Below are 54,801 nucleotides of genomic sequence, written 5' to 3' on the forward strand. Positions count from 1 at the left end.
GGATTCTTCTGTCAGCGTGCAGAGCCAGTTGAACGAACTGACCTTCCGTGAAGCCGAAGTGTCTCAGCTGTTTACCAAAGATCACCCAACCTATCGCGCCTTGCTGGAAAAACGTAAAACGCTGGAAAATGAACAGGCAACGCTGAACAAAAAGATTTCTCAGATGCCACAAACGCAGCAAGAGATCTTGCGTCTGACGCGTGATGTGCAGTCTGGTCAGGAAATCTACATGCAGTTGCTGAACCGTCAGCAAGAGCTGGGCATCAGTAAAGCCAGCACCGTGGGTGATGTGCGCATCATCGATGGCGCAGCAACCGGCAACAGCCCGGTAGCACCGAAGAAACTGTTGATCATCGCGGCGAGCCTGATTCTGGGTCTGATGGTTTCTGTTGGTCTGGTTCTGATGAAAGCGCTGCTGCATCACGGCATCGAGAATCCAGAACAGCTGGAAGAGCTGGGCATGAACGTCTACGCCAGCGTACCGCTGTCAGAATGGCAACGTAAGAAAGATACCGAAGCACTGGCGCGTCGTGGCAACAAGGTGAAAACCGATCCACACGAAACGCTGCTGGCGCTGGGTAATCCTACTGACCTGTCAATCGAAGCGATTCGTAGCCTGCGTACCAGCCTGCACTTCGCGATGATGGAAGCGAAAAACAACATCCTGATGATCACCGGCGCCAGCCCAGGCATTGGTAAAACCTTTATCTGTGCCAACCTGGCAACGCTGGTAGCAAAAGCGGGCCAACGCGTACTGTTCATTGATGGTGATATGCGTCGTGGTTATACCCACGAATTGCTGTCAGCGGATAACAAATCCGGTCTGTCCAACGTGTTGTCGGGCAAAACCGAGTTCAGCCCAGCGCTGATTCAGAAAGGTGCGTACGGTTTTGACTTCCTGCCACGCGGCCAGGTGCCACCAAACCCGTCTGAACTGCTGATGCATCGTCGCATGGGTGAGCTGCTGGATTGGGCGAGCAAGAACTACGATCTGGTGTTGATTGATACGCCACCAATTCTGGCGGTAACCGATGCATCGATCATCGGCAAACTGGCCGGTACGTCGCTGATGGTGGCGCGTTTTGAAACCAACACGCCGAAAGAGCTGGATGTCAGCTTCAAACGCTTTGCCCAGAACGGTATTGAGATTAAAGGTGTGATCCTTAACGCCGTGGTGCGTAAAGCTGCTAACTCGTATGGTTACGGTTACGACTATTACGATTACGAGTATGGCAAACCGACCAAAAGTTAATTTGCCCGTCATTCACTGTTAATGATGAGGGTAATCCGGTGAAGAGAGGGGCGGGTTGACCGCCCCTTTTGATTGCACCGTTTGAATGACGACACGCAACGATTGACACAGGTGATTCTCTTTATAACGCCAAAAAAAGCCACTGTTGGCATGAGAACTTGTGGAATTAAGGAATCACACCATGGCTCCATATTGGTATTTATCAGGGTTTGTACTGTTGCTTGCGCTGGTCGAAATCCTGTTGAAGAAAGACGAACGAACCACCCATATTCTGACTTACCTGCTGTGCATCGCCACCGTCACGCTGATTATCTTCGCCGGTATTCGCGGTCTAGGCACCGGGATGGACGACTATCAATATCGCAGCTTCTTTGCTGACTTCATCCGCCGTATTGAGGTCAACGGTTTTGCTAACACCGTCGCCTTCTTCCGTTATGAACCGCTGATTTTTGCTATCGCGTGGATCACCAGCCTGTTTTCACACAATGCCAGCGTGTTCCTGTTTGTGTTCAGTATTCTGGCGGTATCGACTAACGCCATCTTCTTTAAAAAGATGTCGCCGTATCCGGTATTGGCATTGGCGCTTTACTCGGCGCACATCTTTATTAACAAAGACGTTAACCAGATTCGTTTTGGCCTGAGTTCGGCGCTGTTTCTTGGCGTGATCTGGACGATTTACCTCAAGCAATACTGGTGGGCGTTTGCCTTCTTTATTCTGTCCTTCCTCAGTCACAACACCGCAGTAATGGTGGTGACCATCATTCCGTTCCTGTTTATTCGGGAATCGCGCTGGTGGCCAGTGGCCATCATCATGTTCAGTGTGCCACTTTCGGTGGTAGGCGGAACCGGCTTTATCGCCTTGATCGCCGGACATCTGGGATCGATGGGTGAGAGGGCCGCAGGCTACAGCAACGAAGCCTCGAATGCCGGTGACGGCAGCGTGGTGTCGGTGTCAAACCTGAAAAACATCATGCTGGTGTTCATCTTTGTCTACTTCATGCTGAGCAACCAGCTCAAGCGCGAACAGTACGACGTGTGGAAGCTGAACTACCTGCTGATTCTGACTTTTGCGATCGGCGGCGGCATCAGGATCTTCTTCTATAACTACTCATCGGGTGCGCGCCTGTCGAACTACCTGCTGCAGGTCGAACCGATTATTTTGACGTCGCTTATTTATCAGTCGAAACGGGTACTGAAGCCGGCGATGTTTGCGATGTTTGCTTTCTTCCTTGTTTATTACCTCTATTACAACACGATCTCACTGAAGCAAGCCGTTGTCGGCTATGAAGTTGCTCGTGAATTCAAATTGTTTCATTAACTGATGAGAGGAAATATGCGGAAGACCTTACTGGCATTTCTGATCACCTCTGCGCCGTTGCTGGCGCAGGCAGACGATCATCCCGGCACCTTTATCATCGCGGCCTACGGTGACTCGACCACCGCAGGCGTTACCGCTTCGGGCGGTCGTAACATCATCAGTCAAAACAATGAAGTGAGTTTTTTGCAGCAGATGTTGCGCGAGAAGTACGGCAACAACATTGAGGTGAAGAACCACGGCATGCCGGGCGCACAGGTTTCGGTGCTGGTTTACAACAAAGACAATACGCCGATGGATTGGTCAGAACGCATGGCGAAATCCGATGCCAACATGATCCTGATTAACTATGCGATCAATGATGCACGCATCAACTTCTTCAAAGACAAAGGCGAGCGCATTGAAACGCCGGAAGAGTACAAGCGCATCATCACCGAGCTGGTGAAAGGCGCCAAGGCAAACAACAAACTGGTGGTTCTTCAGGAACCGAATCCAATTTGTGGCAAAGCCGAGCGCTGGAACGTCTGGCCGTATGTTTACCAGTTAAATGAAGTGGCTAAAGAGCAGCAAGTTCCGATTGTGAAGCAGTTCAGCGTCATCAAAGAGAACCGTGACTGGCAATCTGAGATGTCACCCGATTGCATTCACCCCAATGAGATGCTTTATAAACAGAAAGCAGAAAGAACCTTCAACGTCTTAAGCAGCACTTTCGATAGCGTTTTGTCACGGCACAGCAGCTAACCCAACTCAGATTCAGGAGCTGACATGTATGTATTAATCATGGTGCTGTCATTTTGTCTGGCGCTAATCATTCTGCGAGTATTCTCCTTCCACAAAGGCGTTTACAACGAGAGCGGTATTAAAAGTATCTCTGGTATGCGCGCGCTGCTGGCCAGCATCGTCGCGTTCTCCCACTTCGCCCATTACATCTATTCGCTGGATGGTCAGTGGGTGTTCGATAAAGACTATTTTGCCTGGTTCTCTGAAGGTAATTTCTTCGTTAACTCCGGCAAATTTGGTGTACTGCTGTTCTTCATGATCTCCGCCTTCCTGTTCTATCGCTGGCTGGATAATGAAACCCTGACGCCAGGGCAGCTGACGCACAAGCTGCTCAAGTCGCGTATCCGCCGTATTGTCCCGATGTTCTGGTTCTCCGGTTTTGTCATCATCGCGGTGGGCGTGGTGCAGGGCGATCTCACTTATAGCCTGACGGCGGTGAAAGATGCCGTGTTGTGGTTGCTGTTTATTGGCAGCTATCGCATTGGTGATTTCCTGACGGCGGATGTGAACGCCGGTGTTGAGTGGACATTGCGCCTCGAATGGCTGCTGTATCTGTCGATTCCGCTGATTTACGTCCTTAACCGCGCCACCAAAGGAAAATACAAAACGCTGCTGATTCTCGGCTCGATCGGCGTGATTTTCTGTGTGGCGGTTGGCCTGCGTCTGTGGGGTAAAACCTATACCGATCCGCGTCCGGTGCTGGGCTTCGCCATGGGTTATCTGGCGTATAAATATCGCGACATGTTTGCGCACTACAAAACCTCCAGTCTGGCCGGCTTTGCGGTGATTGTGCTGTCGCTGTTCTCGCTGTCGTTCACCAGCAACACCTTCTGGTATCTGATTTTCCTCTGCTGCCTGACGGTGATCTTCTTTATTGTCAGCAGCGGCAACGCCGTGTTTGGCATTCTGGAAAACAAAACCCTGATGTCGATTGGTGAGGTGAGTTACAGCCTGTATCTGATTCACGGTGTGGTGCTCTATTTCATCAAGCAGATTCCGGAAACGCTCTATCCGCATTCGTTCCTGTTCTACACCTTGCTTTCAACGCTGTTCTTTGTCGCCTCTTTCTATGTGGCGAAACTGACTTACCTGTTTGTCGAGAAACCGTTTATCGGCAGTAGCAACAAGAAGAAAGTGGCGATGAAGACCTCGCCGACAAATTAGGACATCACCCATTATTCTTTTGAGCCCACAAGTTATATCATTGATTTTGTAACTTTTTTAATGAGGTGCTGGCAATGCAGGAGATTCGCTTCTCAATTGTTATTCCCGCGTATAACGCGTCGAAATCGATTGTCACGACGCTAGATTGCGTCAAAGCGCAAACCTATCGCAATTTTGAAGTCATTATTGTTGATGACAAATCGGCCGATGCGGCCGAACTGGCGCAGGTGGTGCGCAGCGAGCGTTATCAGGATTTGGATATCAAACTGGAGCTGTCTGAGGTCAAACTCAACGGCGCCGGCGCCCGTAATAAAGGTATTGAGCTGGCAAGCGGCGACTTTATCAGCTTTCTCGATGCCGACGATGAGTGGCATCCGGACAAGTTGCTGGTCGCCAGCGAAACCATCGCCAAACTGGAAGCACAGGGCAAATCGCGCTACGTCATCTTTAGTCAGGTGAACATCCATCAGGATGGCAGCTTCCTCAAGGTGATGCCGATGCAACCGCCCGGTAAGAACGAAACCGTGGCCGAGTATCTGTTTGGCTGTTACGGCTTTATTCAAACCAGCACCATTGTGCTGAAGCGCGAAGATGCGGCGAAGATCCAGTTTGATGCGCGCTATATTCGCCATCAGGATTATGATTTCTGCATCCGCGCCGACCGCATGGGTTACGCGTTCGTGATGATCGACAAGCCGCTGGCAACGTACCATCTGGTGACCAAATTTGGTTCCAAGCACAAAGGCGAATCGGTCAAATACTCCTTCTTCTGGCTCGATACCATGAAGCCGCATCTGACCACGCGCGACATCCACACTTACAAAGCGTTCAAGCTGCCGTTGCGCTACAAGATGGATGGTAAATCGCTGCAGGCTAGCCTCAGCTTTGCACGCTACTTCTTCCTCACCAACCGTGATAATCGCGCCTACTTCATGAATCGCCTGCTCGATAAGGTGAAGTCGCGCTTCTCGGGCAGAAGAGCCGTCTCCTGATTCACTTTTAAACACTTTCACTTGCTCCCTACATGGGGGCAATTTTTTGGTTCCTGAAACTCCGGGTAGACAAATGACAAATCATGTTGGCACCGTCGGTATTGTGATGCCGATGTATAACGCGCGAAATACCGTTCTGCGCGCGGTTGAGTCGATCATCAACCAGACCTACAGCGACTGGCATCTTTACCTGATCAACGACAAATCCACCGATGATTCACTGGCCTTTGTGCGTGAACATTGTCAGGACGCACGCATCACCATTCTCGACAATGAAGTGAATCAGGGCGCAGCCGAAACCCGTAACGTTGGGCTGCGTGCCGCGAAAGAAGAGATCATCGCGTTTCTCGACAGCGACGACGAGTGGCACCGCGAAAAACTGGCCGAACAGACGGCTGCGATTGCCGCCGGCGACGATTTCGTGATCACGCATTATCACTACAAAACCAAAACCGCTGACCACGATATCAACTACAGCAAACCCTACCTGCAGCAGGAAAACTTCGTGAAGAAGCAATATCGCGTTTGCTTCTCCTCGGTGTGTTTCCGCCGTCCTCCACAGGGCATCTTCTTCCAGCGTAAAGGCCACGAAGACTTCCTGTTCCTCTATGAATTGTTCCTCCGCTACAAACAAGCCCGCGTGATCCAGAAAACCCTGGTCAACTATTACGAGTTGGGCGATTCACTGTCGCGCAACAAAAATAAAGCGGCGAAGTGGCACCTCGAATTATTAAGAATTATCTATAAAAACAATCCGTTAAAAGTATATTACTATTACACATGGTACATGGTGAACGGCGTCCTCTTCGCCTTAAAACACCGTTAAGCGCAACGATGCTTAGCTGCTTTTATATTGTTTGAGGTGGAAGGGATTTATGAAAAAGATCGTTTTGGTGATTAAAGATGCCTACTCGTATGCGGGCACTGAAAACATCTGCAACTTTATGTCTGAGTGCCTTGGCGAACAGCATGAAGTCACCATTTACTCGCTGGAAGGCAACGGCAAAACCTTTTATCCGTTCGAACGGGTGAAGAAAATTGTCAGCTTTGAAGGCCACAGCAACCCGATTAAAAGCGCCGTTGCCAGCATTCACCAGGAAGGCTTCGACAGCGTATTCCTGATCAGCATGGGCCGCCTGAGCGTGATGTTCGCCTTCTGGAACCTGATGGCGCTGAAGAAGAAGCGCTTCAAAGCTTATGCCTGCGAACATATCGCGATTAACTCGTTCAGCAAGCCAATTAAGCTGCTGAAGTGGCTGATGCTGCGCTATTACGACCAGGTGATCGTCCTGACTGACAAAGATCATCAGGTGTTTAACCGCTGGAACATTGCCAGCCAGCAAATCCCCAATCCGGTGGTGTACAAAGCGTTTCAACGTCAAACGCGCAGCCGTCAGGCGCTGGCGGTGGGGCGCCTGGATAACCAGAAAGGCTTCGACCTGCTGCTGGATATCTGGGCTGACTTCAGTAAGAAGCATTCTGAGTGGAAACTGGTGATTGCCGGTGACGGCGAACTGCGCCAGCAGCTGCACGATCAGGCTGCCGCGTTAGGTATCACTAACAGCGTCAATTTCGTCGGCAAAGTCAGCAACATTAACGATTACTACCGCGAAAGCGACATGGCGCTGATGACCTCGCGCTATGAAGGTTTGCCGCTGGTGCTGCTGGAAGCCAAATCCTGGTCGCTGCCGGTGGTGGCGTACGATTGCCCAACCGGGCCGCAGGAGATCATCAATCACGGTGAAGATGGCTTCCTGGTGCCGATGAACGACAAAACCACCTTTATCAAGCGCATGGAGCAGCTCGCCAGCGATGATGGCCTGTTCTATGCGATGAGTGAAAAAACCAAAGAAACCGCGCTCAAGTTTGACGGTAACCAGATCAAGCAGAGCTGGCTCGCGCTTGTTTAGCGACAATTATCGTGCCTCGGGAATCCTTTTTGGCCGCACAACCACGGGAATTGAAGCATGAAAAGAAGAGAAGTCTTGCAGGCCGCAGCCTCCTCGATTGTTACTGCGCTCTCAGTGAGTGCGTTTTCCAGCTACGCCGCAAAAAGTGGTCAGCCAACGTTAAAATCTGTCGATCCGTCCAGCGTACCCGCAGGCGATGTACCGATTCTGACGCCAGAAAACGTCTATACCATGCCGCCGCAGTTCTGGCAGAACTTTGAGGGCAAACTGTGGATAGGTAAGGCAGGCAGTGATGCCAGCCAGTCTGGTAATCAGATCCCGGTGTTTCTGCGCGATGCCAATGGCAAAGTGTCACAAATCAGCCAGCCGATTGCGTTGAACAAAGGCAACTTCGCCCAGTTCATTCACGATAATGCAGCGTTGATCGCCAATCCATCACACTCAATGGTGGTGGAAGATGATCAGGGCCACACGCTGTTTTCCATCAGCGATGTTTCACGTCCTAATCAGAGCAACTTTAGCCAGCGTCTGGCGCAGCCGAACGGCTATCAGCTGATTGGCGAAATTCCGTCAGTTGAAGAGCTGCGCAAAACCCGTCCGCTGTTCGCCGGTGCCAAAATCAAGCTGAAAAGCTGGCACGAAGGGCTGGAAGTGGGCGGCGGCGAGTTCGTCGGCACCTTCGGTGATGGCAAAGATGATGGCGGCGTGAACTTTAGCGGCAACGGTTTCACCTGGCGTCGTGTGGTGGAAGATTTCAACCGCCTGACGTTGTTTGATTTCGGCGCCATCGCCGACGGCAAAACCGACACCGCTCCAGCGATCAAAGCCATGTATCAATGGTCGATTGATGCCAGCCAGCAGATCTGCGTGCAGTTCCCGGCCGGCACCTTCTTTGTCTCCGAATGTGATTTCGGTGACGAAGGACGTCGCTTCTTCCGCATCTCGGGCGCGATGGTCAACTTCGGTTATTTCCCGGCGACCACGCTGGTTTCTGACGGTCGCTCCGAGTTCCTGTTCCAGGTGAATGCGCGCTGGACGGAAATCTCCAACCTGAATTTCAACGGCAACACCGACAAGCGTCCGAACAAGCAGGGTTTGTTCCGCAACACCTGTCCGGGCGGCCAGTTCTTCCGTGGCGCTTGCCTGCGCTTCAATCAGGTCGGCGGCGTCTCGCTTAGCCTGCTGGATACGCTGGATTGCAAAATCGACCAGTGGTACGCCAACGCCTGTACCGGCGATGTGATTAAAGCCAGCTGGTCGGGGCAAAAGGCCGGCGCCTGGGATCACAGCACCGCGATTGAGCTCTCCAACTTTAACGCCCAGCACTGTAAAGGCGGCATGGTGTTGAATCTGCCGCGCTGCAGCCAATCGATCATCCATAACGGCTGGATTGAGCACAGCGATTTTCCTGGCGACATCTCGAACGGTCAGTGGATTGTTGATGCGCTGAGTATTGAGGATTGTAAGAACCCGCTCAACGCGCGCAACTCGCGCCTGAATATGCGCCAGACCAATCTGCAGTCGGGCAGTTGGATTGATAACTCGCTGGAAGGCGAACGCTGGCTGAACATCTGGGAAATGGGCTCGACGCGCGTTGAATCTTACGGCGTCGCCATCGATGGCAGTCTGAAATACAACTACATCACCTCGCGCTTCCGGCTGACCAATAACAGCGATCAGCAAACCTGGTTTGAACTCGGCAACTTCTACTCACCAACGGTGGGTGATAGCTGGGAGATCGAGGTGTTTGGTCAGTCGCAGTTTAATAACGGTACCGCTAACCAGCCGCTGATGGATGTTATCAACGGCAAAGGCACCGGCGGCCGCGCGGTGATTCATCTGCAGCGCAAGAAAAACAAAGCCGAAGCCAGCTGGTCAGCGGAAGGTAGCTCGCCAGTGGTTGATGTGCGTTTCGAAGCGCGTAGCGATACCGACACCAAAGTCTACGTCAAGCTGGCGGGCTGGACGCCGACCACCGCCGTGCTGATCAAAAGCACCGCTAAGGATCGCTTCCTGACCGGTCAATGTGCGCGTGTGGATGCGGTGATGGACAAAGGCGCACCGGGCAGTGGCGCACAGCAGGCACCGCAACGTTTTAGCCTGCACAACGGTAAGGCTGGTATCGGCGGTAACGAGCAGGGCGATTTGCTTATGGCATCGCGCGCGCTCAAGCCGGAACAGGTGGATACCCGCGAACCGAAAGGTTTCATCTCGGTGGTGATTAATGGTGAGCAGGTTGCTATGCCGTATTTTGCTGTGAAGTCGTAATGCGTGGTTTGTAAATCGGTCGCCATTAATGGCGACCCTACGGCATTTGATGATGGTTTTGTAGGGTGCGCATTTATGCGCACCGGAAAGCAGCACCGACGTTAAGCACCACTTTTTGGGGTTTACTCCCATTGCAGTCCTTTTAAACAGAGTTCACTTTGCCAGTGCAGCTATTGGCGGCTTGTAAAAATTACAAAAATTTTTCCGGAGTTTTTTTATGAAGATTTTATTGGTAGGAAACCATACCTGTGGAAATCGTGGGGATGGCGCGATTTTACGTGGGCTGATTGATTCACTGAAATCCGCGCGCGCGGATTTGGATATCGATGTGATCAGCCGTTATCCAACAAGCTCTGGCTATTTACTGCAGCAGGACATCCAGCAGGATTCCCTGTTCCTGCACAACAGCAAATCGGGCAAAGGGTTAGTCGGCAGCCTGAAACGCAAAGTGGCGAACCGCTTGATGCCGGACATTATGATGGCGCACCTCGGCAAAGGCGGCGTGTACAAATCCTTCTCGGTGCCACCGCATCTGGCGGCGTTTACCAAAAGCCTTGCGCAGTATGACGCGATTATTCAGGTTGGCGGCTCGTTCTTCGTCGATCTCTACGGCGTAACCCAATTCGACCACGCGCTCTGTGCGCTGATGGCGAAAAAGCCGCTGCATATGGTCGGTCACTCGGTCGGTCCGTTCGAAAACCCGCGCGTGAATGCGCTGGCGAACTTTGTCTTTGATCGCGTCGACAGCCTGGTGCTGCGCGAAGAGGTGAGTTACGACCGCCTGAAGCAAGATGGCGTGACTACCAGCAAAGTGAAGAAGGGCGTCGATACCGCGTTCCTGGTTGAAGCGCGTGAAGTGGCCAATCCAAGCCATAACCTGCTGCACTGGCAAGCGATTATCAGCGCGCGCAAAACCATTGCGATCACCGTGCGTGAACTGGCGCCGTTCGACAAACGTCTCGGTGTGACGCAGAAAGAGTATGAAGCTGCCTTTGGCCGCGTAATTAACGCGATGATTGCCGAAGGTTATCAGGTGGTTGCCTTCTCTACCTGTACCGGTATTGATAGCTACGCCAAAGATGACCGCATGGTGGCGCTGACGTTGCGCGATCATGTCGAGCATCCCGAGCATTACCATGTCATCATGGACGAGTTCAACGACCTCGAACTCGGCATCCTCCTCAGCCATTGTCATCTGACAATTGGTACCCGCCTGCACTCCGCCATCATCTCCATGAACTTTGGTACGCCAGCCGTGGCCATCAACTACGAGCACAAGTCGCTCGGCGTGATGAAACAGCTTGGCCTGCCGCAGATGGCCACCGATGTGCAGAGCCTGATGGATGGTTCGCTCATCGATAAAGTGCAGACGGTGCTGGCCGACTACGACAACGTGAAACACAAAGTTGATACCGCGGTGGCGCAGGAGCGTGAGATTGGTAACCGCATTACAGCAGAAATTCTCAACGTCCTGGGGTGAAGTGATGAAGCTGACCTTTTTCACCATGCGTTTTCCTGTTGCCTCTGAGACCTTTGTGCTCAATCAGGTGACGCATTTCATTGACGCAGGCTACGACGTGGAGATTATCTCCGTGTTTCCGGGCGATATGATCAATCGCCACGCCGCGTTCGATGACTACAATTTGGCAGCGAAAACCCACTATTTACTGCCGGAAGAGAAAGTATCCAACCTCGATAAGCTGACGCAGCGTATTGGCTTGATACTGCCGAAAATCACCAAAGGCGCGCTGCTCAAGTCGCTAAATGTGCGTCGTTACGGCGCACAGGCCAGCAAACTGCTGCTGCCGGCGATTGTCGCCAACACTAAACAGCCTTACACCGCAGATGTGTTTCTGGTGCACTTTGGCTATGCCGGCGCGCTGGCGAACAAGCTGCGCGAACTCGGCGTGCTGAAAGGCAAGCAGGCGACGGTGTTCCACGGCGCGGACATTTCCCGTCGTCACATCCTCGAAGAGCACAAGCTCGACTACATCAACCTGTTTAAACAGAGTGAACTGATGCTGCCTATCAGCCACTTGTGGGAGAACAAGCTGATTGAGATGGGCTGTCCGCGCGCCAAAGTGCACGTGACGCGTATGGGCATCGAGCCGGAGAAGTTTAACTTCCGTCCGCGTGAAGCCTTCCATCAACCGCTGCGCATCGTCTCTGTTGCGCGTCTGACCGAGAAGAAAGGGTTGGATGTGGCGGTGAAAGCCAGCGAAATTCTGCGCAATAACGGCGGCCAGTTCCAGTTCACCATCATCGGTAACGGCGAACAGGACGGCATGATGCGCGAGCACATTGCGCGCGCTGGATTGCAGGATTGCGTCGACATGCCGGGCTTTAAGCCGCAGGACGAGATTCGTCAGGCTTTGAACGAAGCAGACATCTTCCTGTTGCCATCCAAAACCGCCGCAGATGGCGATATGGAAGGCATTCCGGTGGCGCTGATGGAAGCGATGGCGGTCGGCTTGCCGGTGGTTTCCACCTATCACAGCGGCATTCCTGAACTGATTGAGAATGACGTCAGCGGATGGCTGGTGGCTGAGAACGATCCTGACGAGCTGGCGGCGACGCTGCTGCGCCTGTCACGCGGCGATGTTGATGTGGCTCCAGTGGTCGCGGCCGCGCGGCAGAAAGTCGAAACTGAGTTCAATCAGCACATCGCTTACGGTGAGCTGGCGAAAATTCTGGAGCGCATGGTGTGAGCGGATTAAAAAAACAGGCCGTTTGGCTGTTTGGTAGTACCTGTTTTGCCGCATTGCTTCAGGTGTTACAGCTCGCCGTTCTGGCGCGCAAACTGGAAACCCACGAGCTGGGTTTACTGGCGATCATCAATGCGATTCTGGCGGTGGCGACCGTGCTGCAGGATATGGGCATGAGCAGCTACATCGTGCATCGCCAGGATATTAATCGCCGCGAGCAGAGCACTATTTACTGGGTGAACGTGTCGCTCAGTTTCTGCACTGGTTTGATTATGCTGGCGATTGCCTATCCGGTGGCGTGGTTCTATCACCTGCCGGAGCTGGTGGGCTTAATCATGCTGACCAGCCTCAACTTCCTGGTGCTGGGGCATCTGTCGCAGTATCAGGCGCACTATGTGAAAACTAAACGCATGGTGACGCTGGCGAAAATTGAGATGGCAACCAAGCTGTTCGCGTTCCTGTGTACTGTCGCGATGCTGTATTACACCTCGCTCACCGTGGCGGCGGCGATTCTTGGCCTGTTCATCAACGCCTTCACGCGTATTCTCTGCATGATTTACTTCGGCGAGAAATCGTGGCGTCCGACCTGGGAATTCGACGGCAAAACCTTTGTAAGTGCGGTGCGTTACGGCGTGTATCAGCTCGGTTCGCAGACCATTAACCAGCTGCGTACTCAGGCGGATGCGCTGATCGTCGGTAAAGTGATGGGCGCGGAGATGCTGGGGATTTACTCGCTGGCAAAAGAGCTGATTCTGCAACCGCTGAAGCTGGTTTCGCCGGTGATTAACCGTCTGGCGCTGCCGCGCTTTGCTGAGAAGCAGCACGATCCGGAGCAGCTGAAAAAGCTGTTCCTGAAAGGCACCTTCGTCATCATGCTGTTCAGCAGCGCGATGTATCTGGCGATTGGCATTTTGTCACCGGTGATTGTGCGCGTGCTGTATGGCGCTTCGCATGAGCAGGTTTACCATCTGATTCCGCTGATGCTGTTGTTTGGCATGCTACGTCCGATGGGCGGCTTAACCGGCGCGATTTCGCAGGCCAACGGTCGCACCAATGTTGAGTTCTACTGGAACATTGTGGCGAGCCTGGTGGTGGTCGCGGTGCTGGCGACAACCTACATCTGGCCGAACGTGCTGTATGTGGCGTTGACGCTGTCGATCTCGCAGGTGCTGATCTCGGCCTTCGCGCATCCGTTCTTCATCAAGCCGGTGATTGGCATCCGCTTTATGCCGTATGCGCGCCAGTGGGTTTCAGTGTCGGTGGTGTTTGTGGCGCTGATGATGCTGGTAAACCACTTCAACCTGTTCGTAATGCCGGAATGGTTTGAGGGCTGGCTGTAACCTTCTTAGGGTCACCGTTAACGGTGACCTTACAATTCCTACACGTTAACTTTTCTGAAAATCACTGGTCTTTTCCTTCGTAACTCTCGTTCCATCCTCTCGCGGTTTTTCAGCGGCTTAGCGCATCCATTTCCCATGAGAATCCTGGCATTTTTACCGGCCAAATTAGCGATTTTTGATGGCGTGACAGAGAGTTAGTGCCGGTTTTTCAGATAAAGATTATACTTGCTCGACCGGCCGATCCTGCATAATCGACCCCACGTATTCACTTCATGAAATGGAATAAATATGACCAAGCTTAAAGCAGTAATCCCAGTTGCGGGTCTCGGTATGCATATGCTTCCTGCGACCAAAGCCATTCCGAAAGAGATGCTGCCAATCGTCGACAAACCAATGATTCAATACATTGTTGACGAATGCGTCGCGGCTGGCATCAAGGAGATTGTGCTGGTCACCCATGCTTCCAAAAATGCAGTGGAAAACCACTTCGATACCACTTACGAGCTGGAAGCGCTGCTCGAAGCACGCGTTAAACGTCAGCTGCTCAGCGAAGTGCAGTCAATCTGTCCGCCGGGCGTGACCATTATGAACGTGCGTCAGGCTAACCCGTTGGGTCTGGGCCACTCCGTGCTGTGCGCGCGTCCAATGATTGGCGACAACCCATTTGTGGTGGTGCTGCCAGACGTGCTGCTGGATGACTCTACCGCCGACCACCTGCGTTATAACCTCGCCTCAATGGTTGCTCGCTTTGAAGATACTGGCCACAGCCAGGTGCTGGCGAAACACATGCCGGGTGAAGACCTCACCGAATACGGCGTGCTGACCACCGAAGAGCCGATTGATAACCCAGGCGATATCAGCACCATCACCAGCTTTATCGAGAAGCCAGAAGCCGGCTCAACCGACTCTGATCTGACGGCAGTTGGCCGTTACGTGCTCTCTGCCGATATCTGGGAAGAGCTGGAGCGCACTGAGCCAGGCGCATGGGGCCGTATTCAGCTGACCGATGCTATCGCCTCCCTGAGCAAGAAGAAGCCGGTTGATGTGCAACTGCTGACTGGAACCAGCTATGATTGCGGTCGTAAACTCGGTTATATGCAGGCATTCGTCTCTTACGGCTTGCGTAACAACGATCAGGGCCGCGATTTCCGCGAATCCATTCAGAAAATCCTGGCGAAATAAGCTTCCTCATTCTCTGCCGCGCCATTAGCGCGGTTTAAAGGAGTACACATGGCTATTTTGGTAACGGGCGGAGCGGGATACATTGGCTCCCATACGGTGCTGGCGCTGTTAGAGCGTGGCGACGACGTTGTGGTCCTGGATAACCTTTGCAATGCTTCCCGCGAAGCCATCAACCGCGTGGAAAAGCTGTCAGGTAAAAAAGCGGTGTTCGTTGAAGGCGATATCCGCGATCGCGCCTGCCTGCGTGACCTGTTTGCCACTAACGATATCAGCGCCGTGATTCACTTCGCTGCACTGAAAGCCGTTGGCGAATCCACGCGCATGCCGCTGGAATACTACGAAAACAACGTGGCTGGTACCGTGGTGCTGCTTGAAGAGATGCGCGCTGCTGGCGTGTGGAACTTCATCTTCAGCTCATCTGCGACCGTTTATGGCGCGGATGCACCGGTTCCTTACGTGGAAACCACGCCAATAGGCGGCACGACCAGCCCGTACGGCACCTCTAAGCTGATGATCGAATTCGTGATGCGCGATTTCGCTAAAGCGGACCCGAACTTCAAAGCCATCGCGCTGCGCTACTTCAACCCGGTTGGCGCGCATGAATCTGGCGAAATCGGTGAAGATCCAACCGGCATTCCAAACAACCTGCTGCCGTACATCGCGCAGGTGGCGATTGGTCGTCTGGAGAAGCTGGGCGTGTTTGGCGACGACTACGATACGCCAGATGGCACCGCACAGCGCGACTACATTCACGTTGTCGACCTGGCAGAAGGGCACCTGAAAGCGCTGGATCACTTAGCCAAAGTTGAAGGCTACAAAGCCTACAACCTCGGCGGCGGAGTAGGCTTCTCCGTGCTGGAGATGATCAAGGCGTTTGAGAAAGCTTCCGGCAAGCCAATTCCGTTCGAGTTCAAGCCGCGCCGTGATGGTGATTTGCCTGCTTTCTGGGCAGATGCCACGCTGGCGAACAACGAACTGGACTGGCGCGTGACGCGCGGGATTGATGCCATGATGCGTGATACGTGGAACTGGCAGAGTAAGAACCCGGATGGGTTTGAATAAATATTTTTGCTGTAAAACTAAAGCCTGTCTTTTGACAGGCTTTTTTGCTTTTCAATCACAGGCTTTTGTTAACCTTTAATGCTTTTTTATAAGGTGTTAAAATCAAAAAAACCAAATTTTTGCTTTCTATAGATTTGGTTATTTAGTGAGCTGGGCAGAAAAAGTGCAACGTTTCATGTTGTAGATTATCCTTCCTCATAGTTTGGCTGAAAGATGTTTTAGTTGACTGGTAGCTGTAGAGCCAGGGGCGGTAGCATGTTTTCAAAAACACAAATTATGAGCAATCTATGTAGTATCAGAGTTGAAAAATGAATCGGAATATTGGATATCTTTTTGATCTTATTTCAGTTATTACTGAAAAAGAATTGAAAGTTCGCTACAAAAGCAGCATCCTCGGCTATCTTTGGTCTATTGCAAACCCTTTGTTATTTGCAATGATCTATTATTTTATCTTTAAGCTCGTAATGAGAGTACAGATACCAAATTATACCATTTTTCTCATTACCGGATTATTCCCATGGCAATGGTTCGCTAGCTCAACAAACAATTCGCTATTTGCATTTATAGCTAATGCTCAAATTATTAAGAAAACAGTGTTTCCACGTTCAGTAATTCCATTAAGTAATGTAATGATGGAGTTTCTTCATTTTCTTTGTACTATCCCTGTAATTATCGTTTTTTTACTTATTTACGATATGAGACCGCACATTTCTTGGCTCTGGGGAGTACCTATCATCGCATTAGCTCAAATGATTTTTACATTTGGCCTATCTCTGATGTTGTCAACCTTGAATCTTTTTTTCCGTGATTTGGAGCGCTTCATCACATTAGGCTTAATGTTGATGTTTTACTGTACTCCAATACTTTATTCACTTGATCTCATTCCTGAACAATATCGTTCCTTTGTTGAAGGTAATCCGTTGTCTCTCCTTATTATTTGTTGGAGAGATCTGTTCATGAATGGGAATTTGGATTTATTATATATTAGTGAACTATATATATATGCTTTTGCAATGATGCTGATAGGTGGTTGGATATTTAACAAGCTTAAGTATCGTTTTGCGGAGATTTTATAATGGCAATAGCAATTGAATTTGATAAGGTGACAAAACGCTATCCGCTTTATCATCATATTGGCTCAGGAATCAAAGAGCTGATATTCAATCCCAAAAGAGCATTAAGTTTATTATCAGGTAGAAGCTATTTAGCAATCGAGGATATTTCCTTTCAAATAAAAAAAGGAGAATCGGTTGCACTTATTGGTAGAAATGGTGCTGGTAAAAGTACATCCTTAGGGCTTGTTGCTGGAGTTATCAAACCTAGTGAAGGAAAAGTTAATGTTACAGGCCGCGTAGCATCGATGCTTGAACTAGGCGGAGGGTTTCATCCTGAATTAACTGGTCGAGAAAACATTCGCTTAAATGCGACGCTGCTTGGACTGAGAAAAAAAGAAATAAATGCTAAAATTAATGAAATAATTGAGTTCTCAGAATTAGGTGAATTTATCGATGAACCTATCAGGGTCTACTCAAGTGGGATGTTGGCAAAATTGGGGTTTTCGGTGATTACGCAGGTTGATCCGGAAATACTCATTATTGACGAAGTTTTAGCTGTTGGTGATATCAGTTTCCAGAAAAAATGTATCGATGTAATCAATGAATTCAAAAAAAAAGGTGTCACCATATTATTCGTAAGTCACAGTATGGGTGATATTAGTAAAGTTTGTGATAAAGTAATTTGGATCGAAAACCATAAAATAAGAAGAATTGGCGAAAGTACGCAAGTAATCCAAGAATACAAAGAATTTATGAGCTGAGAAATAAAGATGAAAAATGTAAATGTCTTAATAGTTGGTGCTGGCCTCTCTGGTGCTGTAATTGGTAGACAACTAGCAGATGCAGGTCTGAAAGTTACAATAATTGACGGTCGCACCCACGTTGCAGGAAATTGTTACAGCGAGAGGGATGAAAAGACTAATGTTATGGTTCATACTTATGGACCACATATATTTCATACTGACAATAAAGAAGTATGGGATTATATAACACAGTATTGCACTATGATGCCTTATACGAATAGAGTTAAAGCTAAAGTTGGGGATCGTATTCTATCTTTGCCAATTAATTTGCATACAATTAATCAATTTTTCGGAACAACTTGTTCACCTGATGAAGCAAAAAAATTAATTGAAACTAAAGGTGATAAGAATATAAAAGAAGCACTGACTTTTGAGGATCAGGCTCTAAAATTTGTCGGTAAGGAACTCTACGAAGCATTTTTTAAAGGATATACAATCAAGCAATGGGGTATGTCACCAGCTGAGTTGCCAGCCTCAATTCTTAAACGCTTACCTGTACGTTTTAATTATGATGATAACTACTTTAATCATAAATATCAGGGAATGCCAGAGAATGGATACACAGACATTGTTGCGAGAATTCTAAAACATGAAAATATCACAGTGAAATTGGAAACCAATTTTTCGAATGATGATAGAGAAAATTATAGTCATGTTTTTTTTAGTGGCGCACTTGACTCATTTTATGAATATAAATTTGGACGTCTAGGTTACCGCACTCTTGATTTTAAAAAGTTTTATCATGAAGGTGATTTTCAGGGGTGTGCAGTAATGAATTACTGCGATGAAAATGTTCCCTTTACCAGAATAACTGAGCATAAATATTTTGCTCCGTGGGAAAAGCACGAGGCAAGTGTCTGCTACAAAGAATTCAGTAGAAGCTGCACAGAGAAAGATATCCCTTATTACCCTATTCGCCAAATGGGTGAAATGGAAATGTTAAACAAATATCTTGAGCTTGCTGAACAAGAGAGAAATGTTACATTTGTTGGTCGGCTTGGAACATATAGATATTTGGATATGGATGTAACTATCGCAGAAGCCTTAAAGACGGCTGCTGTATATTTGGAATCTGTTGACACTAAATCTTCAATGCCGGCCTTTACGGTTTCGGTAAGATGAGAATAACCGCTTTAATCGTAACTTATAATCGTCTTGATAAACTGAAAATAAGCATCGAGGCAACCTTAGCGTTGCCTTTTCAGCATATTGTAGTCGTAGACAACGACTCAAATGATGGAACATCTGATTGGCTTAATACTTTGCAGGATCCCCGATTAAATATTATCAGAACTCCAGATAATGTTGGCGGCTCAGGTGGTTTTAAATATGGAGTAAGATATTTAATTAATAATATTAACACAGATTGGGTCGTTTTTTATGATGATGATGCATGGCCCAGTGCGAGTTTTATTAAAAACTTTGAAAATTTAAATAAGCGCGACTCAGTTGTTTACTGTAGCAAAGTTATTGATAAATACAATATTATTTGTGCGATGAATATACCTTGGAAAAAAATTCCAAAGTCACTTTCGGAAAATATTGCATATTATAAGGATAAAACTAGTTTTTGTGCTGGAGCAGATGAGCGTACAGATGTGCTGACTTTTTCATTTGTCGGATGCATAATTCCTATATCTGTTTTAGAAAAAACATATGAGCTCATAAGAGAAGATCTATTTATATATTTTGACGATGTTTTTTATTCATATCAGCTTTCATTACAAAAAATTAAAATAATTTATGAGCCATTATTAATTATTCACCATGATGTGGATTCTCAAGGGGAAAATAAATTTCCTGCATGGAAAGTATATTACTTGATGAGAAACATGATCAGGTCTCGTTTTATTTTAGGGAGTGATAGTTTTTTTTCGGGCGTCGCTATGTTTTTGAGAGCGTTAAAATATTTTGAGAAATGCTACACCGCTGATAATATTCTATTGTATTTAAAATATTATTTTAAAGGGGTTTGGCATGGTATTAAAAATGTTGGTGGGAAAAACCATTAGTTGGTACTGAATGAAAAAAATTTGTTATTTAATAAATTCCGATTGGTATTTTCATCTTCATTGGATAGACCGTGCACGAGAAGCAAAAAACTCAGGATTCGAAGTATTCATTTTAGCCAATTTTAGAAATGAGAAATTAGTTGAAAAACTTACAGTTGAAGGATTTAAATGTATTGATACGCGTATAAAAGAAAGGAGTATCAATCCAATTGGTTTTATATTAGATGCAATAAGGTGCTACAAAATAATAAAAAAAATAAAACCCGATCTTTTAATATCTATCACAATAAAATGTTTGGTGATAGGTGGGGTCTATTCTAGGCTAACGAAAAATCGAGTTTTGCTGAATTTTGTTGGTCTTGGGCGAATTTTTAACTCTCGCTCAATAATTGACAAGGTTTTGAAAATACTTGTTAAGCCATGTATTAAATGGATTATTAAGTATGAAAAAAGTTACTTGTGCTTCGAGCATGAATATGACAAACAAAATCTTTTGAAAGAAGTGGGCTTTCAAACTGAAAGGGCATTTGTTATTAATGGTGCTGGAGTTGATTGTGATGTTTTCAAAATACAGCCTGAACCAGAAACTAAAGAAATCACCATACTATATGCAAGTCGTTTGATAAAAAGAAAAGGTTTGCCAGATTTAGTTCAGGTTGTCAGTGAGCTGCGTGAAGAGCTAAATATAAAAATCAATCTAAAAGTAGCTGGTATTAATGTTCCTGATGATCCTGATGCAATAAGTCATACAGCTATTAGCGAATGGCATAGAAATAATCAAATACAATGGTTGGGCAAGTCTGATGAAATCCCTAAGTTACTGGCAGCATGCCACATCGTAGCCCTGCCATCAACTTATCCTGAAGGTGTCCCTCGTATATTACTTGAATCATTTGCTTCTGGAAGACCTGCTATTACATACGATATTGATGGATGTCGGAGTCTAATAAGCCATAAGCTTAATGGTATTCTGGTTAGAACAGGTGATTTGGCAGAGTTTAAAGAAAGGATTCGAGAATTAATACTTAATAAAGAATTAAGATTAATGCTAGGTAATTCTGCCAGGAAAACTGCAGTTGAAAGATACTCTTCTAAAATTATCATTAATGAAACAATTTGTCTGTACAATAATATTATGAGTGAGAACCACAATCATGTCAGAAAATAAAACAATAGTGATGGATTTAGACAAAACCCTCACACAGGGCGGAAGCGAGGGTTATGAAGAAGAACTACCAAGGTTAGATGTTGTAGACACCTTAAGAAACTACAAAAATTTGGGTTTTCGTATTGTAATTTACACAGCAAGGAATATGCGTTCATATAAAGGCAATGTGGGTTTAATTAATGTTCATACGCTTCCTAAAATAATTGAGTGGTTAGAAAAGCACGGTGTTCCTTATGATGAAATTTTCGTAGGAAAACCGTGGTGTGGGAAAGATGGCTTTTATGTTGATGACCGTGCTATTCGCCCTAGTGAGTTTGTGAATCTTAGTTATTCGGAAATAGTGAAACTTATAGAGGCGGAATAGCATGCTATTAATCTGTTCGAGTGATTATATCGAAAGTGAGTTAACATCAGAAATTGGACGTATTCCCCCTGCATTTCTCCCTCTAGGTGGGAAGCGACTTTATGAACACCAAGTTAAGAGTTGTGTAGGTGATTTTTCGAGTAAGATAATATCTCTCCCATATGATTATGAAATCCCCGATTTCGATCAAAAGAGGTTGGCAGAGTTAGGACTGGAAGTTATTCGCGTACCCAATGAGTTTACAATTGGTGAAGCCATTCAATATTGTATAAACATTTCTGGACCGCTTGGAAAAATATCAATACTTTATGGCGATACTGTTATTGAAGATGATGAAATTTATAGCCTTTCCGATGTGGTTGGTGTTTCGTATACTTCATCGAATTACCACTGGTATAACGTCGAGAAAAATAAAAACAAAGACCTTGTCTATAATGGTTATTTCAGTGTTTCCTCTGCAAAAGAATTGGTTCGCTACATTGCATTGAAAAAAGGTGATTTTCTTGAAGCACTTAATGCTTATTCCGATAATCATTTAAAAATAAAACAGCATAGTGTTAGAAACTGGTATGATTTCGGACACTCCCAGACGTTTTACAAATCACGAACCAAATTTACAACGGAAAGAGCATTTAATCATCTTACCATTGAAAATAATATTGTTGAAAAAACTAGTACTCATACAAACAAAATAACTGCAGAAGCAAAATGGTTTTCTTCGATCCCATTTTATCTGAAAATATTTACCCCTCAATATTTAGGCGATTTCAGGAGTCCTAAAAATGGCTGCCAAGGGTATAGAACCGAATATTTGAATCTTTGTTCATTGAGTGAACTATTTGTTTTTGGCAACTTGCCGACTAAGTCTTGGGCTAGCATTTTAAATTCATGCAATGAGTATCTTAAAAAATGTATTTTAGAGAAATGGCCAGATAATTTTAATGTGGATGGTTATTTAAATTCAATCTACATTGAAAAATCTAAACATCGATTAAAAAAATATTGCCAAGAAAATAATTTCAATCCTGATCTGAAAATTACATTCAATAAAAATAAAATGCCGTCTGTTAATGAAATAATGGACATATGTATTTCCAGAGTGATGAATTCGAATCCTGTTCCAGCAATTCTTCATGGTGATTTTTGTTTTAGTAATATATTTTTTGATTTCAGAAGCGAATCCATAAAAGTAATCGATCCTCGAGCAATGGACTTCAACGAAAAGTTCACTATTTATGGTGATTTAAGATATGATTTAGCCAAAATGTTACATTCATATATTGGCTACTATGATTGTATTATTTCTCAAAGATATGAAATTACCTTTAGTCAACATGAAATTGAATTTCAACTTGAAGAGAAAAATACATTAGATTTAGATACTATTGCTTCAATTCTTAATGTGGTAGACATTAAAAAGTATTGCGTTATTGAGATAGTGATTTTACTTTTTTTGTCTATGTTACCACTACATTATGATAGCTCAATTAGACAGAAAGCATTTTTATCGAATGCCCTCCGTTTATTTATTCTTTTAGAGGATGTTGAATGATCGTTTTTCCTATGGTTGGTATGAGCAGTCGTTTCTTCAAGGATGGCTATTTAAAACCCAAGTATATGCTTGAAGCTCACTCTAAAAATGTTTTTCACTGGGTAGTTAAAAGCTTTTTAGATAGTTCTGAAAAACTAAATGAAAAGCTTTTGTTTGTAATAAAAAAAGATTATTACGATACTGAGATGTTCATCAATGATTATTTTTCATCAATTTCTTTTAATAATTATGAATGTGTAATTCTTGATGAAATGACTTCGGGTCAAGCTGAGACTGTATATTTAGGTTTAATGAACTCAACAGCTAAGCATGATGAACCGCTTACAATCTTCAATATTGATACTATTAGAACAAAACCATTTGTTAGGCCTTTAGGTAAATCTCAAAACTATCTCGAAGTCTTCACGGGTGAGGGAGAACATTGGTCATTTGCGGCTACAGATAGTAATGGTAAAGTCATAAAAGTGTCTGAGAAGGAACGGATATCAGAATATTGCAGTGATGGTCTTTATAATTTTGATAAGGTATCTACTTTCTTAGATGTTTATAAAAATACCGAATCGGATAATTCATTTATCGTAAACAACGAAAAGTATGTAGCACCATTATATAATAAATTAATATCCTCAGATGCTTATGTAGCTATTGATATTATTGAAATGGATGACTTGATTTTTTGTGGTGTTCCACAAGAGTATGAGGCTTTCCTTAAAATGGATTTTAAGGTGTAATCAATGATATATATTTCAATTCCTGTTCATGAAAAACCAGAAGTAATAATAAATCAATTAGTTAATTTAAAAAAATACCTAAATGGTAAAATAGTACTTCACTTATCATTAACGTCAAGTTTCACCAAAAATGAACTTTTGGCATTAATTTCAAAGAATGCATTAACTGATGATGTTTTAATAAATCCATCATCAGTTAAAACAGCATGGGGGAGTATTATTAATGCACATCTCAGTAATATTGACTTTTTAGAAACTATTGGGGTGGATGATTCGGATAATGTGATATTCCACTCATCAAATGATATGTTAGTTAAGCATGGTCTTGATGATCATCTTTCTCATAAGAAAAATATTTTCCATACTCGATATGTAGATCGCAATGGTTATTGGTGGCCTACTGGGGTTGCTCTTGATAGAGATATTGAGTTCCAAAAATCGTTGGCGCGAGTTGGGAGCGGGAGAATAGTTGCCTCTCAAATTGAAGGCTCAATGTATGAGTTTGGTCTGTTGAAAGAGATCAATACTATATTAAAAAAATATTCAGTTGTTGAAAGTTCTACTGCATTTTACCCTCGTGAAGAATTCTATTTTTCTTCTTTTGCACATGCCCTTGGAGTTAAGCCATGCTCTTTCCCTTATATCTATTCTGAAGTTCATATATTCGATGCTTTGCTGTGGAAAGTGTTCGCAACTATTGATTCTTCGCCTCTGCCATCAAAAGAAAAGATAAAGCATTATATAAACCTTGTACTTTTTAAAAGTAGGTTTTATAAAATCACTCCTAAGAAAATAAATCAAGTAATTTCAGGAAGTGTGCCAGAGCTTAGTTTTACGGATGGGGGGAATATTTGGATTCCGTATAATCAAAAAGATAAGTTATTTGGTGTTAAACGTGTTGAAAGAGAAATTAATGACAGCTTGAGGAAGTATATAACTAATGAAATCAAATAATATCTTATTCCCAATTACTTTCCCTCGCTCCTTTTCAGCGGAAGATACGTCATCTTTTCTGAGACATTCTGGCAATGTATTTGTTAAAGTTGATAGTCTTTCATTAAAAGAAAATAGCTGGATAAGCACTGATACGTATCATAACTTATTTGCTAAAAATAAAATATTCGCATTAACTGATTACTCTGACTATAAATTCCGAATTATTGGTCATGGTAATTGTATGGTTGAAGTCATTTCAATAACAAAGAATGATCACTATACATTTGAGTCATTTGTAACTTCCGTTCATTTGGAAGATAACTTTGATACTGATATTTTAGTTGACAATAATATTCAATGTGATGCACTTTATGTTAAAATCACAGCAATTGATGATACTGAAATAAAAGAAATTTCTGTATGCGCTAATAATAATAAGCCTAAAAATGTAAAAGTAGCATACTGTATTTGTTCATTTAATCGTGAACCCTTCGTTAAAAAATTTGTTGACGAGGTTGCCAGTAAATTTATTGGTTGCGATGATATTAAGTTTTTTATTTCAAATAATGGACCTGATTACAATATTGAGTTTCCAAATAACTTTGAAGTAATTAAAAATAGAAATCTGGGTGGAGCTGGTGGATTCACACGAGCAATGGTGGCCGCTTTAGACCAGGATAGTTTTACCCATATAATTTTAGCTGATGATGATATTCATTTACATAAAGGTGTAATTGATAAGACAATTTATCTTCTGAAAGGCTTGAAGCAAGAATACAGTGATCATTTCATCTCTGGTTCAATGTTATCACTAGAGGAGAGCTGGCTTCAATATGAAAGGAACAGTCTGTTAACCGATGGTGGCTTTGTTCATTTCGGACACTTTAACGACACTCGTTCTAAAGCTGATGCTATTTCAAATGCAATCGTAATGCCTCATAAAGGATTAGCTGGTTGGTGGTATTGTGTAATTCCGGTCAAAGAAATAAAAGAGTTTGATTTGCCGTTGCCTATTTTTGTCCGTGGTGATGACGTCGAATATTCCACGCGTTGTGCACGAAAAATAATTTCCGTAAATGGGATATGTGTCTGGCATGAACCATTTATAAAAAAATATAACGAAATAATGGAAGATTACTATTTATGCAGAAACTTAGTGCTCATTTCTTACCTTTATGATTCTAGTCATCGTAATTTGAGGAAGAAGTTCATCGTTAAAAAGTTTATAAAAAACATTCTTGTTTTTGATTATGTTTCTGCTGAGTTTAACCTTTTGGCACTTGAACATCTTATTAACGAAGTATATTTACAAGACGCGGATACGCTTCATAAAGAATTGTTTGCAGAACTAAAGAATAAAATGGAACAAATCCCAGTTTATAACGCTGATTATACTGGTTATGAAGACCGTAGGATGGGGAAGCTTAAGACTCTTTTGCTCTTAATATTACAACAGGGTTTTGGAATTTCACGCGGAACTCGTTCAACCCTAGGTGGGTTCAGAAGAAGCATTATGAACTTTACTGGTGTGAAGGAAATGCATGTTTACCAAGGTTCTCAGATATACAGAATATACCGTTTCGATTATTTCAGATCTTGGTCGATACTTATTAAATTCTTTAAAATGAATCTGGTCATGCGTATTAACAATAAATCGTTGAAGGTGAAAGTGTTGAAGTTCAGGGAGGAAAAAAGCAAACTTTCTTCATGGAGAGAGATTTTCAGACGGGATTAACACATTGGTTAATTCTTCTACATTTTGATTTGACTGAATTTTCAGGATTTAGCTCACTCTGCTACATAGTAAATCGAATTTTGTATATCATGTCTGTGATTTACGTAAACTCATATTCAGGAGCGTATAATGTCTAAGCAACAAATCGGTGTTGTAGGTATGGCAGTAATGGGTCGTAATTTAGCTCTCAACATTGAGAGCCGTGGCTATACCGTATCTATCTTCAACCGTTCACGTGAAAAGACTGATGAAGTCATCGCAGATAACCAAGGTAAAAAACTGGCGCCTTTTTACACTGTTGAAGAGTTTGTTGAATCTTTGGAAAAGCCACGCCGTATTCTGTTGATGGTACAAGCGGGTGAAGCAACTGATAAGACTATTGAGTCATTGACACCTCATCTGGATAAGGGAGATATCCTGATCGATGGTGGCAATACGTACTATAAAGATACTATTCGTCGCAATAAAGAATTATCTGATCAAGGCTTCAACTTTATAGGTACCGGAGTTTCTGGCGGAGAAGAGGGAGCTTTGAAAGGTCCTTCAATTATGCCAGGTGGTCAGAAAGAAGCTTACGAGTTAGTTGCGCCAATCCTTGATAAAATTGCTGCACGTGCTGAAGATGGTGAAGCCTGTGTAGCTTACATTGGACCAAATGGTGCTGGTCATTATGTGAAGATGGTACACAACGGCATTGAATACGGTGACATGCAGCTTATTGCTGAAGCATATGCTCTGCTTAAAGGCGCACTCGGTCTTAACAATCAAGAATTGGCTAAAACCTTCACTGAATGGAATAATGGTGAACTTAGTAGCTATCTGATTGACATCACCAAAGATATTTTCACCAAGAAAGATGAAGATGGTCAATATTTAGTTGATGTGATTCTTGATGAAGCAGCTAATAAAGGCACGGGTAAATGGACCAGCCAAAGTTCTTTGGATCTTGGTGAGCCACTTTCTCTTATCACTGAATCTGTATTTGCTCGTTATTTATCGTCTTTGAAGTCTCAACGTGTTGCAGCTTCAAAAGTTCTCAGTGGCCCGCAAGCTAAAGCCTTCACTGGAGATAAAGCTGAGTTTGTTGAAAAAGTTCGCCGTGCACTCTACCTTGGGAAGATTGTGTCTTATGCTCAGGGCTTTTCTCAATTGCGTGCTGCTTCCGAAGAGAACAACTGGAATCTGCATTACGGTGAGATTGCGAAGATTTTCCGAGCGGGATGCATCATTCGTGCGCAGTTCCTGCAGAAAATCACGGATGCGTATGTGACTGATGAAAATATCGCCAATCTTCTGTTGGATCCTTACTTTAAGAATATTGCAGACCAATATCAGCAAGCGCTGCGTGATGTAGTGTCTTATGCGATTCAAAGTGGTATTCCAACACCTACCTTCTCGGCTGCGATTGCTTATTATGATAGTTATCGCTCAGAAGTTCTGCCAGCTAACTTGATTCAGGCTCAACGTGATTACTTCGGTGCCCATACATATAAGCGTATCGACAAAGAAGGTACATTCCACACTGAATGGTTAGATTAATAATAAAAGCCCGACGACGTCGGGCTTTTTTTTAACACGGGTTGATTATGAGTTTTTTTAAACTGAAATCACGAAAGAATGGCAGCCATTGCGTGGAAAAAAATAAAGTGATGTTAGATAGAAATGTTATTTATTCTTTTGGGTCTCAGTCCCATCAAAACTATGGGCAAGTTATTTTTAAGCCAAATGGCGAGCTTTATGGATATAGTAATCAAAACGAATTTTCTTGGAAAATGGATAACAACGAGCTTTGCTTGTTAAATAATATAGGAGAAGTAACTAGCCGCTTCCAATATTATAATGATTATTGGTTAGGCCATGGCGAAGGTAATAAATGGCCATTCTATCTTTTGCCGCTCATAAAATTCGAATTTTATGATAAGAACAATACATTTAATAACTCGGGTTTTTTCGTAAATAGTATACCAAAATCTGGTACGTATTTTTTAGAAGATGCATTAAAAAAGCTTGGTGTTGATTCAACCCGTCTTCATTTAACCGGGCATGATGTTGTTGATGATTTTCGCAATCTTCCTGATCATGAAATTCATGTTAATCCTGGACAAGTAAGGATTGCCTGTCCAGTTCATTATGTCACCCAAATGTTAAATGGTAGAATTGCTGTAGGACATGTAGAAGAATATGACTCAATAATAAAAATGCATCAACAGAAAGTTACAGTCTTTAATTTGCGTCGAAATCTGAGGGATGTCCTCGTCAGTCTTTATCGTTTTAAACTCAGTAAAGTCAAACCTTTTGGTGAGTTCGATTTACATTGGCGTTCTTTTAGTGAACAATCCAGGTTTGTTGGATTTTTATTGACTTATTCTCAATTTGAAATATCACATATCAAGCAAATTGGCGAGATGATGCTAATGGATAAAGATAGCATCGATTTGACCTATGAAGAAATGTGCGAAGGTGTTTTCAGTGATACCAATAAGCTCAAACTCGAACAGGTTCGAAGTGGATTCTCAAATGATCTATCTTCAGCATTACGCTTACAGTATGGTAAGGTCAATCCAACATATTCTGGTAGCCGGTCAAACTGGCAAAGTATCTGGAATGATGATGCAGAATCATTCTTCCAGACAAGCGGTTTGGCTGATTTAAACTCTCGGTTAGGATATTGAGTTCATTAATTTTTTTGTAAGTAACTGTTCTTCCTGCTCAATATACCTTTCTTGAGAAAAGAATATTGGGCAATGTTTTCAATGTATCTGTATGTTAATTCAGTGAATATTAGCATTGAAAGCAATTGGCAAATCCACATATATGACTGATCAAAGTTTAGGGATTTGTAGATGGTTATAACAACAAACCAAGACGGGATATGGCAACAATATAATGAATAACTACGGTCTGCTATTGAATTTACTATTTTAGAGTTAATGGTTGAGAAAAAGTTAATTTCTAATGAGGCAATTAACACCATAGTCATTGAAATGATAGTCGCAGCGGTAAATTTAAATGCACTCATACTATCAAAATAGCGTGCGCATGTTATCAATGAAAAAATAAGAATTGCTGTGACTAAAGTTTTCTTATATATGCTAGTTGAACTGAGTTTCATCTTAGCGACGTCAAGACTGTTATGAATAATATAAATAACATATCCACCTAATAATGAATCGAATCTAAACATGAACATGTTTTCATTAGTAGGTATCCTGTAAAAACTATTTATAAAGATAATGCTGCAGGCTATGTAAAAGCACCACTTTTTACCTAAATAAAAAAAGGAAAAAGTAAATAATATGAAATATTGCATTTCTAATGCAAGCGCCCACATATATCCAAATGCTGAGGGATGATGCCCTTCTGTAAAATTGCGTATAAAGAAAATGGATGCGAAAAATTTTTCCGTCATTACTAAAGTATCTAGCCAAACGCCATCTGTGGTAAATAAAGAAAAAATCAGAGGGATTGATATCCAAAATAACATTGCAGGAAATAATCGATAGATTTTCTTTTTAATTAATTTTACCGTTTCTCTAAGTGAGTGTTTGAAATTAACTCTCTCATTAAGGTTTATTTTAAAAAGTGTTTTGGTTAGAAAAAAACCTGCTAATACAAATAAAAGTTCTACTCCTGTCTCAGTGTCAGAATGTGATTGGATCCATTTATAAAAATGAGAGTAAGATTCTGTATATAATACCCCTGAATGAAGAAAAACTATCATTATTATTGCTATACCGCGCAGCGAATGCAGTTCTTTGTTCATTTTATTACCAAGCAATGATTAGTCGAGGGGAGTTAACATAACCATTACATTATGATATCAAATCAGTTGTGTTGCAATTCCTTAACACTTATATTTTTCATCTGTTACCAAATAACAACATTTCAATATTCATACATGCAGTAAAGGTCTCTTTTGCCTTCAATGTACTCATTTGAAAATGTATTAGTTTACAGAACCAACAACTCCCCACGTCTCCCAGCATTCTCCCCAGCCAACCGCACCACCAACATCCCCGCCGTGACAAACTTGGTCAAATTCCTCGCATACAGCACGCCGCCATACTCTGCCACCAGCGGCATCACCTGGTCAGTAATAGGATCAACAACCTCAGCCACCACTTCCCCCGCCTTAATCCACTCACCCAACTTACGACGATGCAACACCAACCCAGATTGCGCCGCATGGATATACTCACATCCCGCCAGCTCCGTCGCCGGATGAATCAGGGCAGGGGATTCGCCGACTTCACCGGCAATATAACCACCTTCAATTAGCGCATTGATAATCGCGTCAGCATCTTTTTCCGCCATTTCAGGCGATACATCCGCCACACCGCGTAATTCTAGAGTCACCGGCAGCAAACCCCGCGGCATAGGATACTCATCGCCAAAGCGTTCAGCCAACGTTAGCCACGGTTCACAGCAAGCCTCATCAAACGGCTCGCCGCCAGAAATCTGCGCCAGCAATTGCACTTCACTGCCTAACCAGCGCGCCAGCGGTTCGATGTCTGGCCACGCGTGCGGCGTAGTGTACAGATGCGGCAGCGCATCCCAGTCGCAATGCAAATCAATCATTAAATCCGCCTGGCTGGCCATACGCATCAACGTAAAGCGCTGGGAATCAAGTTCAGTGCGGGCAATACGCTCACGGTAATGACGATCAATCGCTTCCCGAATTAGACGCTTATTTTCGTATTCACTCTGCGTCAGTGAACCTGCAAGCTCTTCAACTAAGGCTTCACCCAATGCCGGGAAGCGGCGGTTGAAATCTTGTCCTGAAAGCGTATGGAAACGCCCGAGATGGCTACCGTGCCAGTGTTGTCCCATCGCTAAAGGATTAGCGACCGGCACCAGAGTGATTTTGGCTTTGAGCTGACCCGCAGATTCCAGCGCTAATAGCTTCTGTTTCAAATACCACGCCACCGCCATTCCGGGCAGCTCATCGCCGTGCAGCGCAGCCTGAATGTAGACGCGTTGCTGCGAATCGGTGCCGAAGTGGAAGCTGACAATTTCGCGTTGCGTGCCCAGCGAGGCGCTTAATAGAGGATGATGTTGTTGTTGCATAACGCTATCGATGTCCTTTATTCATGGCACGCATTCAGCGACGCCTGATTTATTTTCTGATGGAATTATAGTGCCGAGTGCGAAAAGGGCGGCAAAAAAGCCGCCCAAAAGATTACTGCTGAATGGAGATGTCAGTCGCGAAGTACTGTTTCTGAATCTTATCGAAAGTGCCGTTCTTCTTAAGCTCGGCAAACGCTTTATCCAGCGCGGTTTTCAATTCGGTGTCGCCTTTACGCAGACCAATCGCAGTGCCCGGACCGATAATTGGGTCCTGTACAATCGGGCCTGCTAATTCGAAGTCTTTGCCCTGCGGATGTTTCAGGAAGCCATTTGCGGCTTGAGCGGCATCGGTAAACACCACGTCGAGTCGACCCGAAATCAAATCACTCTCAACCTGTGCCTGATCGCCATAAGGTACAACCTGCACGCCATGCGGCTGCCATTTGGCCAGCGCATAGCGTTCCTGCACGGTGCCTTGCTCAACGCCCACGGTTTTGCCTTTCAGCGATTCAGCGGTTGGCAGCAGGCCAGAACCTTTACGCGCAATCAGCTGCGTATGGGTGTCGTACAGCGGCACGGTGAAATCAATCTGCTTAAGACGTTCTTCAGTGATACCCATATCAGACAGGATAGCGTCGAACTTACGCGCTTTTAGCGCCGGGATCATGCCATCGAACTGGCTTTCCACCCACACGCATTTGGCCTGCATCTGCTCACACAGCGCATTGCCAAGATCGATATCAAAACCGACCAGTTTGCCCTGCGGGGTTTTGGATTCGAAAGGAGGATAGGTAGGATCAACCGCGAAACGCACCTGATCAATTTTTGCCTGCGCGCCAAATGCGCAACCTGCCAGCACAGCCAGCGCCAGCGTCTGACGCAGGCGGGCGGTTAAACGAGAAATTGCCATAATATCGGTCTTCTTTTGATGTGATGTTGAGTTACGAAGAGTACCGCTCAGGGCTGGGCAAGGCAATTAGAGGATTATTTTCATCACGTTACCATTATGCAGCGCCTGGTAATCCGCAACATTCAGCACCACCGATTGCTCCAGCAATCCGGCATTAAAGGCGATTTCGTCATAACGTTCAAACAGCAGAGGATCGACCACCAGCTGCAAATCCGGATGGAAGCTAAATGGCGGAATAGCACCAAACACGCAGCCGGTCAGCGCATCCACTTCTGCCGGTGAGGCCAGTGAAGCACGTCGACCACCAACCGCTGCAGCAACTTTGCTGAGATCCGCTTGCTGATCGGCAGGAAGCACTGCCAGCACATGTTGCTTAATGCCGTTGCCTTTTACATGACACACCAGCGCTTTCGCGCCTTGCCCAACTTCAGTTCCGCGAATCGCCGCCACCGCTTCGCACTTGCCGGTCGCTTCATGTTCCATCACGCGATAACGCGCCTGATGCTGGTCGAGCAGGGCGATCAGTTTTTCATGTGTGGTCATGGTGTTTTCCATGCTGATGAATAGCGTAGGGTGCGCATTCATGCGCACCTGGAAGATTGGTCGCCATGAATGACGACCCTACGGAAAGTTATTTATGACGCGCACGCAGATTATTGATGATGGTGCTCAAATCCAGCTCCTGGTCCTGCAGCAGCACCATCAGGTGATACAGCAAATCAGACGCTTCATTGGTCAGCTCGTGACGATCATTAACCGTTGCTGCCAAAGCGGTTTCCACGCCTTCTTCACCCACTTTCTGCGCGATACGCTTGGTGCCGCTGGCGTACAGCTTCGCGGTATACGAACTCTCTGGATCGGCAGTTTTGCGTGAAGCCAGCAACTGTTCGAGCTGATAAAGGAACGTCCAGTCTGGCGCGGCCGGTGAGAAGCAGCTGGATGTGCCGAGATGGCAGGTTGGGCCAATCGGATTCGCCAGCACCAGCAAGGTATCGTTGTCGCAATCCGGCGTAATGCTCGCCACTTGCAGGAAGTGGCCCGAGGTTTCGCCTTTGGTCCATAAACGATTTTTAGTGCGAGAGAAGAAGGTGACATTGCCCTCGCTGAGGGTTTTATGCAGCGCTTCTTCATTCATATAACCGTGCATCAGCACTTCGCCGGAGACGTTGTGCTGGACGATAACGGGCATCATGCCCGCGGTTTTGACCCAATCCAGCCTGGCCAGTTGTTCTGCAGTTAACACGCGCGAATCTCCACACCGTTGTCGATCAGGAAGTTTTTCAACTCGCCGATATTGATAATTTGTTTGTGAAACACCGAAGCCGCCAGCGCACCATCGACGTTCGCCTGCTCAAAGGCTTCGAGGAAGTGCGGCATGGTGCCTGCGCCGCCAGAAGCGATCAGCGGCACTTTGCAGACATCGCGCACTTTCTTCAGCTGCACCAGATCGTAGCCGTTACGCACGCCATCCTGGTTCATCATGTTGAGGACGATTTCGCCTGCGCCCAGCTTCTGCACTTCCTGCACCCAATCGAGGGTTTCCCACGTGGTCACTTTGGTGCGCGCTTCATCGCCGGTGTACTGATTGACGTGATATTTGCCGCTCGTTTCGTCAAACCAGGTATCGATACCTACCACGATGCACTGCACGCCAAAGCGATCGGCCAGGCGTGTAATCAGCGTAGGATCGGCTAATGCCGGCGAGTTTATCGAAATCTTGTCGGCACCGAACTGCAGAATGCGCGCCGCGTCTTCTTCGCTCTTAATGCCGCCCGCCACGCAGAAAGGAATATCAATCACTTCCGCTACGCGCGAGACCCAGCTTTTGTCCACGACGCGGCCATCCGATGAGGCGGTGATATCGTAGAACACCAGCTCATCCGCTCCTTCCTGCGCATAGCGCTGCGCCAGCGGCACGATGTCGCCGATGATTTCGTGGTTGCGGAACTGAACGCCTTTCACCACTTGCCCGTCACGCACATCAAGACAAGGAATTATCCGTTTTGCCAGCATGCAATCGCCTCCGCCACCGTGAATTTATCTTCCAGTAAAGCGCGACCAACGATCACGCCCTGCGCGCCGCTGCCGCGTAACGCCGCGATGTCATCCAGCGAACCGATGCCACCCGAAGATTGGAAAGCGATGTCCGGGAAGGCCGCAGAGACTTCTTTATACAGTTCGACGTTGGAGCCGCTCAGCGTACCGTCACGCGAAATATCGGTGCACAGCACATGTTTGAGGCCAACCGGCTGATACCAGCCGATTACCTCTTCCAGCGTTACGCCCGCCGCTTCCTGCCAGCCGCTGATCGCCACTTCTTTGCGGTTGTTGGCATCAATGCGCACATCCAATGCCAGCACGATGGCGTCCGCGCCAAACTCGCTGAACCAGCTTTTTACTTCTTCCGGTTGCTTCACCGCGGTGGAACCCACTACCACACGCGTAGCGCCCGCTGCCAGCAGCGCCGCCACGTCATCGCGATTGCGGATGCCGCCGCCAACCTGCACCGGCACGTTCACGCCGCGCAGTAAGGTGGTGAGCAGGGGAATCTGGCGTTTGGCCGGGTCTTTCGCGCCGGTCAAATCCACCAGATGCAGCACTTCAGCGCCCTGACGTTGGTAATCCTGTAAGCGCGGCAGCGGATCGCTACCGTAATCGCGCTGCTGGCCGTAATCGCCCTGATGCAGGCGCACCACTTTGCCGTCGATTAAATCTAATGCGGGGATAATCATCACATCTCCAGGAAATTTTTCAGCAACTGCGCGCCTGCTTTGCCCGAACGCTCCGGGTGGAACTGCACGCCGAAGAAGTTATCTTTCTGCAGGGCAGCAGTGAACGGATGACCGTAATCGCACTGCGCGATGGTGGCCGCATTCACCGGCATGGCGTAGCTGTGCACGAAGTAGAAGTAGCTGCCATCGGGAATGTCGCGGAACAGATGATGGCCCGCTTTGGCGGTGATCTGGTTCCAGCCCATGTGCGGCAGCGGTAAATCCTGCGTGTCCATCAGCGTGACCGGCTCATCAACCAGCCCGAGCGTGGTTACGCCGCCGTTTTCATCGCTCCCGCGACCGAGCAGCTGCATGCCAAGGCAAATGCCGAGAACCGGCTGAGTACAGGCTTTGATCAGATCGATAAGATCGCGCTCCTGCAGCTGGTTCATCGCTGCCTGCGCGGTGCCAACGCCGGGCAGCAGCAGCTTGTCGGCATGCAGCACCACATCCGGGTCGCGGCTCACCTGCGGCGTGTAGCCGAGGCGCTCAATGGCCCACTTCACCGACGATAGGTTGGCGCAGCCGGTATCGAGGATCACCACGTTCATCACAGCACTCCTTTCGAGCTCGGCAAGGTGTTGCCTTCCACGCGAATCGCCTGGCGCAGCGTGCGGCCAAAGGCTTTAAACAGGCTTTCCACACGATGGTGATCGTTGCGGCCTTTGGTTTTCAGGTGCAGCGTGCTCATCATGGCGTAGGAGAGGGAGCTGAAGAAGTGCTCGACCATCTCGGTGCTGAGATCGCCCACGCGCTGGTAGCTGAACTCGGCTTTGAATTCGATGTGCGGGCGGCCGGAGATATCCAGCGCGCAGCGCGCCAGGCACTCATCCATCGGCAGCACGAAGCCGAAACGGCCGATGCCACGTTTGTCACCCAGCGCTTTCAGCAGCGCTTCGCCGAGCGCCAGACCGGTATCTTCCACGGTGTGGTGATCGTCGATGTAGAGATCGCCTTTAACATCAATGTTCATGCGGAAGCCGCCGTGCACTGCAATCTGGTCCAGCATGTGATCAAAGAAACCGACGCCGGTGTTAATTTTGCTGCCGCCTTCGCGATCCAGCCACACTTCGACTTTAATTTGCGTCTCTTTGGTGTTGCGCTGCACCAGCGCATAACGATCGCGCTTGGTCAGACGCGCCTGAATCGCATCCCAGTCTTCGCCTTCCGCGCCGTAACGCAGGCCCTGAATGCCCATGTTCTGCGCCAGCTGGATATCGGTGAGGCGGTCGCCAATCACGTAGCTGTTAGCGGTATCGATCGCACCAGCGGCCAGCCAGGCTTCAACCATTTTAGTCTTCGGCTTGCGGCAATCGCAGTTATCTTCCGGCATATGCGGGCAGATCAGGATGTCGCTGAAATTCACGCCTTGTGAGCTGAGAATCTGCATCATCAGGTTGTGCGGGCCGTCGAAATCGGCCTGCGGGAAGCTAGCGGTGCCGAGGCCATCCTGATTGGTGATCATCACCAGTTGATAACCCGCTTCCTGCAACGCCAGCAGCGCAGGAATGGCGTTCTTCTCAAACGCCAGCTTCTCCATGCGATCCACCTGATAATCGGTGGGTGGCTCAGAAATGATGGTGCCGTCGCGGTCGATAAAAAGGATCTTCTGACTCATGCTTGCTCCACTGATAAGGCTTGCAGCGCGGCGATCAGGCGCTCGCACTCTTCACGGGTGCCGATGGAGATGCGCAGGCATCCCGCAAGGCCGGGGTTTTTGTTTTGGTCGCGCAGAATAATGCCTTGATCCCACAGCGTTTTAAACACTTTTGGCGAATCAGTGAAGTGCGCCAGTATGTAGTTGGTTTCGCTCGGGAACACCTGCTGCACCACGCTAATCTGCGGCAACTGTTCAAACAGCCAGGCACGATTGGCGTTCAGCTCGGCAACGTGCTGACGCATCAGCGCAATACCTTGCTCGCTCAGCGCTTGTCCGGCCACATCCGCCACAGGCGTGGCGAGCGGATAGGGCGCAATCACCTTCAGCAGCAGATCGATCACCGGCTTGTTCGCCAGGGTAAAGCCGCAGCGTAAACCGGCCAGCGCAAAGGCTTTGGACAGCGTGCGCAGAATCACTAAGTGCGGATACTCCTGCAGCCAGCCCGCCAGCGTCGCTTCCGGGCAGAACTCGATATAGGCCTCATCGGCTACCAGCAACGCTTTACCGGCGGTCATATCCAGCAATTTGCGAATGTCATCGGGATTGATCAAGTTGCCGGTCGGATTGTTCGGGCTGCACATATAGACGACTTTCACGCCGTCGAGCTGGTCAGCAATTGCCGGCAGATTCAGCTGCCAGTCATCGAGTGCCGCCACGGTGCGGTATTCGATGCCGATGGTTTCCGCACTGACGCTGTACATGCCATAGGTTGGCGGGCAGAACAGAATGGCATCTTTGCCCGGCTCACAGAAGGCACGCATCAGCAGTTCGATACCTTCATCCGCGCCGCGGCTCACCAGAACCTGCTCCGGCGTCAAACCGGCGTAAGCGGCGTAACGCTCGATGACAATCTTCGGCTGGCATTCCGGATAGCGATTCAGCGTTTGCTGCGACAGCTCAAACGGTACCGGCAGCGGGAATTCGTTAGCGTTCAGCCACACATCACCGTTACCACCCAGACGACGCGCCGATTGATACGGCGTCAGCGCTCGCACGTTGGCGCGCGCTAACTCTTCAATATTCAGGCTCATGCTTGCTCCTTCAGCGCGGCAACACGCAGGGTAACGGCATTTTTATGGGCTTCCAGCTGCTCGGCGGCAGCCAGCGTTTCAATCGTTGCGGCAAGATTGAGGAAGCCTTGCGGCGTCAGCTCTTGCACCGTCATACGTTTCTGGAAATCGGCCAGGCCGAGGCTGGAACAGGTGGCGGTGTAACCGTAGGTCGGCAGCACGTGGTTGGTGCCTGAAGCGTAATCGCCCGCCGATTCCGGTGACCAGTCGCCAAGGAACACCGAACCGGCGCTGGTGATGCTTTCTACCAGATCGCGCGGTTGGCGCGTCTGAATGATCAAGTGCTCAGGACCGTACAGATTGGAGATCTCGATGCACTGATCCAAATCGCGCAGCACAATCAGTCTGCTGCTCTCTAACGCCTGACGCGCGGTAGCGGCGCGTGGCAGCTGCGCCAGCTGCTCTTCAACCGCTTGCGCCACACCTTCGGCCAGTTGCAGCGAAGGCGTCAACAGAATCACCTGCGAATCCGGGCCGTGTTCCGCCTGCGACAGCAAATCGGATGCCACGAAAGCGGGCGTAGCACCTTCATCGGCAATCACCAATACTTCGGATGGACCGGCCGGCATATCGATCGCCGCACCATCTAAACGCTGGCTAACCTGACGTTTGGCTTCGGTCACATACGCGTTGCCTGGGCCAAAAATCTTGTCCACTTTCGGCACGGTTTCGGTGCCGAAGGCGAGGGCGGCAATAGCTTGCGAGCCGCCAACCTGAAACACCTCTTTAACGCCGCACAGCTGTGCTGCATAAAGAATTTCATCGGCAATCGGCGGTGGCGAGCACAGCACCACGCGACCGCAACCGGCGATGCGCGCTGGTGTCGCCAGCATCAATACGGTTGAGAACAGCGGGGCGGAACCGCCAGGAATGTACAAACCCACCGATTTAACCGGTCGGGTAATCTGCTGGCAGCGTACGCCGGGCTGCGTTTCCACATCCACTTCCGCCAAAATCTGCGCGTTGTGGAAGGTCTCGATATTAGCCATGGCGGCGGCCATCGCCTGCTTCAGCGTGTCGCTCAGACGATCGCTGGCGGCTTGCATCTCTTCGGCGGTGACGCGCAGGTTATCCACCTGCGCTTTGTCGAAGCGCGCGCTAAATTCACGCAGCGCCGCATCACCACTCTCTTTAACTTGTACTAATACATCGCGCACGATCTGGCTGATACTTTCTGAAGCCGAAATCGCCGGACGCATCAGCAGCGCTTGCTGCTGCTCTGCGCTGCATTGCTGCCAATCAATGGGTGTCATCAGAGTGCTCATGGTGTTACTCCAACATTTTTTCGATTGGCAGTACGAGGATCGAGCTGGCACCCAGCGACTTCAGCTTCTCCATGGTTTCCCAGAACAGCGTTTCGCTGCTCACCATGTGCATCGCCACGCGGCTCACATCACCTGCCAGCGGCAGCACGGTTGGACGTTCAGCGCCCGGCAGCAGCGCAATCACTTCATCCAGACGTTCGCTTGGCGCGTGCAGCATGATGTACTTGGATTCACGCGCTTTAATCACGCCCTGAATACGCGTCATCATTTTGTCGACCAGCTCTTGCTTGGCGGCAGGCAATTCGCCGTCGCGCTGAATCAGCACCGCTTTAGAACGGTAGATCACTTCGACTTCGCGCAGACCGTTAGCTTCCAGCGTGGCGCCGGTTGAAACCAGGTCACAAATCGCATCGGCCAGGCCAGCGCGAGGAGCAACTTCGACAGAACCGTTCAGCAGGCAGGATTTAAAGGCGACGCCTTGTTTATCGAGGTATTTCTTCAGCAGGTGTGGATAAGAGGTGGCGATGCGGGCGTTATTCAGGCATTGCGGGCCGGTATACTCTTCATCAACCGGCATCGCCAGCGACAGACGACAACCGCCGAAATCCAGACGACGCAGCGTGAAGTAACGCGGATCTTCGCCCTGAGCACGACGGTTCAGCAGCTCCTCTTCCAGTACGTTTTCACCGACGATACCGAGATCGACGACGCCATCCATGACCAGGCCAGGAATATCGTCATCGCGCACACGAAGGATGTCGATCGGCATGTTCTCCGCAAACGCAATCAGACGCTGCTGTTGAAGGTTGATTTTGATACCGCAGCGTGCCAGCAGTTCGCGTGATTCATCACTTAAACGGCCAGATTTCTGCATAGCTATGCGAATACGGGTGTTATCTAACATGGTTCCTGTCCTCTTATTCAATCCTGTCTGAACGTGTTGGTTTGCGTTCGCCCATAAAAAAACCCCCGGAAGATGATCTTCCGGGGGCTCTCTTTGCGTTCGCACCACTGGAAGATCCTAATCGTCTCCCAGCACACATCGCCTGAAAGACTAGTCAGGATGATGGTGATGATGGTGGTTGAACTGAACGCGTGTCATAGTAAATTCCGTTGCTGAATGAGTATTCATTTGCGTGCTGAATAACCTAACGAAGATGGTGACAATTGGCAACCCTTTTTTAACCGTCAATTTCCGGAATCTCCCGAAACAGTTTGCGCTGGTTTGGCACATCTACCCGCACTAAGATGAAGTGTGAGCCCATAGCAGGAGTCGATATGAAAAAGGTCGCGATTGTAGGTCTGGGATGGCTGGGTATGCCGCTGGCGATGGCGCTAACGGCACGCGGCTGGCAGGTAACCGGCAGTAAAACCTCGCCGGATGGCGTGGATGCCGCACGCCGCTGTGGCATCGAAGCCTTCCAACTGGTGCTGACGCCCGAGCTGGAGTGTGAAGCCGAAGAGTTAGATGCACTGATGGCAGTGGATGCGCTGGTGGTGACTTTGCCCGCCAGCCGCACGGTGAAAGGCGGTGAAGATTACATGCAGGCGGTGCAGAACGTAGTGGACACCGCGCTGGCGAAAAAAGTCCCGCGTATTATTTTCACCAGCTCTACATCGGTATACGGCAGCGGCGAAGGTGTAATGAAAGAGACGAGCCCACTGCAGCCGGAAACCGTCGCCGGCAAAACGCTGGTGGAGTTGGAAAACTGGCTGCACGATCTGCCGGGCACCAGCGTGGATATTGTGCGCCTCGCCGGATTAGTCGGGCCGAATCGTCATCCAGGTCGTTTCCTCGCAGGCAAAACCGGGCTGGAAAACGGCGGTCATGCGGTCAATCTGGTGCATCTCGATGATGTGGTGGATGCGATTGTCCTGTTGCTGCAAACCCCAAAAGGCGGGCACGTTTACAATCTGTGTGCATCGAAACACCCATCGCGCGATAGCTTTTATCCCAGCGTGTCGAAGCAGCTGGGGCTTGAACCACCAACGTTTGCGGCTGAGCCGGAGCGTTCAAACGGCAAGGTGATTGATGGATCGAAAATCGCTAATGAGCTGGGGTTTGAGTACACCTATGATGACCCGATGAAAATGCCGTTGGAATGACAATGTAGGGTCGCCATTCATGGCGACCTGGTCAAAACCTCACACCCCAAACCGATCCCGCAACGCATACCATGCCGCCCCCATCGCTGTGAGCGGCACCTTAAACCGTCTCCCACCCGGAAACGGCAGATGCGGCAATTTCGCAAACGCATCAAATCTCTCCGCATGCCCGCGCAAGACCTCAGCAATCAATTTCCCCGAAAGATGGGTGCAAGTCACGCCATGTCCGCTGTCGCCTTGCATAAAGAACGCGTTCTTCTCGACTTGGCCAAACTGCGGCATGCGCGATAGCGTAAGCAGGAAATTGCCGCTCCAGCGGTGGCTGATTTTGATATCCCGCAACTGCGGAAAGGTGCGCAGCAGCTTGGGACGAATCAGCGCTTCGATGTCATCCGGTTCGCGCGCACCATACACCACGCCGCCGCCGTAGAGCAGGCGGTTATCGGCGGTGAGGCGGAAGTAATCCAGCAGATAGTTACAGTCTTCAACGCAGTAATTGTTCGGCAGCAAACCCAGCGCCTGGTCACGCGTTAAAGGTTCGGTGGTGACGATTTGCGAACCGCACGGCATGCTTTTGCGCGTCAGGCGCGGTTCAAGCTGGGATGGCAAATAGGCGTTCCCGGCAAATATCACGAAGGTGGCTGTGACTTCGCCTTTGGCGGTTTTTATCCGATGCGGCGCGCCATATTTCACTTCAATCGCCGCCGACTGCTCATAAATACGCCCGCCGTGACGGCGAATCGCTTCCGCTTCACCCAGCGCCAGATTAAGCGGATGCAGATGGCCGCCGCGCTTATCGAGTAAGCCACCGACGTAGCGATCGGTCGCCACTTCGCGCCGAATGCCGCGTTCATCGAGTAATTCCAAATCATGATTGCCGTAACGCGCCCAAAGTGCTTTTTGGCTGCGCAGATGGCCCATTTGCCGTTGATTCAGTGCGGCAAAAATGCCGCCGGGACGATAGTCGCAGGCGATAGCGTAGCGATCGATGCGGTCGCGAATGATCTCTGCGCCTTCAAACATCATGCTGCCGAGCATCTGTGCAGTTTGTTTGCCGTAGCGCTGCTCAATCACATCCACGTCGCGGCTGTAGGAATTGACGACCTGGCCGCCATTGCGGCCGCTGGCGCCAAAGCCGATTTTTGCCGCTTCGATCAGCACCACGTCGTAACCGGCTTCGGTGAGAAACAGCGCGGACGAGAGCCCGGTAAAGCCGCCGCCAATGATGCAGACATCGCACTGCACCGACTCTTGCAGCTCCGGCCACGGCTCATGCGCGTTGGCGGTAGCAGCGTAATAACTTCCCACATGTTGCATTACATCCTCCTTAAGCGCGAAACCTTAGAAATTGGCGGGCGTATGCGCGCTAACAATGCGACACGGTTGATCTGAGGTATTGGTAAAACTGTGCGGCAAGCCGGTATCAATCACATAGCTTTCACCGCGATAGAGATGGTAACTCTGGCCGTTGACCACCAGCGTGATTTCACCTTCCAGCACCGTGCCGGTTTCCTCGCCGGGATGGCGTAACTTCTCGCCAGTACTGGCGCCGGGTTCATAACGCTCCAGCAGCATCGCCAGCGCGCGTCGCGCGGCACCGTTATCGATCAGCATCAGCGATACACCAAGGCTGCCGATCTCCACGCACTCTTCCGGGCGCACGATCACGCGCGGCGTGGCATTGATTTTGGGTTCGGAGAAAAACTCCGATAGCGATAGCCCGTAAACTTTCAGCAGCTTCTGTAAGGTGCTGACGGCCGGGCTGACTTTGTCCTGTTCGATAGTGCTAATGGCGCTGTGCGTTAAACCTGATAACTCAGCGACGCGACGCTGAGACAATCCCAACTCCTGCCGGATCTGCGATAAGCGACGTCCGGGTGCCAGAGTGGCATCATTCATGGCTGTTTTTCCTTGTGATAACAGACAGCGGCGTGGATAAAGGCCGTAAACAAACGGCGCGAGACCGGATCGCGGTCGGAGTGCCACTCCGGATGCCATTGCACCGCGAGGGCGAAAGGGTGCTTCGGCAGGCTAACCGCTTCAATTAGCCCATCGGGCGCGCGCGCTTCCACGCGCAGCAGCGGACCGGTTTCACGGATGCCTTGTCCGTGCAGCGAGTTGACCGCAAAGGGTTCGGCGCTGCCCAGCAGTTGGCTCAGCATGCCATCTACTTCTGGCTGCACGTCATGTACCGGCGCGTATTGCTCATCCAGCGGCAGCGCATCGTCTTCGCGGTGCTCCTGGAATAGATGTGTCATATGCAGCTGGCGATACAGCGCACCGCCGTTGGCGACCACCAGCTCCTGCAAGCCACGACAGATGCCGAACATCGGCATCTTTTTACCGATGGCATGTGTGATAAGCCCGAAGGCAAGGCGATCGCGCGCCGGATCGGCATGCGCCTCTTTACCGTCTTCGCCGTAATGCCAGGGTTCGATGTTGCTGGGGCTGCCGGTCAGCAAAATGCCATCCAGCACGGTCATACTGTTTTCTAATAGATGAGGCGCCTGCGTCAGTTGATGCGGCAATGGCAGCGGCACGCCACCGGCAAGCACGATTGCGTCGAGATATTTGTTGTGAACCGTTTGCCCTGGATGGTTGCCAATTAAGTTCTGGCACATCACTACGCCAATCAAGGGCTTGTCAAAAATAATGCCCATAACGTCTCCGCGTTGCTGTTCAATATTTTCGCCGGAAATGCGCGGCTGGCCTGTAAAGTGTGCAATATTTTGTCAATCTAGCAACCGATCGTTCATTCCTCAAACAGAATTGTTACATTTGCACACTTTTTGCGTTAGAGCTATGTTAGAGGAGTGGCTGTTATTTTGAGCATTACGCGCACCAATATTAAACGGTAAAGGGCGGGTGGGATCATGACGAACCTCGTAGAAGTAGAAGACTTCACGCGACATAGTGAAGAGAAACGAACAAGCGCGTTCCAGCTGGAGGTCAAAACCTGGCTGGAACGCCATCCTGAAACGCAGTATGTCGATATTCTTCTTAATGATTTAAATGGGGTATTTCGCGGTAAACGCATTCCCATCTCCGCATTGGCAAAACTGGAAAAAGGGTGTTACTTCCCAGCTTCGGTTTTCGCGATGGATATTCTCGGTAACACCGTCGAAGACGCCGGACTTGGACAGTCACTCGGCGAACCCGACCACCTCTGCATGCCGGTTCCCGGAACCTTAATTCCTTCTGCCGCCGATCCCACGCACATCGCCCAGCTGTTGCTGACCATGTGTAACCAAGATGGCACTCCCTTTGACGTTGAACCCCGTAATGTCCTTAATCGGCTGTGGCAACAGCTGCGCAATCGAGGATTGTTCCCGGTGGTAGCGGTAGAGCTGGAGTTCTATCTGGTGGATAAAAAGCGCGATGCCGAGGGCTTTATTCAGCCGCCGTGCTCGCCGGGCAGCGACGAACGCAATATGCAGAGCCAGGTCTATTCGGTGGATAATCTCGATCACTTCGCCGACGTTCTGCGGGATATCGACCATTTAGCTAAGCTGCAAGGTATTCCCGCCGATGGCGCGCTGGCGGAAGCTTCACCTGGCCAGTTCGAAATCAACCTGCATCATACGCGCGACGTGCTGAAAGCCTGTGACCATGCTATTCAGCTGAAACGGCTGGTGCGTCAGGTAGCGGAAAATCACGGCATGACCGCGACTTTCATGGCTAAACCTTACGAAGAGTACGCAGGCAGCGGCATGCATGTGCACATCAGCATGCTGGATGCCGCCGATCATAACACCTTCGCGCTGGATGACGGCAGCGATTCGCCGCTGATGAAACGCGCGCTGGCGGGCATGATCGATCTGATGCCTGCTTCGATGGCGTTGCTGGCGCCGAATGTGAACGCCTATCGCCGCTTCCTGCCGGAAGCCTATGTGCCGCTGCAGGCATCGTGGGGACATAACAACCGTACGGTGGCGTTGCGCGTGCCTTGTGGCGATGCGGATAACCATCGCATTGAGTATCGCGTGGCCGGTGCGGATGCAAATCCCTATCTGGTAGTGTCAACTATTCTTGCCGGTATTTTGCACGGTCTGGATAACCAGCTACCCTTACCGCATCCGGTGCAGGGCAATGGACATGAAGCAGAAGGGCTGGCATTGCCGATTCGGCAGAGCGATGCGCTGTATGAATTCGAGAATAGCTACCCGCTGCAGAAGCTGTTAGGCGAGCGTTTTAGCGGCGTGTGGCACAGCTGTAAACAGTACGAACTGATGCAGTTTGAGCGCTTAATCACCTCAACAGAAATCGACTGGATGCTGAAGAACGCCTGACGCAGGAAGATTTGATCTAACGTCTTGTGCCGATGGCATAAGTTGGGGCAAAATACGCGCCCTGCAAAATGAGAAACATAACCGACGCTTATCCCGTCGGTTATTTTTTTGCATGATGTACTCACTGACTTTCAAACGAGGCCGGACACGCATCCGGATAGATAGATACTGACAAACACGCTTGTGCGTGAGATTTGAGGAAAACAAAGATGGGACTGTTTAACATTGCACCAGCTCAGGCTGGTTCTCGCTTCCGTGATGACTACGGCGCCGCGACAATCGCAAACTCTTATATCACTTCTCACTGCAGCAAATTGCGCAGTAGCCCTGTAGCCCAACCGATCGCGGTTGTCGTCTGCGGGGGCCTGAACAATGTCGCTTAACACCTCTGCCGCACCTCAGCGTGCACATCTGAAAAAATCCCTGACCTTGATCCCGGTTGTCATGATGGGCCTGGCGTATATGCAGCCAATGACCCTGTTTGATACCTTCGGTATCGTGTCTGGATTGACCGACGGCCACGTCGCCACCGCTTATGCTTTCGCCCTGATTGCGATTCTGTTTACTGCCGTGAGCTACGGCAAGCTGGTACGCCGCTTCCCATCTGCGGGCTCCGCTTACACCTATGCTCAAAAGGCAATCAGTCCGCACGTCGGCTTTATGGTTGGCTGGTCATCACTGCTGGACTACTTGTTCATGCCGATGATCAACATCCTGCTGGCGAAAAGCTACTTTGAGACGCTGGTGCCGGGCATTCCGTCGTGGATTTTCGTGGTGCTGCTGGTGGCCTTTATGACCATCTCCAACCTGCGTGGAATCAAAACCGTTGCCAACTTCAACAGCGTGATCGTGGTGCTGCAAGTGGTGGTAATGGTAGTGATCACCGGCATGGTGGTTTACGGTGTGGCACACGGTGTTGGCGCAGGAACCTTGACCAGCAGCAAACCGTTCTGGTCTGAGAATGCACACGTAGTACCGATGATTACCGGTGCGACCATTCTCTGCTTCTCGTTCCTTGGCTTTGACGGTATCAGTTCGCTGTCAGAAGAGACCAAAGATGCTGAACGCACTATCCCGCGCGCGATTTTCCTCACCGCGCTGATTGGTGGTGTGATCTTTATCGGTGTCTCTTACTTCCTGCAGTTGTACTTCCCGGACATCTCACGCTTCACCAATCCGGACTCTTCACAGCCAGAGATCATGCTGTTCGTGGCGGGTAAAGCGCTGCAGATTGGCATCCTGATCTTCTCGGTGGTGACGGTGCTGGCATCGGGTATGGCGGCGCACGCAGGCGTTTCGCGTCTGATGTACGTGATGGGCCGTGATGGCGTGTTCCCACAGCGTTTCTTTGGCTTCATCCATCCAACCTATCGCACGCCGTCACTGAACGTGCTGCTGGTGGGTGGTGTGGCGCTGCTGGCAATCAACTTCGACCTGGTAACCGCAACTGCGCTGATTAACTTCGGTGCACTGGTCGCATTCACCTTTGTGAACCTGTCGGTGATTGCGCAGTTCTGGATCCGTGAGAAACGTAACAAGACGCTGAAAGATCACCTCAACTATCTGGTGCTGCCGGTGATGGGCGCCCTGACTGTCGGTGCGTTGTGGATTAACCTGGAAGAGACCTCAATGGTGCTCGGCCTGGTGTGGGCAGCGATTGGTATTATTTACCTCGCGTTTGTTACCCGCACCTTCCGCAACCCGGTTCCGCAGTTCAGCGAAGAAGTGTGATTTAAATGACCAGGTGCGCATGAATGCGCACCCTACATAGTAGGGTCGCCATTCATGGCGACCTGGTTTAAAACCGTAAAACCTAGCTCGCCAACACCAACTCCCAGCTCCCCGCACTCAACGCTTCGCGTCCCGCTTTACTCAATTCCGCATCGGTAATCAAGGTATCAAAGCGCTCCAGCGGCAACGCCAGATGCGTCGCAATCTTGTTGTACTTCGAACTGTCGCTTAACAACACGCGCTTACTACTGACATCACTCGCCGCCTGCTTCACCGGCACCTTATCTTCATCCGGCGTATACAGCCCGCGCGGGCCCCAGCAGGACGCGGAGATAAATGCGATATCGATCGCCAACTGGCGCAAACTGCGTGCAGCTGCTTCACCGACGCTGGAACGGTTCTCACGACACACCGTGCCGCCAGTGTGAATCAGCTTGCAGCCGCTGCTTTCCATCAGCAGGCGCGCAATCACGAAATCATTGGTCACCACCAGCAAGTCATCACGCTCAACCAGCTCGCGCGCCAGCGCCAGGGTGGTGGTACCGGCATCGATATAGATGCAGCTATTGCGCGGAATATGGCGCGCGGCATATTGACCAATCGCCATCTTCTCGCCGCTGTACATATTGGTTTTCGCCAGATGCGACGGCTCCGCCGCCAGGCGATCTGCCGAGCGCACGCCGCCCGAAACTGACAACACCGCGCCTTGCTCTTCCAGCTTCTGCACGTCGCGACGTATCGTCATATGCGACACACCCAACCGCTCAGTGAGCTCGGCAATACTGACAACGCCGCGTTCGCCAACCAGCGCTAAAATTTGTTGATGACGTTCAACCGGAATCACATTGCTCTCCCTGAATTATCATTTTTTCACATTGTAGATCATCGATTCACAGCCCGCAGCACAATTTATCTAGCCAGAATTTAAGCAGAAATCCCGTATCTATAGGGTGCGGCGCGCTAACCTCCGCCTGTGAATCCATGTTAAGCGTTGCGCAGTGAAGTTAATTTTTGTGATATCACGCACGTTTATTCGCCACTAACTGCGGCAGACTTAACACCAATGAACAAATTATCACTTAAATTAACAATGGAGGTTTGCTGTGTCAGCAACCGTGAATAACATCGGCGTGATTGGTTTAGGTTCCATGGGCATGGGTGCAGCGCAGTCTTGCATCCGTGCAGGATTAAATACCTGGGGTGTTGATCTCAATCCGCAGGCGCTGGAAACCCTGCGTCAGGCCGGTGCGCGTGATGCGCAGACCTCCGCTGCCAGCTTTGCCGCTGAACTCGATGCGGTGTTGCTGCTGGTGGTGAATGCCGCGCAGGTTAAAGCGATTCTGTTTGGTGAAAACGGCGTGGCGGCGCAGCTCAAGCCCGGCACCGTGGTGATGGTCTCTTCTACCATCTCTTCACAGGATGCGCAGGCGATTGAACAACAGCTGGCGCAGCATCAACTGCTGATGCTGGATGCACCGGTTTCCGGCGGCGCAGCTAAAGCGGCGGTGGGTGAGATGACCGTGATGGCCTCCGGCAGCGACGAAGCTTTTGCCCTGCTGAAGCCAGTGCTGGATGCGGTGGCGGCGAAAGTCTATCGCGTGGGCAGCGAAATCGGTCTCGGCTCAACCGTCAAAATCATTCATCAGCTGCTGGCGGGCGTGCACATTGCCGTTGGCGCTGAAGCGATGGCGCTGGCCGCCCGCGCCGGTATTCCGCTCGACACCATGTATGACGTGGTCACCAACGCCGCCGGTAACTCGTGGATGTTTGAGAACCGCATGCGTCACGTGGTGGATGGCGATTATTCGCCGAAATCAGCGGTCGATATCTTCGTTAAAGATCTTAATCTGGTGGCGGATACCGCCAAGTCGCTGCACTTCCCGCTGCCGCTGGCCTCCACTGCGCTCAACATGTTTACCGAAGCCAGCAACGCCGGTCACGGTCGTGAAGATGACAGCGCGGTGATCAAGATCTTCAGCGGCATCACGCTGCCGCAGGCGAAGGAGAAGTAATCATGCGTTTAGGCGTCATTGCAGACGATTTTACCGGTGCGACCGACATCGCCAGTTTTCTGGTGCAGAACGGTCTGCCGACCATCCAGTTCAACGGCGTGCCGGAAAGTCACGACGAACTGAGTGCGCAGGCGATTGTGATCAGCCTGAAGTCGCGCTCATGCCCGGCGCAGCAGGCGATCGATCAGTCGCTGGCGGCGCTGCAGTGGCTGCAACAGCAGGGCTGCGATCGTTTCTACTTCAAATATTGCTCCACCTTCGATAGCACCGAGCAGGGCAATATTGGCCCGGTAACCGATGCGCTGCTGGCGGCGTTGGGCGAAACGCAAACGGTGATCTCGCCATCGCTGCCGGTTAACGGTCGCACGGTGTATCAGGGCTATCTGTTTGTTGCCGATCAGCTGCTGTCCGAATCGGGCATGCGCCACCATCCGGTAACGCCAATGACCGACAGCAACCTGGTGCGTTTAATGACGCGCCAGGCCAAAGGTCAGGCGGCGGTGATCAACGCGGCGCAGCAGGATCAAGGTGCCGATGCGGTACGTGCGCAGCTGGATACCTTGAAAGCACAGGGCATCAACTATGTGGTGCTGGACGCGCTGCACGAACAGCACTTGCTGACGCAGGGCGAAGCGCTGAAAGAGACGCGTCTGGTAACCGGCGGTTCAGGCCTGGCGATTGGTATCGCTCGCGCCTGGGCGACGCAGCAGCAGAACAGCGACGCTGAACACGCTGGGCGTCCGCAAGGCGAGCGCGCGGTAGTGATCTCTGGCTCTTGCTCTCAGATGACCAATCGTCAGGTGCAGGCGTATCGCCAGCAAGCTCCATCACACGAAGTTCTGGTGGAGCGCTGCTTGGACAACGCCGAAAGCTATGCGCAGGAACTCTGTGATTGGGTGGAAGCGCATCATCAGCCCGATCTGGCGCCCTTGCTGTTTGCTACCGCCGATGCGCAGCAGCTGCAAGCCATTCAACAGCAATACGGCGCGGCTCGCAGCAGTGAAGCGGTTGAGCAGCTGTTTGCTGCGGTAACGCGTGAGCTGAAAAGCCGTGGCTGGCAGCGCTTTATTGTCGCCGGTGGTGAAACCTCGGGCGTGGTGGCACAAAGCCTTGGCGTCACCGCATTCCATATTGGCCCAATGATTTCGCCGGGCGTGCCGTGGGTGCGCGACATCCATCAGCCGCTGTCGCTGGCGCTGAAATCCGGCAACTTTGGCGACGAACAGTTCTTTGCCCGCGCACAACAGGAGTTTTCAGCATGACGGAACAACAAGCACGCGAAGAAATGGTGCAGCTCGGCGCGTCCTTCTTTCAACGCGGATACGCCACCGGTTCGGCAGGCAACCTGTCGCTGCTGCTGGAAGATGGTAACTTGCTGGCGACGCCAACCGGCTCCTGCCTCGGCGAATTGCAGGCCGATCGTCTGTCGAAAGTGACGATTCAGGGCGAATGGATCTCCGGCGACAAGCCATCGAAAGAAGTGGCTTTTCACCGCGCGCTCTACCTGAATAATCCTGAGTGCAAAGCGGTGGTGCATCTGCACAGCCACTATTTGACGGCGCTCTCGTGCCTGAACGATCTCGACACTGATAATTGTATTCGCCCGTTCACGCCCTACGTGGTGATGCGCGTGGGTGATGTGCCGGTGGTGCCTTACTACAAGCCGGGCGATCAGCGACTGGCCGACGATCTGGCCAATCTGGCCTCGCGTTATAACGCCTTCCTGCTGGCCAATCACGGTCCGGTGGTGGTGGGCAAATCCCTGCGCGAAGCCGCCAATAACACCGAAGAACTGGAAGAGACCGCGCGTCTGATGTTTACGCTCGGCGACCGTTCGATTCGTTATTTGACCGATAGCGAAGTCGCGGAATTGAGGAATTTCTAATGCCTAAGTTTGCAGCCAATTTATCTACCCAGTTCGGTGAGCTACCGTTTATCGAACGCTTTGCCGCCGCCGCTAACGCCGGTTTTCGCGCGGTGGAATTCCTGTTCCCGTATGACTTTCCTGCCGAGGTGATTAAAGCCGAGCTGGAGAAACATCAGCTCGAACTGGTGCTGTTCAACACTGCCGCAGGCAACGTGCAGGCGGGCGAGTGGGGCGTTTCTGCTATTCCGGGCCGTGAACAGGAAGCGCGTGTCGATATCGATAGCGCGCTGGAATACGCGCTGGCGCTTAATGTGCCGCAGGTGCATGTAATGGCGGCAACGGTGCCAAACGGTGCCGATCGTGCAGCCTATGAAGAGACCTTTGTGCGCAATATGCATTACGCCAGTAAGCGTTTTGCTCCGCACGGCATTCGTCTGCTGCTGGAAGCGCTCAATCCGGTTACCAAGCCGAATTATCTCTACTCCAGCCAGTATCAGACGCTGGCGATGATGGAGCGTATCGATCGGCCCAATGTCTTTACCCAGCTCGATCTGTTCCATGCGCAGCTGGTGGACGGCAATCTGACCCATCTGATTCGCGAATACGCCGGTCGTTATCGCCATATCCAGATCGCCTCTGCGCCGCATCGTCACGAACCGGATGAAGGCGAGATCAACTATTCCTATCTGTTCAACCTGCTGGATGAAGTGGGCTACGACGGTTGGGTGGGATGTGAATATATCCCGCGCGGCCGCACCGAAGCGGGCCTTGGCTGGTTCGCGCCTTACGCTAAATAACCCCTGTTTTACCGCCCAACGCAGCGGCTTTGCACGCTGTGTTGGGCAAGTCTTACCTCAATTCGTCAATGCCAGAAATAACCATACTAATAAATAGATATAAATCAGAGGGATACCATGTCTACCGCATTGTTGTTAGCTATAGCTACTGCCAGCATCGTGATCTTGCTGTTGCTGGTGATTAAAACCAAAGTTCACCCCTTTGTGGCGCTGCTGATTGTCAGCCTGCTGGTGGCGATTGCTACCGGCATTCCCGCCGACAAAATCATGGAAACCATCTTTAGCGGGATGGGGAATTTGCTGGGGCATATCACCATTATCATCGTGCTGGGGGCGATGCTCGGCGCAGTGATTGAAGCATCGGGCGGTGCGGAGTCGCTGGCGCAACGCTTCAGTAAATCGCTGGGCATCAAGCGTACGGTGGCGGCGCTGACCATGGCGGCGTTTATCCTCGGTATTCCGGTGTTCTTCGAAGTTGGCTTCATCATCGTGATTCCGCTGATTTATGGCTTCACTAAAGTGGCACGCGTGTCACCGCTGAAGTTTGGCTTGCCAATGGCGGGCGTGATGCTGACGGTGCACGTAGCACTGCCAACGCATCCGGGCGCTGCAGCGGCGGCGGGTATTCTGCACACCGATATGGGCTGGCTGATGATGCTCGGAATCCTGATCTCGATTCCGGTCGGTATCGTCGGTTACTACGTGGCTAAAGCGATGAACCTGCGTCAATACCATCTTTCCGTTGATGTGCTGGAGCAGCTGCAGCTGGCGAAGCCGGAAGGTAAGCCGAAAAATGACGCGCCACCGCCGGGTGCGCTGATGATTACCGGCCTGATTGTCGTGCCGATTCTGTTAATCGTCATGGGAACGGTAGCGCACACCACGCTGGCTGAAGGCAGCACATTGCGCTCGGTGATGACGGTTATCGGAACCCCAGCGATTGCGCTGCTGATTGCATTGGGACTGGCGGCGTGGCTGCTCGGCGTGCGTCGCGGCTGGAGCAAAGAGAAGTTAGAAGATCTCACCGGTCGTGCGATTCCCAGCTCTGCCAGCGTGATTCTGGTGGCGGGTGCGGGCGGTGCGTTTGGTAAGGTGCTGGTGGAATCGGGCGTAGGCAAAGCGCTGGCGCTGACGCTGGAAACCTTGCATCTGCCGCTGGTGCCGGCTGCGTTCATTCTGTCGCTGGCGCTGCGTGCGTCGCAGGGATCGGCAACGGTCGCCATTTTAACCACTAGTGGTTTACTGAGCCAGGCAGTGGGCGATGTGACGGATATGCAGCGTGTGCTGGTGACACTGGCGGCCTGTTTCGGTGGTTTAGGCTTGTCGCACGTTAATGACGCCGGTTTCTGGGTGGTGACGCGCTACTTGGGTTTGTCAGTCGCCGACGGTTTGAAAACCTGGACGGTATTGACCACGATTATGGGATTAAGCGGCTTTGTGCTGACGTGGTTGGTTTGGGGCATGATTTAAATAACGTGTTTAATTCCGTGCATCAATTGTGATATTCGGGATTGAAATAAAAACGCTGTGTCATTAATTAAAAAATGACACAGCGTTAATTTACGTTACTTCAGAGCAAATCAGATTATTTCAACTTTAACATCTGACTGCACCAGCAGCTCTGCATTCTCACCATTGTGGTTATAAACCTCATATTTTACACCCGCAACGGTAATGGTGCCTTTTTGATGCGTCCACTGCTCGATATCACCACCTTCCGGCATAATATCTTTCAGTTGAATAACATCATTTTTATCGCCCTGAATCATCAGTTGCGTGGTATCAGCTTCAGTGAAAAGACCTTCCTCTCCATAAGTCAGCAAATCTTCCACGGTGATAACTTTGGTGGTGCTTTCACCATCTTGCAGGTCAATAATCGCTTTGGTTTCGACAAGGCCATTTAACTCAACCTTGCTGTCATCATGGGCAGCGATGTTGGCGCTATTACTGTTGTAACCGTAATCGGGGTTTACTGGGTTATTTCCCCATATAACGTTATCAATCAGGATATTACTTCGCCCATAGTTTTCGATCTCAACACGATAAATTTGTAGACCAGCAGGTGCAGTATAATTTACATAGCCATTGTAATTACCATAATGCAATCTATTGTCATATGCATCATAAAAAATAACGCCGGCAGCAGTTTCCATACTAAATTGGATGTCAGAGGTCTGACCTACAGTAAAGCTAAATAAATCAGTATCAGGTGAAATTTTCATCTTTCCGCTTTGACTATAAAGCACTCCGTCTAGAACTCGAAAATTATTCTGTCCTGCACCCGCACTAAATACATCTCCGTCAGCAACGTTATGGTCAAAATATGCGCTACCTTTTTGTGAGATACTGGACATGCCAGTATTAATGCCTTGAATAGCAATCCCACCTTTATCTCTGTAAGAAATTCTTACTTGACCAATTAATTCACCTTGTGGCGCTACAAAACCTGATGAAAACAAAGCCCCACTAATTGATACACCCCCTTTCCTAAGGAAATCTGAGGCTCCCAAATATTTACCTGTGGGGCTGTAATAATCTAAACCAGCAAAACCATTGTTTGAAAGCCCAGCAATTGTCATATAAAAATCAGTAGCAGGGGGGGTATCAAAAATAACTTTATGTATAGAAGTATCATCGCCACCCCATAACTTAAGGGCACCTAACTCCTTTTTAACTAAAGTATGGTTTGTAGAGAATGCCGCACCGGACACTAATTTTATGGAGCCCCCTTCTGGTATCCTGAAAGTGTATCCTGATTGAAATTGCCTTCCTGCTCCATTGATGATTGCATCATCATGGAAGTTGTTAACATAAAAGCCTTCACCCGTTTTTCCAGTACCCACCAACGTAAACCTGGCTTCATTTGAAGGGTCGCTGACGCCTGCTGATTTTACTTCTCTTGCGGTGATACTGTGGAAACCTGAAGAATA

Annotated in this window: 50 protein-coding genes, 1 pseudogene and 1 other annotated feature (1 of these 52 only partly in view); of the genes and pseudogenes, 33 read left to right on the forward strand and 18 right to left on the reverse strand. The window is 49.1% G+C overall.

Annotated features, from left to right (window positions below; genetic code table 11):
* The 25 genes from wzc to BM323_RS11080 form a co-directional block, all read left to right on the forward strand.
* Nucleotides 1-1,252, forward strand: the 3' portion of a protein-coding gene (gene wzc / locus BM323_RS10960; RefSeq protein WP_008104875.1) for a tyrosine-protein kinase Wzc. 926 nt of this gene lie to the left of the window's left edge; only the last 1,252 of its 2,178 coding nucleotides appear in the window; the start codon falls outside the window, past its left edge; the stop codon is at nucleotides 1,250-1,252.
* Nucleotides 1,253-1,433: 181 nt separating this feature from the next.
* Nucleotides 1,434-2,570, forward strand: a complete 1,137-nt coding sequence (locus tag BM323_RS10965; RefSeq protein WP_008104873.1) for an EpsG family protein — start codon at nucleotides 1,434-1,436, stop codon at nucleotides 2,568-2,570.
* A gap of 15 nt (nucleotides 2,571-2,585) precedes the next feature.
* Nucleotides 2,586-3,308 (forward strand): SGNH/GDSL hydrolase family protein, encoded by a 723-nt coding sequence (locus tag BM323_RS10970; protein ID WP_008104871.1) that lies wholly within the window; start codon nucleotides 2,586-2,588, stop codon nucleotides 3,306-3,308.
* A 24-nt stretch (nucleotides 3,309-3,332) separates the two neighbouring features.
* A complete protein-coding gene (locus BM323_RS10975; RefSeq protein ID WP_008104869.1) occupies nucleotides 3,333-4,511 on the forward strand; it encodes an acyltransferase family protein in 1,179 nt (392 codons plus the stop codon).
* A 74-nt stretch (nucleotides 4,512-4,585) separates the two neighbouring features.
* Nucleotides 4,586-5,503 (forward strand): glycosyltransferase family 2 protein, encoded by a 918-nt coding sequence (locus BM323_RS10980; RefSeq protein ID WP_008104867.1) that lies wholly within the window; start codon nucleotides 4,586-4,588, stop codon nucleotides 5,501-5,503.
* Nucleotides 5,504-5,576: 73 nt separating this feature from the next.
* On the forward strand, nucleotides 5,577-6,329 hold the full coding sequence (locus tag BM323_RS10985) for a glycosyltransferase family 2 protein (protein ID WP_008104866.1): 753 nt from the start codon (nucleotides 5,577-5,579) through the stop codon (nucleotides 6,327-6,329).
* A gap of 49 nt (nucleotides 6,330-6,378) precedes the next feature.
* Nucleotides 6,379-7,413: a glycosyltransferase gene (locus BM323_RS10990; protein ID WP_008104864.1), complete on the forward strand. Its 1,035-nt coding sequence runs from the start codon at nucleotides 6,379-6,381 to the stop codon at nucleotides 7,411-7,413.
* 57 nt (nucleotides 7,414-7,470) lie between these two features.
* Complete coding sequence (locus tag BM323_RS10995; protein WP_008104862.1) at nucleotides 7,471-9,681, forward strand: phage tailspike protein; 2,211 nt, start codon at nucleotides 7,471-7,473, stop codon at nucleotides 9,679-9,681.
* Nucleotides 9,682-9,898: 217 nt separating this feature from the next.
* On the forward strand, nucleotides 9,899-11,161 hold the full coding sequence (gene wcaK / locus BM323_RS11000) for a colanic acid biosynthesis pyruvyl transferase WcaK (RefSeq protein ID WP_008104860.1): 1,263 nt from the start codon (nucleotides 9,899-9,901) through the stop codon (nucleotides 11,159-11,161).
* 4 nt (nucleotides 11,162-11,165) lie between these two features.
* Nucleotides 11,166-12,389 (forward strand): glycosyltransferase, encoded by a 1,224-nt coding sequence (locus BM323_RS11005; protein ID WP_036648512.1) that lies wholly within the window; start codon nucleotides 11,166-11,168, stop codon nucleotides 12,387-12,389.
* Complete coding sequence (locus tag BM323_RS11010) at nucleotides 12,386-13,726, forward strand: MOP flippase family protein (protein ID WP_008104858.1); 1,341 nt, start codon at nucleotides 12,386-12,388, stop codon at nucleotides 13,724-13,726. Before BM323_RS11005 ends, BM323_RS11010 begins: the two co-directional genes overlap by 4 nt.
* A gap of 288 nt (nucleotides 13,727-14,014) precedes the next feature.
* A complete protein-coding gene (gene galF / locus BM323_RS11015; RefSeq protein WP_008104857.1) occupies nucleotides 14,015-14,908 on the forward strand; it encodes a UTP--glucose-1-phosphate uridylyltransferase GalF in 894 nt (297 codons plus the stop codon).
* Nucleotides 14,909-14,956: 48 nt separating this feature from the next.
* Nucleotides 14,957-15,970 carry a UDP-glucose 4-epimerase GalE gene (gene galE, locus BM323_RS11020; protein ID WP_008104856.1) on the forward strand — a complete coding sequence of 338 codons (1,014 nt, stop codon included), beginning with the start codon at nucleotides 14,957-14,959 and terminating at the stop codon, nucleotides 15,968-15,970.
* A gap of 308 nt (nucleotides 15,971-16,278) precedes the next feature.
* Complete coding sequence (locus BM323_RS11025) at nucleotides 16,279-17,046, forward strand: ABC transporter permease (protein ID WP_008104855.1); 768 nt, start codon at nucleotides 16,279-16,281, stop codon at nucleotides 17,044-17,046.
* Entirely contained in the window at nucleotides 17,046-17,786 is a 741-nt protein-coding gene (locus BM323_RS11030; protein WP_008104854.1) for an ABC transporter ATP-binding protein, read from the forward strand. Before BM323_RS11025 ends, BM323_RS11030 begins: the two co-directional genes overlap by 1 nt.
* Nucleotides 17,787-17,795: 9 nt before the next feature.
* A complete protein-coding gene (glf, locus tag BM323_RS11035; protein WP_008104853.1) occupies nucleotides 17,796-18,950 on the forward strand; it encodes a UDP-galactopyranose mutase in 1,155 nt (384 codons plus the stop codon).
* Nucleotides 18,947-19,840 (forward strand): glycosyltransferase, encoded by an 894-nt coding sequence (locus BM323_RS11040; RefSeq protein WP_008104852.1) that lies wholly within the window; start codon nucleotides 18,947-18,949, stop codon nucleotides 19,838-19,840. The genes glf and BM323_RS11040 overlap by 4 nt, the downstream gene beginning before the upstream one ends.
* 10 nt (nucleotides 19,841-19,850) lie before the next feature.
* Nucleotides 19,851-21,008, forward strand: a complete 1,158-nt coding sequence (locus BM323_RS11045; protein ID WP_008104850.1) for a glycosyltransferase family 4 protein — start codon at nucleotides 19,851-19,853, stop codon at nucleotides 21,006-21,008.
* Nucleotides 20,995-21,372 (forward strand): HAD-IIIC family phosphatase, encoded by a 378-nt coding sequence (locus BM323_RS11050; RefSeq protein ID WP_008104848.1) that lies wholly within the window; start codon nucleotides 20,995-20,997, stop codon nucleotides 21,370-21,372. The genes BM323_RS11045 and BM323_RS11050 overlap by 14 nt, the downstream gene beginning before the upstream one ends.
* A gap of 1 nt (nucleotide 21,373) precedes the next feature.
* On the forward strand, nucleotides 21,374-22,924 hold the full coding sequence (locus BM323_RS11055; protein ID WP_008104845.1) for a protein kinase family protein: 1,551 nt from the start codon (nucleotides 21,374-21,376) through the stop codon (nucleotides 22,922-22,924).
* Entirely contained in the window at nucleotides 22,921-23,655 is a 735-nt protein-coding gene (locus BM323_RS11060; protein ID WP_008104843.1) for a glycosyltransferase family protein, read from the forward strand. Before BM323_RS11055 ends, BM323_RS11060 begins: the two co-directional genes overlap by 4 nt.
* Before the next feature lie 3 nt (nucleotides 23,656-23,658).
* The gene (locus tag BM323_RS11065) at nucleotides 23,659-24,609 is read left to right on the forward strand and encodes a hypothetical protein (RefSeq protein WP_008104842.1); all 951 of its coding nucleotides are present in this window, start codon (nucleotides 23,659-23,661) and stop codon (nucleotides 24,607-24,609) included.
* Nucleotides 24,596-26,326: a glycosyltransferase family 2 protein gene (locus BM323_RS11070; RefSeq protein ID WP_008104841.1), complete on the forward strand. Its 1,731-nt coding sequence runs from the start codon at nucleotides 24,596-24,598 to the stop codon at nucleotides 26,324-26,326. Before BM323_RS11065 ends, BM323_RS11070 begins: the two co-directional genes overlap by 14 nt.
* Before the next feature lie 129 nt (nucleotides 26,327-26,455).
* Complete coding sequence (gene gndA, locus BM323_RS11075) at nucleotides 26,456-27,865, forward strand: NADP-dependent phosphogluconate dehydrogenase (RefSeq protein ID WP_008104840.1); 1,410 nt, start codon at nucleotides 26,456-26,458, stop codon at nucleotides 27,863-27,865.
* Between the two features lie 47 nt (nucleotides 27,866-27,912).
* On the forward strand, nucleotides 27,913-28,998 hold the full coding sequence (locus BM323_RS11080; protein WP_008104839.1) for a hypothetical protein: 1,086 nt from the start codon (nucleotides 27,913-27,915) through the stop codon (nucleotides 28,996-28,998).
* A gap of 5 nt (nucleotides 28,999-29,003) precedes the next feature.
* Here BM323_RS11080 and BM323_RS11085 read toward each other — a convergent pair whose 3' ends face one another.
* The 13 genes from BM323_RS11085 to hisL form a co-directional block, all read right to left on the reverse strand.
* A complete protein-coding gene (locus tag BM323_RS11085) occupies nucleotides 29,004-30,089 on the reverse strand; it encodes an acyltransferase family protein (RefSeq protein ID WP_008104838.1) in 1,086 nt (361 codons plus the stop codon).
* Nucleotides 30,090-30,277: 188 nt separating this feature from the next.
* The gene (locus BM323_RS11090; protein ID WP_008104837.1) at nucleotides 30,278-31,393 is read right to left on the reverse strand and encodes a succinylglutamate desuccinylase/aspartoacylase family protein; all 1,116 of its coding nucleotides are present in this window, start codon (nucleotides 31,391-31,393) and stop codon (nucleotides 30,278-30,280) included.
* 112 nt (nucleotides 31,394-31,505) lie between these two features.
* Nucleotides 31,506-32,303: an ABC transporter substrate-binding protein gene (locus BM323_RS11095; protein WP_008104836.1), complete on the reverse strand. Its 798-nt coding sequence runs from the start codon at nucleotides 32,301-32,303 to the stop codon at nucleotides 31,506-31,508.
* Between the two features lie 66 nt (nucleotides 32,304-32,369).
* Nucleotides 32,370-32,846, reverse strand: coding sequence for a YbaK/prolyl-tRNA synthetase associated domain-containing protein (locus tag BM323_RS11100; RefSeq protein WP_081530074.1), 477 nt, complete (start codon nucleotides 32,844-32,846; stop codon nucleotides 32,370-32,372).
* Between the two features lie 88 nt (nucleotides 32,847-32,934).
* A complete protein-coding gene (gene hisIE / locus BM323_RS11105; RefSeq protein WP_008104832.1) occupies nucleotides 32,935-33,546 on the reverse strand; it encodes a bifunctional phosphoribosyl-AMP cyclohydrolase/phosphoribosyl-ATP diphosphatase HisIE in 612 nt (203 codons plus the stop codon).
* Nucleotides 33,540-34,316, reverse strand: a complete 777-nt coding sequence (gene hisF / locus BM323_RS11110; protein WP_008104829.1) for an imidazole glycerol phosphate synthase subunit HisF — start codon at nucleotides 34,314-34,316, stop codon at nucleotides 33,540-33,542. Before hisF ends, hisIE begins: the two co-directional genes overlap by 7 nt.
* Nucleotides 34,298-35,035: a 1-(5-phosphoribosyl)-5-[(5-phosphoribosylamino)methylideneamino]imidazole-4-carboxamide isomerase gene (hisA, locus tag BM323_RS11115; protein WP_008104827.1), complete on the reverse strand. Its 738-nt coding sequence runs from the start codon at nucleotides 35,033-35,035 to the stop codon at nucleotides 34,298-34,300. Before hisA ends, hisF begins: the two co-directional genes overlap by 19 nt.
* Nucleotides 35,035-35,625 (reverse strand): imidazole glycerol phosphate synthase subunit HisH, encoded by a 591-nt coding sequence (gene hisH, locus BM323_RS11120; RefSeq protein WP_008104825.1) that lies wholly within the window; start codon nucleotides 35,623-35,625, stop codon nucleotides 35,035-35,037. The genes hisA and hisH overlap by 1 nt, the downstream gene beginning before the upstream one ends.
* Nucleotides 35,625-36,692, reverse strand: a complete 1,068-nt coding sequence (gene hisB / locus BM323_RS11125) for a bifunctional histidinol-phosphatase/imidazoleglycerol-phosphate dehydratase HisB (RefSeq protein ID WP_008104824.1) — start codon at nucleotides 36,690-36,692, stop codon at nucleotides 35,625-35,627. Before hisB ends, hisH begins: the two co-directional genes overlap by 1 nt.
* Entirely contained in the window at nucleotides 36,689-37,765 is a 1,077-nt protein-coding gene (gene hisC / locus BM323_RS11130) for a histidinol-phosphate transaminase (protein ID WP_008104823.1), read from the reverse strand. The genes hisB and hisC overlap by 4 nt, the downstream gene beginning before the upstream one ends.
* On the reverse strand, nucleotides 37,762-39,069 hold the full coding sequence (hisD, locus tag BM323_RS11135) for a histidinol dehydrogenase (RefSeq protein ID WP_008104822.1): 1,308 nt from the start codon (nucleotides 39,067-39,069) through the stop codon (nucleotides 37,762-37,764). Before hisD ends, hisC begins: the two co-directional genes overlap by 4 nt.
* A 4-nt stretch (nucleotides 39,070-39,073) precedes the next feature.
* Complete coding sequence (gene hisG, locus BM323_RS11140) at nucleotides 39,074-39,973, reverse strand: ATP phosphoribosyltransferase (RefSeq protein WP_008104821.1); 900 nt, start codon at nucleotides 39,971-39,973, stop codon at nucleotides 39,074-39,076.
* 53 nt (nucleotides 39,974-40,026) lie between these two features.
* Nucleotides 40,027-40,148 (reverse strand) — a sequence feature (His leader region).
* Nucleotides 40,124-40,171, reverse strand: a complete 48-nt coding sequence (gene hisL / locus BM323_RS24305; protein ID WP_100396937.1) for a his operon leader peptide — start codon at nucleotides 40,169-40,171, stop codon at nucleotides 40,124-40,126. Its footprint overlaps the feature before it by 25 nt.
* Before the next feature lie 176 nt (nucleotides 40,172-40,347).
* On the opposite strand from hisL, the gene BM323_RS11145 reads away from it, so the two are divergent.
* Nucleotides 40,348-41,175 carry an SDR family oxidoreductase gene (locus BM323_RS11145; protein ID WP_008104820.1) on the forward strand — a complete coding sequence of 276 codons (828 nt, stop codon included), beginning with the start codon at nucleotides 40,348-40,350 and terminating at the stop codon, nucleotides 41,173-41,175.
* Nucleotides 41,176-41,214: 39 nt separating this feature from the next.
* Here BM323_RS11145 and BM323_RS11150 read toward each other — a convergent pair whose 3' ends face one another.
* Genes BM323_RS11150 through puuD form a run of 3 tightly spaced genes read right to left on the reverse strand, consistent with a single transcriptional unit; the run spans nucleotide 41,215 to nucleotide 43,835 of the window.
* Nucleotides 41,215-42,492, reverse strand: coding sequence for an NAD(P)/FAD-dependent oxidoreductase (locus BM323_RS11150; RefSeq protein ID WP_008104819.1), 1,278 nt, complete (start codon nucleotides 42,490-42,492; stop codon nucleotides 41,215-41,217).
* Between the two features lie 24 nt (nucleotides 42,493-42,516).
* Nucleotides 42,517-43,074, reverse strand: a complete 558-nt coding sequence (gene puuR, locus BM323_RS11155) for an HTH-type transcriptional regulator PuuR (protein WP_008104818.1) — start codon at nucleotides 43,072-43,074, stop codon at nucleotides 42,517-42,519.
* The gene (puuD, locus tag BM323_RS11160; protein WP_008104817.1) at nucleotides 43,071-43,835 is read right to left on the reverse strand and encodes a gamma-glutamyl-gamma-aminobutyrate hydrolase; all 765 of its coding nucleotides are present in this window, start codon (nucleotides 43,833-43,835) and stop codon (nucleotides 43,071-43,073) included. Before puuD ends, puuR begins: the two co-directional genes overlap by 4 nt.
* 213 nt (nucleotides 43,836-44,048) lie before the next feature.
* On the opposite strand from puuD, the gene BM323_RS11165 reads away from it, so the two are divergent.
* Complete coding sequence (locus BM323_RS11165; RefSeq protein ID WP_008104816.1) at nucleotides 44,049-45,464, forward strand: glutamine synthetase family protein; 1,416 nt, start codon at nucleotides 44,049-44,051, stop codon at nucleotides 45,462-45,464.
* Between the two features lie 372 nt (nucleotides 45,465-45,836).
* Nucleotides 45,837-47,195, forward strand: coding sequence for an APC family permease (locus tag BM323_RS11170; RefSeq protein WP_008104814.1), 1,359 nt, complete (start codon nucleotides 45,837-45,839; stop codon nucleotides 47,193-47,195).
* An 82-nt stretch (nucleotides 47,196-47,277) separates the two neighbouring features.
* Here the strand turns inward: BM323_RS11170 and ygbI are convergent, their stop codons facing one another.
* On the reverse strand, nucleotides 47,278-48,039 hold the full coding sequence (gene ygbI / locus BM323_RS11175) for a DNA-binding transcriptional repressor YgbI (RefSeq protein WP_008104813.1): 762 nt from the start codon (nucleotides 48,037-48,039) through the stop codon (nucleotides 47,278-47,280).
* Between the two features lie 304 nt (nucleotides 48,040-48,343).
* Here ygbI and ltnD point away from each other — a divergent pair, with 304 nt between their 5' ends.
* The 5 genes from ltnD to BM323_RS11200 all read left to right on the forward strand — a co-directional run bounded on the left by ltnD (nucleotide 48,344) and on the right by BM323_RS11200 (nucleotide 53,341).
* A complete protein-coding gene (gene ltnD, locus BM323_RS11180) occupies nucleotides 48,344-49,207 on the forward strand; it encodes an L-threonate dehydrogenase (protein ID WP_052025996.1) in 864 nt (287 codons plus the stop codon).
* A 2-nt stretch (nucleotides 49,208-49,209) separates the two neighbouring features.
* On the forward strand, nucleotides 49,210-50,469 hold the full coding sequence (gene otnK / locus BM323_RS11185; protein ID WP_008104795.1) for a 3-oxo-tetronate kinase: 1,260 nt from the start codon (nucleotides 49,210-49,212) through the stop codon (nucleotides 50,467-50,469).
* A complete protein-coding gene (locus BM323_RS11190; protein ID WP_008104794.1) occupies nucleotides 50,466-51,092 on the forward strand; it encodes a 3-oxo-tetronate 4-phosphate decarboxylase in 627 nt (208 codons plus the stop codon). Before otnK ends, BM323_RS11190 begins: the two co-directional genes overlap by 4 nt.
* Nucleotides 51,092-51,871 carry an HPr family phosphocarrier protein gene (locus tag BM323_RS11195; protein WP_008104793.1) on the forward strand — a complete coding sequence of 260 codons (780 nt, stop codon included), beginning with the start codon at nucleotides 51,092-51,094 and terminating at the stop codon, nucleotides 51,869-51,871. The genes BM323_RS11190 and BM323_RS11195 overlap by 1 nt, the downstream gene beginning before the upstream one ends.
* A gap of 117 nt (nucleotides 51,872-51,988) precedes the next feature.
* Complete coding sequence (locus BM323_RS11200) at nucleotides 51,989-53,341, forward strand: GntP family transporter (RefSeq protein ID WP_008104792.1); 1,353 nt, start codon at nucleotides 51,989-51,991, stop codon at nucleotides 53,339-53,341.
* A 110-nt stretch (nucleotides 53,342-53,451) separates the two neighbouring features.
* Here the strand turns inward: BM323_RS11200 and BM323_RS24490 are convergent.
* Nucleotides 53,452-54,801 (reverse strand): annotated as a pseudogene (locus BM323_RS24490) (hypothetical protein); the annotation flags it as partial.

Source organism: Pantoea sp. YR525, from assembly GCF_900116775.1.
In the GTDB taxonomy this organism is placed as follows: Bacteria; Pseudomonadota; Gammaproteobacteria; order Enterobacterales; family Enterobacteriaceae; genus Pantoea; species Pantoea symbiotica.

Excerpts from the sequence above, each read along its gene's own strand:
- BM323_RS10965 (WP_008104873.1), top strand. The coding sequence starts at position 1,434 with ATGGCTCCATATTGGTATTTATCAGGGTTTGTACTGTTGCTTGCGCTG.
- BM323_RS10970 (WP_008104871.1), top strand. The coding sequence starts at position 2,586 with ATGCGGAAGACCTTACTGGCATTTCTGATCACCTCTGCGCCGTTGCTG.
- BM323_RS10975 (WP_008104869.1), top strand. The coding sequence starts at position 3,333 with ATGTATGTATTAATCATGGTGCTGTCATTTTGTCTGGCGCTAATCATT.
- BM323_RS10980 (WP_008104867.1), top strand. The coding sequence starts at position 4,586 with ATGCAGGAGATTCGCTTCTCAATTGTTATTCCCGCGTATAACGCGTCG.
- BM323_RS10985 (WP_008104866.1), top strand. The coding sequence starts at position 5,577 with ATGACAAATCATGTTGGCACCGTCGGTATTGTGATGCCGATGTATAAC.
- BM323_RS10990 (WP_008104864.1), top strand. The coding sequence starts at position 6,379 with ATGAAAAAGATCGTTTTGGTGATTAAAGATGCCTACTCGTATGCGGGC.
- BM323_RS10995 (WP_008104862.1), top strand. The coding sequence starts at position 7,471 with ATGAAAAGAAGAGAAGTCTTGCAGGCCGCAGCCTCCTCGATTGTTACT.
- wcaK (WP_008104860.1), top strand. The coding sequence starts at position 9,899 with ATGAAGATTTTATTGGTAGGAAACCATACCTGTGGAAATCGTGGGGAT.
- BM323_RS11005 (WP_036648512.1), top strand. The coding sequence starts at position 11,166 with ATGAAGCTGACCTTTTTCACCATGCGTTTTCCTGTTGCCTCTGAGACC.
- galF (WP_008104857.1), top strand. The coding sequence starts at position 14,015 with ATGACCAAGCTTAAAGCAGTAATCCCAGTTGCGGGTCTCGGTATGCAT.
- galE (WP_008104856.1), top strand. The coding sequence starts at position 14,957 with ATGGCTATTTTGGTAACGGGCGGAGCGGGATACATTGGCTCCCATACG.
- BM323_RS11025 (WP_008104855.1), top strand. The coding sequence starts at position 16,279 with ATGAATCGGAATATTGGATATCTTTTTGATCTTATTTCAGTTATTACT.
- BM323_RS11030 (WP_008104854.1), top strand. The coding sequence starts at position 17,046 with ATGGCAATAGCAATTGAATTTGATAAGGTGACAAAACGCTATCCGCTT.
- glf (WP_008104853.1), top strand. The coding sequence starts at position 17,796 with ATGAAAAATGTAAATGTCTTAATAGTTGGTGCTGGCCTCTCTGGTGCT.
- BM323_RS11040 (WP_008104852.1), top strand. The coding sequence starts at position 18,947 with ATGAGAATAACCGCTTTAATCGTAACTTATAATCGTCTTGATAAACTG.
- BM323_RS11045 (WP_008104850.1), top strand. The coding sequence starts at position 19,851 with ATGAAAAAAATTTGTTATTTAATAAATTCCGATTGGTATTTTCATCTT.
- BM323_RS11050 (WP_008104848.1), top strand. The coding sequence starts at position 20,995 with ATGTCAGAAAATAAAACAATAGTGATGGATTTAGACAAAACCCTCACA.
- BM323_RS11055 (WP_008104845.1), top strand. The coding sequence starts at position 21,374 with ATGCTATTAATCTGTTCGAGTGATTATATCGAAAGTGAGTTAACATCA.
- BM323_RS11060 (WP_008104843.1), top strand. The coding sequence starts at position 22,921 with ATGATCGTTTTTCCTATGGTTGGTATGAGCAGTCGTTTCTTCAAGGAT.
- BM323_RS11065 (WP_008104842.1), top strand. The coding sequence starts at position 23,659 with ATGATATATATTTCAATTCCTGTTCATGAAAAACCAGAAGTAATAATA.
- BM323_RS11070 (WP_008104841.1), top strand. The coding sequence starts at position 24,596 with ATGAAATCAAATAATATCTTATTCCCAATTACTTTCCCTCGCTCCTTT.
- gndA (WP_008104840.1), top strand. The coding sequence starts at position 26,456 with ATGTCTAAGCAACAAATCGGTGTTGTAGGTATGGCAGTAATGGGTCGT.
- BM323_RS11080 (WP_008104839.1), top strand. The coding sequence starts at position 27,913 with ATGAGTTTTTTTAAACTGAAATCACGAAAGAATGGCAGCCATTGCGTG.
- BM323_RS11085 (WP_008104838.1), bottom strand. The coding sequence starts at position 30,089 with ATGAACAAAGAACTGCATTCGCTGCGCGGTATAGCAATAATAATGATA.
- BM323_RS11090 (WP_008104837.1), bottom strand. The coding sequence starts at position 31,393 with ATGCAACAACAACATCATCCTCTATTAAGCGCCTCGCTGGGCACGCAA.
- BM323_RS11095 (WP_008104836.1), bottom strand. The coding sequence starts at position 32,303 with ATGGCAATTTCTCGTTTAACCGCCCGCCTGCGTCAGACGCTGGCGCTG.
- BM323_RS11100 (WP_081530074.1), bottom strand. The coding sequence starts at position 32,846 with ATGACCACACATGAAAAACTGATCGCCCTGCTCGACCAGCATCAGGCG.
- hisF (WP_008104829.1), bottom strand. The coding sequence starts at position 34,316 with ATGCTGGCAAAACGGATAATTCCTTGTCTTGATGTGCGTGACGGGCAA.
- hisA (WP_008104827.1), bottom strand. The coding sequence starts at position 35,035 with ATGATTATCCCCGCATTAGATTTAATCGACGGCAAAGTGGTGCGCCTG.
- hisH (WP_008104825.1), bottom strand. The coding sequence starts at position 35,625 with ATGAACGTGGTGATCCTCGATACCGGCTGCGCCAACCTATCGTCGGTG.
- hisB (WP_008104824.1), bottom strand. The coding sequence starts at position 36,692 with ATGAGTCAGAAGATCCTTTTTATCGACCGCGACGGCACCATCATTTCT.
- hisC (WP_008104823.1), bottom strand. The coding sequence starts at position 37,765 with ATGAGCCTGAATATTGAAGAGTTAGCGCGCGCCAACGTGCGAGCGCTG.
- hisD (WP_008104822.1), bottom strand. The coding sequence starts at position 39,069 with ATGAGCACTCTGATGACACCCATTGATTGGCAGCAATGCAGCGCAGAG.
- hisG (WP_008104821.1), bottom strand. The coding sequence starts at position 39,973 with ATGTTAGATAACACCCGTATTCGCATAGCTATGCAGAAATCTGGCCGT.
- BM323_RS11145 (WP_008104820.1), top strand. The coding sequence starts at position 40,348 with ATGAAAAAGGTCGCGATTGTAGGTCTGGGATGGCTGGGTATGCCGCTG.
- BM323_RS11150 (WP_008104819.1), bottom strand. The coding sequence starts at position 42,492 with ATGCAACATGTGGGAAGTTATTACGCTGCTACCGCCAACGCGCATGAG.
- puuR (WP_008104818.1), bottom strand. The coding sequence starts at position 43,074 with ATGAATGATGCCACTCTGGCACCCGGACGTCGCTTATCGCAGATCCGG.
- puuD (WP_008104817.1), bottom strand. The coding sequence starts at position 43,835 with ATGGGCATTATTTTTGACAAGCCCTTGATTGGCGTAGTGATGTGCCAG.
- BM323_RS11165 (WP_008104816.1), top strand. The coding sequence starts at position 44,049 with ATGACGAACCTCGTAGAAGTAGAAGACTTCACGCGACATAGTGAAGAG.
- BM323_RS11170 (WP_008104814.1), top strand. The coding sequence starts at position 45,837 with ATGTCGCTTAACACCTCTGCCGCACCTCAGCGTGCACATCTGAAAAAA.
- ltnD (WP_052025996.1), top strand. The coding sequence starts at position 48,344 with ATGGGCATGGGTGCAGCGCAGTCTTGCATCCGTGCAGGATTAAATACC.
- otnK (WP_008104795.1), top strand. The coding sequence starts at position 49,210 with ATGCGTTTAGGCGTCATTGCAGACGATTTTACCGGTGCGACCGACATC.
- BM323_RS11190 (WP_008104794.1), top strand. The coding sequence starts at position 50,466 with ATGACGGAACAACAAGCACGCGAAGAAATGGTGCAGCTCGGCGCGTCC.
- BM323_RS11195 (WP_008104793.1), top strand. The coding sequence starts at position 51,092 with ATGCCTAAGTTTGCAGCCAATTTATCTACCCAGTTCGGTGAGCTACCG.
- BM323_RS11200 (WP_008104792.1), top strand. The coding sequence starts at position 51,989 with ATGTCTACCGCATTGTTGTTAGCTATAGCTACTGCCAGCATCGTGATC.